This window comes from Shewanella sp. MF05913, from assembly GCF_059758095.1.
The window spans coordinates 1-57671 of the sequence record NZ_JCAYNT010000017.1 but is presented as its reverse complement, the minus strand read 5'-3'; the positions used below and the strand labels follow the sequence as shown (position 1 = coordinate 57671).

General features: G+C 42.3%; 56 protein-coding genes (1 of these 56 running past the window's edge). 22 read left to right on the top strand and 34 right to left on the bottom strand.

Annotated elements, in window-relative coordinates:
* The 12 genes from atpH to AC19MV_RS17430 all read right to left on the bottom strand — a co-directional run.
* On the bottom strand, positions 1-60 hold the 5' portion of the coding sequence (atpH, locus tag AC19MV_RS17485) for a F0F1 ATP synthase subunit delta (RefSeq protein WP_432403379.1). Its footprint begins 474 nt before the window's first position; 60 of the gene's 534 nt are visible here — the first part of the coding sequence; the start codon lies at positions 58-60; the stop codon falls past the left edge of the window.
* 16 nt (positions 61-76) lie between these two features.
* A complete protein-coding gene (gene atpF, locus AC19MV_RS17480; protein ID WP_432403377.1) occupies positions 77-547 on the bottom strand; it encodes a F0F1 ATP synthase subunit B in 471 nt (156 codons plus the stop codon).
* A 37-nt stretch (positions 548-584) separates the two neighbouring features.
* A complete protein-coding gene (gene atpE, locus AC19MV_RS17475; protein WP_011639455.1) occupies positions 585-836 on the bottom strand; it encodes a F0F1 ATP synthase subunit C in 252 nt (83 codons plus the stop codon).
* Between the two features lie 65 nt (positions 837-901).
* The gene (atpB, locus tag AC19MV_RS17470; RefSeq protein ID WP_432403375.1) at positions 902-1696 is read right to left on the bottom strand and encodes a F0F1 ATP synthase subunit A; all 795 of its coding nucleotides are present in this window, start codon (positions 1694-1696) and stop codon (positions 902-904) included.
* Positions 1697-1708: 12 nt separating this feature from the next.
* Positions 1709-2092 (bottom strand): ATP synthase subunit I, encoded by a 384-nt coding sequence (locus AC19MV_RS17465; protein ID WP_432403446.1) that lies wholly within the window; start codon positions 2090-2092, stop codon positions 1709-1711.
* 224 nt (positions 2093-2316) lie between these two features.
* The gene (locus AC19MV_RS17460) at positions 2317-3201 is read right to left on the bottom strand and encodes a ParB/RepB/Spo0J family partition protein (protein ID WP_432385276.1); all 885 of its coding nucleotides are present in this window, start codon (positions 3199-3201) and stop codon (positions 2317-2319) included.
* Positions 3202-3210: 9 nt separating this feature from the next.
* The gene (locus AC19MV_RS17455; protein WP_432403373.1) at positions 3211-3999 is read right to left on the bottom strand and encodes a ParA family protein; all 789 of its coding nucleotides are present in this window, start codon (positions 3997-3999) and stop codon (positions 3211-3213) included.
* Positions 4000-4061: 62 nt separating this feature from the next.
* Positions 4062-4682, bottom strand: coding sequence for a 16S rRNA (guanine(527)-N(7))-methyltransferase RsmG (rsmG, locus tag AC19MV_RS17450; RefSeq protein WP_432403371.1), 621 nt, complete (start codon positions 4680-4682; stop codon positions 4062-4064).
* A 111-nt stretch (positions 4683-4793) separates the two neighbouring features.
* On the bottom strand, positions 4794-6683 hold the full coding sequence (gene mnmG, locus AC19MV_RS17445) for a tRNA uridine-5-carboxymethylaminomethyl(34) synthesis enzyme MnmG (RefSeq protein ID WP_498299284.1): 1890 nt from the start codon (positions 6681-6683) through the stop codon (positions 4794-4796).
* Positions 6684-7146: 463 nt separating this feature from the next.
* Positions 7147-7593, bottom strand: coding sequence for an FMN-binding protein MioC (gene mioC / locus AC19MV_RS17440; protein ID WP_498309160.1), 447 nt, complete (start codon positions 7591-7593; stop codon positions 7147-7149).
* A gap of 293 nt (positions 7594-7886) precedes the next feature.
* Entirely contained in the window at positions 7887-8732 is an 846-nt protein-coding gene (gene fghA, locus AC19MV_RS17435; RefSeq protein ID WP_498309158.1) for an S-formylglutathione hydrolase, read from the bottom strand.
* Between the two features lie 73 nt (positions 8733-8805).
* Positions 8806-9936, bottom strand: a complete 1131-nt coding sequence (locus AC19MV_RS17430; protein ID WP_498309156.1) for an S-(hydroxymethyl)glutathione dehydrogenase/class III alcohol dehydrogenase — start codon at positions 9934-9936, stop codon at positions 8806-8808.
* A 139-nt stretch (positions 9937-10075) separates the two neighbouring features.
* Between AC19MV_RS17430 and AC19MV_RS17425 the strand changes: the two genes are divergently transcribed.
* Entirely contained in the window at positions 10076-10942 is an 867-nt protein-coding gene (locus AC19MV_RS17425; protein WP_432403361.1) for a LysR substrate-binding domain-containing protein, read from the top strand.
* Positions 10943-10963: 21 nt separating this feature from the next.
* On the opposite strand, the gene AC19MV_RS17420 is transcribed toward AC19MV_RS17425, so the two are convergent.
* The 6 genes from AC19MV_RS17420 to rpmH form a co-directional block, all read right to left on the bottom strand.
* Complete coding sequence (locus tag AC19MV_RS17420) at positions 10964-11581, bottom strand: 3'-5' exonuclease (RefSeq protein ID WP_498309155.1); 618 nt, start codon at positions 11579-11581, stop codon at positions 10964-10966.
* 25 nt (positions 11582-11606) lie between these two features.
* The gene (gene mnmE, locus AC19MV_RS17415) at positions 11607-12968 is read right to left on the bottom strand and encodes a tRNA uridine-5-carboxymethylaminomethyl(34) synthesis GTPase MnmE (protein ID WP_498309153.1); all 1362 of its coding nucleotides are present in this window, start codon (positions 12966-12968) and stop codon (positions 11607-11609) included.
* A 96-nt stretch (positions 12969-13064) separates the two neighbouring features.
* On the bottom strand, positions 13065-14693 hold the full coding sequence (yidC, locus tag AC19MV_RS17410) for a membrane protein insertase YidC (protein WP_432403326.1): 1629 nt from the start codon (positions 14691-14693) through the stop codon (positions 13065-13067).
* A gap of 3 nt (positions 14694-14696) precedes the next feature.
* On the bottom strand, positions 14697-14951 hold the full coding sequence (gene yidD / locus AC19MV_RS17405) for a membrane protein insertion efficiency factor YidD (RefSeq protein ID WP_160055732.1): 255 nt from the start codon (positions 14949-14951) through the stop codon (positions 14697-14699).
* The gene (gene rnpA, locus AC19MV_RS17400; protein WP_160055730.1) at positions 14918-15274 is read right to left on the bottom strand and encodes a ribonuclease P protein component; all 357 of its coding nucleotides are present in this window, start codon (positions 15272-15274) and stop codon (positions 14918-14920) included. Before rnpA ends, yidD begins: the two co-directional genes overlap by 34 nt.
* Before the next feature lie 12 nt (positions 15275-15286).
* Positions 15287-15424: a 50S ribosomal protein L34 gene (gene rpmH, locus AC19MV_RS17395; protein WP_006083827.1), complete on the bottom strand. Its 138-nt coding sequence runs from the start codon at positions 15422-15424 to the stop codon at positions 15287-15289.
* A gap of 445 nt (positions 15425-15869) precedes the next feature.
* On the opposite strand from rpmH, the gene dnaA reads away from it, so the two are divergent.
* From dnaA to AC19MV_RS17370, 5 genes are all read left to right on the top strand, one after another.
* Complete coding sequence (gene dnaA, locus AC19MV_RS17390; RefSeq protein ID WP_432403323.1) at positions 15870-17255, top strand: chromosomal replication initiator protein DnaA; 1386 nt, start codon at positions 15870-15872, stop codon at positions 17253-17255.
* 18 nt (positions 17256-17273) lie between these two features.
* Positions 17274-18374 (top strand): DNA polymerase III subunit beta, encoded by a 1101-nt coding sequence (dnaN, locus tag AC19MV_RS17385; protein WP_432403321.1) that lies wholly within the window; start codon positions 17274-17276, stop codon positions 18372-18374.
* A gap of 88 nt (positions 18375-18462) precedes the next feature.
* Positions 18463-19545 carry a DNA replication/repair protein RecF gene (gene recF / locus AC19MV_RS17380; RefSeq protein ID WP_432403319.1) on the top strand — a complete coding sequence of 361 codons (1083 nt, stop codon included), beginning with the start codon at positions 18463-18465 and terminating at the stop codon, positions 19543-19545.
* Between the two features lie 15 nt (positions 19546-19560).
* Positions 19561-21978 (top strand): DNA topoisomerase (ATP-hydrolyzing) subunit B, encoded by a 2418-nt coding sequence (gyrB, locus tag AC19MV_RS17375; RefSeq protein WP_498309151.1) that lies wholly within the window; start codon positions 19561-19563, stop codon positions 21976-21978.
* 122 nt (positions 21979-22100) lie between these two features.
* Positions 22101-23153 carry an HDOD domain-containing protein gene (locus AC19MV_RS17370; RefSeq protein ID WP_498309149.1) on the top strand — a complete coding sequence of 351 codons (1053 nt, stop codon included), beginning with the start codon at positions 22101-22103 and terminating at the stop codon, positions 23151-23153.
* A gap of 129 nt (positions 23154-23282) precedes the next feature.
* Here the strand turns inward: AC19MV_RS17370 and glyS are convergent, their stop codons facing one another.
* A complete protein-coding gene (glyS, locus tag AC19MV_RS17365; RefSeq protein WP_498309148.1) occupies positions 23283-25367 on the bottom strand; it encodes a glycine--tRNA ligase subunit beta in 2085 nt (694 codons plus the stop codon).
* Between the two features lie 9 nt (positions 25368-25376).
* The gene (glyQ, locus tag AC19MV_RS17360) at positions 25377-26282 is read right to left on the bottom strand and encodes a glycine--tRNA ligase subunit alpha (RefSeq protein WP_498309147.1); all 906 of its coding nucleotides are present in this window, start codon (positions 26280-26282) and stop codon (positions 25377-25379) included.
* 112 nt (positions 26283-26394) lie between these two features.
* Between glyQ and AC19MV_RS17355 the strand changes: the two genes are divergently transcribed.
* Entirely contained in the window at positions 26395-26958 is a 564-nt protein-coding gene (locus tag AC19MV_RS17355; protein ID WP_498309145.1) for a DNA-3-methyladenine glycosylase I, read from the top strand.
* Positions 26959-27046: 88 nt separating this feature from the next.
* Here AC19MV_RS17355 and AC19MV_RS17350 read toward each other — a convergent pair whose 3' ends face one another.
* From AC19MV_RS17350 to fadB, 5 genes are all read right to left on the bottom strand, one after another.
* Entirely contained in the window at positions 27047-30232 is a 3186-nt protein-coding gene (locus AC19MV_RS17350) for an amidohydrolase family protein (protein ID WP_498309144.1), read from the bottom strand.
* Positions 30233-30509: 277 nt separating this feature from the next.
* Positions 30510-30953: an MOSC domain-containing protein gene (locus tag AC19MV_RS17345; protein WP_498309142.1), complete on the bottom strand. Its 444-nt coding sequence runs from the start codon at positions 30951-30953 to the stop codon at positions 30510-30512.
* A gap of 3 nt (positions 30954-30956) precedes the next feature.
* The gene (gene tusA / locus AC19MV_RS17340; protein ID WP_498309140.1) at positions 30957-31202 is read right to left on the bottom strand and encodes a sulfurtransferase TusA; all 246 of its coding nucleotides are present in this window, start codon (positions 31200-31202) and stop codon (positions 30957-30959) included.
* 246 nt (positions 31203-31448) lie between these two features.
* The gene (gene fadA, locus AC19MV_RS17335) at positions 31449-32612 is read right to left on the bottom strand and encodes an acetyl-CoA C-acyltransferase FadA (protein WP_498309138.1); all 1164 of its coding nucleotides are present in this window, start codon (positions 32610-32612) and stop codon (positions 31449-31451) included.
* Between the two features lie 22 nt (positions 32613-32634).
* Positions 32635-34785 (bottom strand): fatty acid oxidation complex subunit alpha FadB, encoded by a 2151-nt coding sequence (fadB, locus tag AC19MV_RS17330; RefSeq protein WP_498299297.1) that lies wholly within the window; start codon positions 34783-34785, stop codon positions 32635-32637.
* Positions 34786-35019: 234 nt separating this feature from the next.
* Here fadB and pepQ point away from each other — a divergent pair, with 234 nt between their 5' ends.
* The 4 genes from pepQ (at position 35020) to hemG (AC19MV_RS17310) (ending at position 39010) form a co-directional block, all read left to right on the top strand.
* Positions 35020-36339 carry a Xaa-Pro dipeptidase gene (pepQ, locus tag AC19MV_RS17325; protein ID WP_498309136.1) on the top strand — a complete coding sequence of 440 codons (1320 nt, stop codon included), beginning with the start codon at positions 35020-35022 and terminating at the stop codon, positions 36337-36339.
* Entirely contained in the window at positions 36332-36946 is a 615-nt protein-coding gene (locus tag AC19MV_RS17320; protein WP_498309135.1) for a YigZ family protein, read from the top strand. Before pepQ ends, AC19MV_RS17320 begins: the two co-directional genes overlap by 8 nt.
* A 73-nt stretch (positions 36947-37019) precedes the next feature.
* Positions 37020-38477 (top strand): TrkH family potassium uptake protein, encoded by a 1458-nt coding sequence (locus tag AC19MV_RS17315; RefSeq protein ID WP_432403293.1) that lies wholly within the window; start codon positions 37020-37022, stop codon positions 38475-38477.
* Positions 38477-39010 carry a menaquinone-dependent protoporphyrinogen IX dehydrogenase gene (gene hemG, locus AC19MV_RS17310; protein WP_498299300.1) on the top strand — a complete coding sequence of 178 codons (534 nt, stop codon included), beginning with the start codon at positions 38477-38479 and terminating at the stop codon, positions 39008-39010. The genes AC19MV_RS17315 and hemG (AC19MV_RS17310) overlap by 1 nt, the downstream gene beginning before the upstream one ends.
* An 18-nt stretch (positions 39011-39028) precedes the next feature.
* Here hemG (AC19MV_RS17310) and AC19MV_RS17305 read toward each other — a convergent pair whose 3' ends face one another.
* Positions 39029-39334 (bottom strand): ArsR/SmtB family transcription factor, encoded by a 306-nt coding sequence (locus AC19MV_RS17305; protein WP_432403289.1) that lies wholly within the window; start codon positions 39332-39334, stop codon positions 39029-39031.
* A 193-nt stretch (positions 39335-39527) separates the two neighbouring features.
* Between AC19MV_RS17305 and hemG (AC19MV_RS17300) the strand changes: the two genes are divergently transcribed.
* Positions 39528-40079, top strand: coding sequence for a menaquinone-dependent protoporphyrinogen IX dehydrogenase (hemG, locus tag AC19MV_RS17300; protein WP_432403286.1), 552 nt, complete (start codon positions 39528-39530; stop codon positions 40077-40079).
* Positions 40080-40082: 3 nt separating this feature from the next.
* Here hemG (AC19MV_RS17300) and AC19MV_RS17295 read toward each other — a convergent pair whose 3' ends face one another.
* The 5 genes from AC19MV_RS17295 to def are packed head-to-tail and all read right to left on the bottom strand — an operon-like array spanning position 40083 to position 45714.
* Positions 40083-41525, bottom strand: coding sequence for a TrkH family potassium uptake protein (locus AC19MV_RS17295; RefSeq protein ID WP_498309133.1), 1443 nt, complete (start codon positions 41523-41525; stop codon positions 40083-40085).
* Between the two features lie 6 nt (positions 41526-41531).
* Positions 41532-42941 carry a Trk system potassium transporter TrkA gene (gene trkA / locus AC19MV_RS17290; protein ID WP_432403282.1) on the bottom strand — a complete coding sequence of 470 codons (1410 nt, stop codon included), beginning with the start codon at positions 42939-42941 and terminating at the stop codon, positions 41532-41534.
* 16 nt (positions 42942-42957) lie between these two features.
* Positions 42958-44241, bottom strand: a complete 1284-nt coding sequence (rsmB, locus tag AC19MV_RS17285) for a 16S rRNA (cytosine(967)-C(5))-methyltransferase RsmB (protein WP_498309131.1) — start codon at positions 44239-44241, stop codon at positions 42958-42960.
* Position 44242: 1 nt separating this feature from the next.
* Positions 44243-45199 (bottom strand): methionyl-tRNA formyltransferase, encoded by a 957-nt coding sequence (gene fmt / locus AC19MV_RS17280; protein WP_498309129.1) that lies wholly within the window; start codon positions 45197-45199, stop codon positions 44243-44245.
* 8 nt (positions 45200-45207) lie between these two features.
* The gene (def, locus tag AC19MV_RS17275; protein WP_498299304.1) at positions 45208-45714 is read right to left on the bottom strand and encodes a peptide deformylase; all 507 of its coding nucleotides are present in this window, start codon (positions 45712-45714) and stop codon (positions 45208-45210) included.
* Positions 45715-45840: 126 nt separating this feature from the next.
* Between def and AC19MV_RS17270 the strand changes: the two genes are divergently transcribed.
* From AC19MV_RS17270 to hemF, 6 genes are all read left to right on the top strand, one after another.
* Complete coding sequence (locus AC19MV_RS17270) at positions 45841-46947, top strand: LysM peptidoglycan-binding domain-containing protein (RefSeq protein ID WP_498309127.1); 1107 nt, start codon at positions 45841-45843, stop codon at positions 46945-46947.
* An 83-nt stretch (positions 46948-47030) separates the two neighbouring features.
* On the top strand, positions 47031-48047 hold the full coding sequence (gene dprA, locus AC19MV_RS17265) for a DNA-processing protein DprA (protein ID WP_498309125.1): 1017 nt from the start codon (positions 47031-47033) through the stop codon (positions 48045-48047).
* A gap of 2 nt (positions 48048-48049) precedes the next feature.
* Positions 48050-48523 carry a DUF494 family protein gene (locus AC19MV_RS17260; protein WP_432403269.1) on the top strand — a complete coding sequence of 158 codons (474 nt, stop codon included), beginning with the start codon at positions 48050-48052 and terminating at the stop codon, positions 48521-48523.
* A 59-nt stretch (positions 48524-48582) separates the two neighbouring features.
* Positions 48583-49146: a DNA topoisomerase family protein gene (locus AC19MV_RS17255; protein WP_498309123.1), complete on the top strand. Its 564-nt coding sequence runs from the start codon at positions 48583-48585 to the stop codon at positions 49144-49146.
* A 39-nt stretch (positions 49147-49185) separates the two neighbouring features.
* Complete coding sequence (gene tsaC, locus AC19MV_RS17250; protein WP_498309121.1) at positions 49186-49752, top strand: L-threonylcarbamoyladenylate synthase type 1 TsaC; 567 nt, start codon at positions 49186-49188, stop codon at positions 49750-49752.
* Between the two features lie 4 nt (positions 49753-49756).
* Positions 49757-50689 (top strand): oxygen-dependent coproporphyrinogen oxidase, encoded by a 933-nt coding sequence (gene hemF / locus AC19MV_RS17245; RefSeq protein ID WP_498309119.1) that lies wholly within the window; start codon positions 49757-49759, stop codon positions 50687-50689.
* Positions 50690-50730: 41 nt separating this feature from the next.
* Here hemF and AC19MV_RS17240 read toward each other — a convergent pair whose 3' ends face one another.
* Complete coding sequence (locus AC19MV_RS17240; RefSeq protein ID WP_498309117.1) at positions 50731-51165, bottom strand: group II truncated hemoglobin; 435 nt, start codon at positions 51163-51165, stop codon at positions 50731-50733.
* Positions 51166-51336: 171 nt separating this feature from the next.
* Here AC19MV_RS17240 and AC19MV_RS17235 point away from each other — a divergent pair, with 171 nt between their 5' ends.
* The 4 genes from AC19MV_RS17235 to AC19MV_RS17220 are packed head-to-tail and all read left to right on the top strand — an operon-like array spanning position 51337 to position 55134.
* On the top strand, positions 51337-52716 hold the full coding sequence (locus tag AC19MV_RS17235; RefSeq protein WP_432403259.1) for an amidohydrolase: 1380 nt from the start codon (positions 51337-51339) through the stop codon (positions 52714-52716).
* 14 nt (positions 52717-52730) lie between these two features.
* Positions 52731-53987, top strand: a complete 1257-nt coding sequence (locus tag AC19MV_RS17230) for an amidohydrolase family protein (protein ID WP_498309115.1) — start codon at positions 52731-52733, stop codon at positions 53985-53987.
* Between the two features lie 56 nt (positions 53988-54043).
* Positions 54044-54877, top strand: coding sequence for a shikimate dehydrogenase (aroE, locus tag AC19MV_RS17225; protein ID WP_498309113.1), 834 nt, complete (start codon positions 54044-54046; stop codon positions 54875-54877).
* Positions 54877-55134, top strand: a complete 258-nt coding sequence (locus tag AC19MV_RS17220) for a DUF1488 family protein (RefSeq protein ID WP_498309111.1) — start codon at positions 54877-54879, stop codon at positions 55132-55134. Before aroE ends, AC19MV_RS17220 begins: the two co-directional genes overlap by 1 nt.
* Before the next feature lie 113 nt (positions 55135-55247).
* On the opposite strand, the gene AC19MV_RS17215 is transcribed toward AC19MV_RS17220, so the two are convergent.
* On the bottom strand, positions 55248-56393 hold the full coding sequence (locus AC19MV_RS17215; protein WP_498309109.1) for a sensor domain-containing diguanylate cyclase: 1146 nt from the start codon (positions 56391-56393) through the stop codon (positions 55248-55250).
* A gap of 282 nt (positions 56394-56675) precedes the next feature.
* A complete protein-coding gene (locus AC19MV_RS17210) occupies positions 56676-57221 on the bottom strand; it encodes a gamma carbonic anhydrase family protein (protein WP_432403245.1) in 546 nt (181 codons plus the stop codon).
* Between the last annotated feature and the right edge of the window lie 450 nt (positions 57222-57671).

Here is a 57671-nt window from a genome sequence, read left to right as displayed (position 1 = left end):
AACAGCAAAATCAAAAGCTGCCTTTGCGTAAGGGCGAGCGATGGTGCTTAATTCAGCCATAACTCAACTCCCTTAATCAAATTTCAGCAACTAGTTTATTAACTATGTCACTGTGGGCTTCTGCATCGATTACACGTTCAAGGATTTTCTCAGCACCAATAATGGCTAGAGAAGCAACTTGCTTACGCAAGTCATCTTTTACGCGATTACGTTCGTTTTCAATTTCTGCTTGACCCTGAGCGATAATTTTAGCGCGCTCAGTTTGTGCTTCAACTTTAGCTTCTTCAACGATTTGAGCTTTACGCTTGTTAGCTTGCTCAATAATTTCGTTGGCAGTTACTTTTGCTTCTTTAAGTTGCTCAGTAGCTTTAATTTGTGCTAACTCTAGATCTTTTGCTGCACGGCCGGCATCTGCCAGACCATCAGCAATTTTCTTCTGGCGTTCTTCGATGGCATTCATCAACGGAGGCCATACAAACTTCATGCAAAACCACACGAAGAGAATAAAGGCAACCGTCTGACCGAGTAAGGTAGCGTTGAAATTCACAACAGCCTCCTAGTTAGATTAAAGACAGAAGCGTTAGTTAAAGCATTGCACCCAATGGGTTAGTAAATAGCATAAATAGCGCAATACCTACACCAATCATAGTTACGGCATCTAAAAGACCCGCTACGATGAACATTTTAACTTGTAACATAGGCGCCATTTCTGGCTGACGAGCTGCACCTTCTAAAAACTTTCCACCTAAAAGGCCGAAACCGATAGCTGTTCCTAATGCACCCATACCAATAAGTAGAGCAACAGCAATAGCCGTCATTCCTAATACAGTTTCCATATCTATCTCCAATATTCTAAATCGTTGTTATTAATGATTTAGGTCAAAAAAATTTTCGGTTACCCTTAGTGATCTTCATGCGCCATGCTTAAATAAACAATGGTCAACATCATGAAAATAAATGCTTGTAAAGTAATAACTAAAATATGGAATATTAGCCAACCTAGTTGTAAACCTACACCTAGAGCAGATAACGCCACGTTAGAACCATACATCAATGCAATAAGGATAAATATCAACTCACCAGCATACAAGTTACCAAATAGTCGCAAAGCCAATGAAATCGGTTTCGCAATTAAGGTGACTGTTTCTAGTAATAAGTTGACGGGTATCATTGCCCAATGGTTAAAAGGCTGAAATGTTAGTTCTTTAACAAAACCTGAAACACCTTTGACTTTAATGCTGTAGTAAATAATCAGCACAAACACACCAAGAGCTAAGCTAAAGGTAATGTTAACGTCAGTAGTCGGAACTACTTTAAGGTATGGGATACCCATTAGACTTGCTGCATGAGGCAACCAATCAACAGGGACCATATCCATGAAATTCATCATGAAAATCCACACAAAAATAGTCAGAGCTAAAGGCGCAATAACAGGATTGCGGCCGTGAAAGGTTTCTTTTACGCTGCTATCAACAAACTCAACAATCATCTCGACAAAACATTGAAACTTGCCAGGAACGCCTGTTGTCGCTTTCTTGCCAACACTGTAAAACAGCCATAAGAACAACATCCCAAGCCCAACCGAAAAGAGCAACGAATCAATGTGCCATGTCCAAAACCCTTCACCAACGCTTAAATTGGTAAGGTGATGTTGGATATAGCCCTGCGGTGTTAACGCTTCACCAGTTGCAGCCATGATTCATCCCACTTAACTTTGCTTGAAATATAAAGGTGCTATCCAATGCACAACTAACGCTAACGAATAACAGGTAAAAAGCGGCATAAAACCGACTTTCATATTGATAAACGCCAACGAAAACAATGCAATGGTCAAGAGCATCTTTACCGCTTCCCCCCAGTAAAAGCTTTTAACCACTTTTGCTGCAGAGCTTGCCCCACTATGTGAGAAAGCTAGGGTTGCGAATACAAAATTAGGAAGTACAGCGATAGTCGCACCTGCTAACGCAGACTGACCATACTGTGCTCCCCACATTACGAAAAATAGTATTGAAATAATACCCGCGACAATCGCTTGTACCAGCACTAATTTATAGGCTGCTAACCTACCACGACGCGCTAAAACATTACCCAACTTCATATCTCCGCATTATGCTTTTCGCGGTCCTAATTTTAAATTTAATATATTAAACCAGCCTTAAGATACAAAAAGCCTGCAAAGTATACCTTTTCGCGCTTTGTTTGCAACTTTGATGATGGGAAAACAACGATTTAATGAGTGAATTAGCGCTAAATATATAAAAGTAAAAATTAGCGCTGTGTCACAAAATTACTACATGAAATGGTTTAGTCAGCTTTTTAACGGATTTTACTTAAAATACCGTCTAATTCAGCGAGATTCTGGTAGTTTATTACAATTTTCCCTTTGCCTTTAGTACCATGGTTAATGGCAACTTTGGCACCGAGCCTTTCAATTAACTCTTGTTCTAAACGGCTAACATCATGATCTTTAGCATGAGTTTCGGCGACTTTAGCCGGATTTAAGGCTTTATTAACTAATCGTTCAGTTTCTCGAACAGTCATTTCCTTTGATGCAACTAATCGAGCTAAATTAGTCTGTTCATCACCCTCAATGGCCAATAAAGCACGGGCATGGCCCATATCAATGTCACCGTATTCTAACAAACGTTTAACAGGCTCATTGAGACTGTTTAATCGCAATAAATTAGAGACACTAGCCCTAGATTTACCAACCGCATCAGCAACTTGTTGATGGGTTAATTCAAATTCTTCCAACAAACGCTGTAAAGCGATTGCTTCTTCCATCGCATTGAGATCTTCACGTTGAATATTCTCAATCAGCGCGATAGCAACCGCGGCTTCGTCGGCCACCTGTTTAACAATACACGGGACTTTATCGAGTTTTGCTAGTTGTGCAGCACGCCAACGGCGCTCACCTGCAATAATTTCATAATTACCATTTGCCACTTTACGTACAACAATAGGTTGAATAACCCCTTGTGAACGGATGGACTCCGCAAGCTCTTCTAATGCTTCTGGAGACATATCTTTACGCGGTTGGTATTTTCCTGTTTGAAGTTTATCCAGATCAAGGTGTATAAGTTCGCCCGCTGTCGTTAATGGCAAAGTCTCTTCTGGTTGTTCGCTCTTACGACTTGCAGCATTGCTGTGGCTTAATAAGGCATCCAAGCCTTTACCTAAACCGCGTTTTTTTAACGTCATTTTTATGTCCTACGCTTGTTTGGGTTGTGTTTGCTGCTCAGCACGACGAATAATTTCACCCGCAAGGGCTAAATAAGCTTTGGCTCCAGCACTCGATTTGTCGTAATACATTGCAGGCGCACCAAAACTAGGGGCTTCTGCTAGACGAATATTTCGAGGAATGACCGTTCTATAAACCTTATCACCAAAATGTTGCTTTAGTTGGTCTGATACATCATTTGATAGGCGATTACGAGGGTCATACATGGTGCGTAAAATGCCTTCTATGGTTAACGTCGGGTTTACCATAGCACCAAGCTTAGTAATGGTATCAATTAACGCAGTAAGCCCTTCTAATGCATAATATTCACATTGCATTGGTACAAGTACAGAATCAGCGGCTGACATGGCATTAACTGTTAACATATTTAATGATGGTGGGCAGTCGATAAAAATATAATCGTAATCGTCTCTAATTGGCGCTAATGCATTGCGTAAACGGATCTCGCGAGCATAAAACTCCATTAGCTTAATTTCTGCCGCAGTGACATCACCATTACCAGCGATCAAATCAAACTTACCTACGGTATTTTTGATCACGATGTCTGCAAAAGGTTTTTCTTCTACGAGGAGCTCATAGGCGGTATTGTCGACATTGTATTTATCAACGCCACTGCCCATAGTTGCATTGCCTTGAGGATCTAAATCGATCAACAACACTTTACGCTTTGTGGCGGCAAGTGATGCGGCTAAATTTACGCAAGTTGTTGTTTTTCCTACGCCACCTTTTTGGTTGGCTACGGCAATGATTTTACCCACAATGTCATCCTGTCTTTAAATTATTGATGTCCGGTTAGCTTAATTAGCGAAAGAAATGCACTTTATTGCTTAGCAATTTTTAATAAATGTCGCTGTTCATCTAACTTTGGTACATGCAATACAATGGTTTCGACCAGCGAAAAACCTGCTGGCATTTGCTGTAATTCTTGTTCGTTTAACTGACCTTTTAAGGCGTAGTAGATGCCTTTTTCAGTTGGCAAATGATGACACCAACTGAGCATATCTTGTATTGACGCGAATGCTCTGCTTAAAACACCATCAAATTTTTCATCAGGTTGATAAGCTTCAACCCGACTTTCTACTGAGGCTATATTATTAATTTTTAGTTCAAATTGAACCTGTTTCTGAAAACGGATCCGTTTACCTAAACTGTCCAATAATACAAATTGTTTGTCTGGGTTCATGATTGCTAACGGGATCCCAGGTAAACCAGGACCCGTGCCCACATCAATAAAACGCTGTCCTTCAAGATAAGGAGAAACGGTTAGACTGTCCATAATATGACGGATTAACATTTGCTCAGGATCGCGAACCGAGGTGAGGTTATAGGCTTTATTCCATTTAGCGAGCATTTCAACAAAACCGATTAATTGTTTTTGTTGTAATTCAGTGGCCGATATTTTCATTTCAGCTAAATAAGTTTGGAGTTGGGCAGATAACACAGAAAGCCTCGTAAAATGCATGAACAGACGGCGGTTATTATGAAGCCGTAAAAGCACTAAGGGAAGCCTTATGGCTTCCCTAGTGTTATTGAGTCGAAAAAATATCTGAATTTAAGCGCTTTTTCTCAATAAACCGCGTTTTTTCAAATGTACTAGCAAGATTGAGATCGCTGCCGGAGTAATACCCGATATGCGCGAGGCTTGTCCTACCGTTTCAGGTTTGTGATTATTGAGCTTTGCTATCACTTCATTTGAAAGGCCTGGCACTTCTTGGTAATCAAGATCCAGTGGCAATAATGAGCTTTCATGACGGATCGCTTTATCAATTTCATCTTGTTGACGCTGGATATAACCAGAATACTTCACTTGAATTTGCACTTGCTCAGCGGCTTGTGGATCTTCAAGACCTGGGCCAAAACCTTCTAATTGCATTAATTTACTGTAATCCATTTCAGGACGACGCAGTAAATCTTCAAAAGAGGCTTCGCGAGATATTGGTGTATTCAATTGCGGATTAAGCACATCCAGCAATGGAGAATTTGGGTGTACCCACTGTCCTCGTAGACGTTGTAATTCAAGTTCGATCGCTTCTTTTTTCTTACTGAACATTTCCCAACGTTTATCATCCACTAAGCCAAGTTCACGGCCTTTTTCTGTTAAACGAAGATCAGCATTATCTTCACGAAGTAATAAGCGATATTCTGCACGGCTGGTAAACATGCGGTACGGTTCTTTGGTACCTAATGTTGATAAATCGTCAACTAATACACCAAGGTATGCTTCATCACGACGAGGACACCAAGTCTCTTTACCTTGTACTTGTAATGACGCATTCATACCCGCTAATAAACCTTGAGCACCCGCTTCTTCATAACCTGTTGTGCCGTTGATTTGGCCAGCAAAGAATAAACCGGCAATGGTTTTGGTTTCTAATGAGTTTTTAAGATCGCGTGGATCAAAATAATCGTACTCAATTGCGTAACCTGGACGAACAATTTCAGCATTTTCCATGCCTTTAATTGAACGAACTAAATTGAGCTGAACATCAAACGGTAAGCTGGTAGAAATACCATTAGGGTAAATTTCGTTGGTACTCAAGCCTTCTGGTTCGATAAAGATCTGATGTGATGATTTATCTGCAAAACGATGGATTTTATCTTCAATCGATGGGCAATAACGTGGACCAATACCTTCAATAACACCTGAATACATTGGGCTTCGGTCTAAACCACCACGAATAATATCGTGAGTTTTTTCATTAGTGTGAGTAATAAAACAAGAAACCTGTTTTGGATGCTGACTCACATCGCCAATAAATGACATAACAGGTAATGGTGTATCACCTTTTTGTTCCGTCATTTGCGAAAAATCGATAGTGTTAGCATCAATACGTGGTGGTGTACCTGTTTTTAAACGGCCAACACGGATTGGTAATTCACGTAAACGATTTGCTAATGCAATTGCTGGCGGATCGCCTGCACGACCACCGCTGTAATTTTGTAAACCAATGTGGATCTTGCCACTTAAAAACGTGCCTGTCGTTAATACAACAGTTGGTGCTTCAAATGCTAATCCCATTTGTGTGACAACACCAACAACTTTATTATTTTCAACAACTAAGTCATCTACTGCTTGTTGGAAAATGCGTAAGTTAGGTTGGTTTTGTAAAATAGATTGGATTTTTTGACGATATAGAGCTCTATCTGCTTGTGCACGAGTTGCACGAACAGCAGGGCCTTTACTTGAATTTAATGTTCTAAATTGAATTCCGGCAAAATCTGTGGCTGTTGCCATTGCGCCGCCTAATGCATCGATCTCTTTAACCAAATGGCCTTTACCAATACCACCGATGGCTGGATTACAAGACATCTGACCTAATGTGTCGATGTTATGGGTTAACAATAATGTTTTTGATCCCATTCTTGCTGCTGCTAGTGCTGCCTCTGTACCGGCATGACCACCACCAACGACAATTACATCAAACCGTTCATGAAAATGCATTATGCGACCTTTGATTGCTAAGAAAGTTAAATTCTATTTGAAACGTTATTCAATGAGGACATTTTAGCACTTGCTTGTCTGAACGTGAACGATCATTTTTCATAGATTGATCAAGATGGGTTTGCTTAATAGATCTTAAGATCTTTATATAGATCTTTTTATTATGTTTATTATTAGGATCGCCATTTTCTGTTAGTAACTTTTATTCTTTATTAAAATCAATAGTTAACAGCTAACTAAACTTGTGATCTGATCGCGATCAAACTCAAGATAACATGGGGATAGATCGGGTAGTTATCCACAAGGGTGATCTTTAAGCGGATCGGAGTGTGAATAGTACAGAGTTATGATCGCTAAAAATAATAGCTTACCCACAAAGTTATCATTAAAAATAGTAATTTGTGGATAAGTAAGATCTAAATTGTGAGTTGATCTGAGTTTATACAATTAAAGATCGATTTTTTTACAGATTAATTTTAGATTGCCATTGTGTTAACCACGCTAGCGCAGGCTCTTCAGGCACAGGGTCTTGTTGAACATCAATTTGGATCTTATCCACAATAGGTTTAGATCCGCATTGCACAAGTAGATCAATTATTTTTTCAGGCCCTTGGCAGAAAGTGTCATAGCTTGAATCACCAATGGCACATAATGCATGATGGATCGATGTAAGATCCGGCATATTGAGCATTAATTGCTTATAAAAAGGCACTATATTGTCTGGTAGATCGCCTGCACCATGGGTAGAACTGACAATTATCCATACTGAAAAGTCGCTTAATTGATCCCATTGTGGGTCAATTAACACCTCCGTTTGGTGGTTTAATTGGCCTAATTGCGCTGCCATTTCATCAGCGACATATTCTGCGCTGCCCAACGTTGTACCTACTAATAACGCTATTTTTGCCATTTTGACTCCGAATAATTGATAAGTTTGGTCGTTTTAACGTCGGTTTTGTTCACTATGGAGTTATTTTACTCGTTCAATTACGCTTGATGTTGGCTTATTTACACTTTTTAGCGCGAAACTTAGTACAAAATAATCGTTCATATGATTGGCTTGATACTGTTATCAACATTTTTTAAGCTTATGAAGTAAAAAAACGAGCCATAAAGGCTCGTTTTGGGTGACTGGTTAGTTAGCATTAACAGATTTAGACTAAGTTAAATTGCCGCTTAATCCTTGTTAAGCAATTGCTTACCTTAGATAATCTGTAAATGTTTAGCATGGAAGCGCAGGTGATCTTCAATGAAGGTCGCGATAAAGTAGTAGCTATGGTCGTAGCCAGGTTGCATGCGCAATTCAAGTGGGTAGCCTTTGTTTTTAGCGATATTGACGAGTGCTTGTGGCTTTAACTGCTCATCTAAAAAATTGTCATTACTGCCTTGGTCCACCAGCGCAGGCACAAATTGTTGGCTGTTTTGCATCAGCTCACAGCTATCATATTGTTGCCATTGTAGTTGATCATCGCCCAAATAACCGCGAAACGCTTTAATTCCCCATGGGCAATCCATAGGATGACAAATCGGGCTAAATGCCGAGACGCTGTTAAATTGATTTGGATTTTTTAATGCAATAGTCAGGGCACCATGGCCGCCCATTGAATGCCCACTAATGCTACGTTGATTCGTCACGGGGAAATGCGCTTCAATTAATGCTGGCAGTTCAGATACCACGTAGTCGTACATCTTATAGTGCTGATCAAACGGTGGTTTGGTGGCATTGAGATAGAATCCTGCACCTAAACCAAAATCATAAGCACCATCTTTATCATCGGCCACACCTTCGCCACGTGGGCTGGTATCTGGTGCAACAATGGCAATTCCAAGTTTTGCAGCAATACGTTGTGCGCCTGCTTTTTGCATAAAATTTTCGTCAGTGCAGGTGAGCCCTGACAACCAATACAATACTGGCACATTTTGCTGTTCTGCTTGTGGCGGTAAGTAAATAGCAAAACGCATTGTGCAATTGAGTGCTGCCGATTGATGACTGTATTGTTTATGCCAGCCACCAAATGCCTTGGTGCTGCTGATATTTTCAATGGTCATTATGTATCCTTATTTGTCATCACGCAGTTAAGTCGTTTTATACTTAACTGCGTCTGTCATCATAAATGAAGCGTTACTTAGCAAAGTGGATAACACTGCGGATACTTTCGCCTTTGTGCATTAAATCAAATGCATCGTTAATCCCTTCAAGGCCCATTGTGTGGGTAATAAAGTGGTCTAACTTAAACTCACCAGCTAAATATTGCTCAACAATACCGGGTAATTCGCTACGTCCTTTTACACCGCCAAATGCACTGCCACGCCATACTCGGCCGGTCACTAATTGGAATGGACGCGTTGATATTTCTTGTCCTGCACCTGCTACACCAATAATAACTGACTCACCCCAGCCTTTATGACAACATTCTAATGCACTGCGCATCACGTTAACGTTACCAATACATTCAAATGAGAAATCAACGCCGCCATCGGTCATTTCAACAATCACTTCTTGGATTGGTTTATCAAAGTCTTTAGGGTTTATACAATCAGTTGCGCCGAGCTTTTTAGCTAATTCAAACTTAGACTCGTTTAAATCGACACCAATAATACGGCTTGCTCCCGCCATTGTTGCGCCAATAATGGCTGATAAACCAATACCACCAAGACCAAAAATAGCCACTGTATCGCCTTTTTGAACTTTAGCTGTTTTCAATACTGCGCCCATACCGGTAGTGACACCACAACCTAATAAGCACACTTCTTCTAATGGCGCTTCTTTACTGACTTTAGCTAATGAAATTTCGGGTAATACTGTGTATTCAGAAAAGGTTGAGCAACCCATGTAGTGGAAAATAGGTTCGCCATCTTTAAAGAAGCGCGTGGTGCCGTCTGGCATTAAGCCTTTACCTTGTGTGGCACGTACTGCACTACATAGGTTAGTTTTTCCTGAAGTACAGAATTTACATACACCACATTCTGCGGTGTATAACGGAATAACATGGTCGCCAACTTTGACACTGGTAACACCTTCGCCAACCATATGAACAATCCCGCCGCCTTCATGACCAAGAATTGCTGGAAATACGCCTTCAGGATCATCACCTGATAAGGTGAATGCATCGGTATGACAAACACCCGATGCCACGATACGTACCATGACTTCACCTGCTTTTGGGTACATAACATCGACTTCTTCAACCGATAACGGTTGACCTGGTCCCCAAGCAATTGCGGCTTTTGATTTAATAAATTGTGCAGACATAGATAGCTTCCTTAAACGTAAACACCATGAAATATGGATGATAAACATCACTACAGTGTAGTGTATTTATCCATTGTATTTGTTTATCATCAAATGATAATCAGCTAGTTTTGCAAATGACTTTTACGAGAATGTAATAATGATGCAGTGGGAAGGGATTTTTGAGTTTGTTGCAGTAGCAGAAACCGACAGTTTTACTGCCGCTGGTAAGCGTTTAAGTATTTCGACGGCGCAAGTGAGTCGTCAAGTGAGTCAACTTGAAAATCGCTTAAACACTAAACTGTTTTATCGCACCACGCGCAAGGTGTCGTTAACCGAAGAAGGCACGGTTTATTATCAGCATTGCCGCCAAGTGCTAGACAGTCTTGATGAGGCTGAAAGGGCTATTTCAAGTTTAAAAGATAAACCCCAGGGCTTAATAAGAATGACGGCACCGGTAACTTACGGTGAAAAGTTTGTTATGCCGATTGTTATCGATTTTATGCAGCAGTATCGTGATATTGAAGTGGTGTGCGAGTTAACGAATCGTCAGCTTGATTTAGTAGAAGGTGGTTTTGATTTAGCCATTAGGCTAGGGCGGTTAACTAACTCGTCAATGATGGCCAAGCGCTTAACTAATCGCAGCCAATATGTGTGCGCTGCGCCGAGCTATATTGCCCAATTTGGTACACCTTATACCTTGTCGGAACTGAGCCAACATAATTGTTTAATTGGCAGCCAATCGCATTGGAACTTTATAGACCAAGGTAAATCTAAAGCCGTTAAGGTACATGGTTCGTTGAGTTGCAGCAGTGGATTAAGCTTATTATCTGCCGCAATAAGTGGTTTAGGTATTGTGCAATTGCCCGGTTATTACGTTAATGACGCAATTGAATCTGGGCAGCTTGTGGTGTTACTCGCGCCATATCAGCAACCTAAAGAAGGCATTTGGGCTTTGTATCCACACAACCGCCATTTGTCACCTAAAGTACGATTACTCGTGGATAAATTAGCGCAAGACTTGTAATAAACGCTGGGCTAGGAATTATCAGCGAGCCATTGTTTGGTAGTAGCGGTTTATTTGTGATTTGGGCAGGCTAGATATTTTATTGATAATATCTAGGGTAATAAGTTGTTGCGGCAATTGCTGTTGCAGTACCTCAAGTTGATGCAACCAAAGGTGGCTGGTCATGGTGGCGTCAGCTAAGGCGCGGTGAAATACACCGTCGTTAGGCAATTGATGATAACTCACCAAGGTACCGAGTTGGTGATTAGGTGCATCCTGGCTTATCCGGCGCGATAATAATAATGAGCAAGCAAACTGGCCGTTATAGTGAAGTTTATTATGTTTGAATTCAGCATCTAAGAACTTTTTATCAAAGCTGGCGTTGTGCGCGACTAAATTGAATCCATCAATAAACTTGGCAAATTGTGCCATCACCTCTTTAGATGATGGCGCATGTTTGAGCATGTTATTGCTAATACCTGTGTACTGCTCAATAAAGCTGTTTACCCGTTTACCTGGGTTTATCAGCTCTTGAAAGGTATCCACTATTTGGCCATCAACCAGCTTTACCGCGCCTATTTCAATGGCTCTGTCACCATTGTCGGGTGATAAACCTGTGGTTTCAAAGTCGAGAACGACAACTTGATTAGCCAATGTCATGTGTTTATTCCTACAGAGCTATACACTATTTACCAATACAGAATGAACTAAATATTTTGCCGAGTAAGTCATCTGAAGTGAATTTACCGGTAATTTCAGAGAGTGCCATCTGGCACATGCGTAACTCTTCTGCCAGTAACTCTCCGGCGAGATACACTTCAAGCTGTTCTTTACCCAGTTGTAGGTGGCTTGCGGCTAAATCTAAGGCTTCTAAGTGACGACGGCGGGCAATAAATCCGCCTTCTAGGTTACTTTGATAACCCATTAATGACTTAAGGTGTTGCTTTAACTCTTCAACTCCCAGGCCTGTTTTAGCTGAAATACGGTAAACATCGTATCCTTGCTCTTGCGACATTTCGAGTGTTTCACCGGTTAAATCGGCTTTGTTGCGTACCACCGTTACACCCAGTCTTGAAGGTAAACGATCAATAAAGTCGGGCCAGATATTATGTGGGTCAACGGCATCTGTCGTCGTACCATCAACCATAAACAAGACTCTATCGGCACTCGCTATTTCTGCCCAAGCGCGCTCAATACCGATTTGCTCAACCGTATCTGTGGTGTCACGTAATCCTGCTGTGTCGATAATGTGCAGTGGCATGCCATCAAGGTGAATATGTTCACGTAATACATCACGGGTAGTGCCTGCAATTTCTGTGACAATGGCGGACTCTTTACCGGCTAGTGCATTTAGTAAACTTGATTTACCGGCATTAGGGCGCCCTGCTATGACCACTTTCATGCCTTCGCGAATAATTGAACCTTGCTTAGCACTGGCTTGAACGGTAGTGAGTTTGTCTATAATGCGATACAAGGCATTGGCAATTTTTCCGTCCGATAAAAAGTCGACTTCTTCATCAGGAAAATCTATTGCGGCTTCAACATATAAGCGTAGGTTAGTCACTTGTTCTACTAATTCATGAACTTCTTTAGAAAACTCACCTTGCAATGATTGCAGTGCACTTTTTGCCGCTTGCTCACTGGTAGCATCAATTAAATCGGCAATCGCTTCTGCTTGAGTTAAGTCGAGTTTATCATTCATAAAGGCTTGTTCACTAAACTCACCGGGTTTAGCAATACGAATACCCTCGATTTCCATGACTCGCTTAATCAACATATCGAGTACGATTTGGCCGCCGTGACCTTGTAGCTCTAATACGTCTTCACCGGTAAATGAATTTGGGCCTTTAAAAAACAGCGCAATACCTTGGTCGATAACATGGCCGTCGCTAGTGTTAAAGTCACAATATTCAGCGTAACGGGTTTTAGGCACATGACCAATAATGGCTGTCGCCACATTAGTTGCTAGGTCGCCAGATACACGAATAATACCTACACCACCACGCCCTGGTGCTGTGGCTTGCGCTACAATAGTGTCTGTTGTCACGGGAAATACCTGCTAAATCATTAAAGGAAAAGGCGGCCTATTAAGCCGCCTTTTTATTCATTTAACTACTGAGTGAGTTAACTGTAGAGCTTAGGCTTATTTTAAGCCTTTTTTCTCTAAACCTGCATAAATAATCTTTTGCTGCGTAATCGCAACTAAGTTACCCACTAACCAGTAAAGTACTAGGCCTGCTGGGAACCATAAGAAGAATACAGTAAAGATAACTGGCATCCATTGCATCATCTTAACTTGCATTGGATCCATGGTCGGTGCCATTGGCTGCATTTTCTGCATCAAGAACATCGATACACCCATTAGCAATGGTAATACATAGTATGGATCTTGTACTGATAAGTCAGTAATCCATAGCATGAACGGCGCGTGGCGTAATTCATAGCTTTCAAGTAATACCCAGTACAATGCGATGAAGATTGGCATCTGTAGCAAAATAGGTAAGCAACCGCCCATTGGGTTTACTTTCTCTTTTTTGTACAGTTCCATCATGGCTTGACCCATCTTTTGACGGTCATCACCAAAGCGTTCTTTCATCTCAGCTAATTTTGGCTGTAGGTTACGCATTTTAGCCATTGAGCTGTATTGCGCTTTAGTCAATGGATATAACAAACCACGTACCGTTAGGGTGATTAAAATAATTGCCATACCCCAGTTACCCACAAATGATTGATAGAACATCAATAACCAGTGAATAGGTACTGCTAACCACCACAAGAAACCATAATCAACAACTAAGTTTAAGGTATCAGAGATAGCTGAAAGCGCTTTTTGGTTTTTAGGGCCAACATAAAATTGTGAGCTAATTTCTTGAGTTGCACCTGGAGCAATATCATATACCGCGCCACGGAAACCAATGTTAGCTAAACCGCCAGCACTCACACTTGAGAAAATAGTGTTTGAGTCTGTTGCCGGTGGGATCCAAGCTGATACAAAGTAGTGTTGTAACATTGCCGCCCAGCCACCTAGTGTTACTTTACCTAGGTTTTTGTCTGCCATGTCTTCAAAGTCATACTTTTCGTAGCGAGTATCTTGAGTTGAGAATGCACCACCACGATAAGTAGGCATCATCATGCTGCCTTCAGATTCTTTGATACTCTGTTTTATTTGACCGTACATTTGTACTTGTAATGCAGTATCTGAAGTGTTGCTAATGCTGTAATCAACGCCAACATCATATTGACCACGGGTAAACGTAAAGGTTTTTACGTAAGTGACACCGTTGTCTGCAGTAAAGGTTAAAGGCACAGATAATGTGTCTTGACCGTCTGCTAATGTGTAAGAGGTATTTTGTGCGGCAAATGCGGCACGACCTTTAGCACTGCTATCAATGCCGTCGCGACCGATTAAGCCACTTTGTGCAATATAAGTGTGATCATTGGTTTGCTCAAGAATGACAAAAGGGTCATCTTTATCAATTTCAACTTTATGTGCAACTAACGCGGCATAAACGATGTCACCACCAACTGGGCTGATTTTAATATCAAGCTGGTCAGTGTTAACGGTAATTAAGTTTTTAGTCGCAGGTAAATCAACTGGCATACCAGTCGAGTCTGCTTCAGGAACGTCTGCGCCATTAATTGTCGAGGCGTTTGTTTGGGTAACAGTTTGTTGTGCTACCGGTTGTGGTGCTTTATCTGTTTGCCATTGTGTCCACATTAGATAGCTGACAAACAGCAGACCGATTAGCAATATATTGCGTTGAGATTCCATAGCCTATTTATTACACCTGTCATTTTTAGGGGGGACGGGATCACTACCGCCGGGATGTAAAGGGTGACATTTTAATATGCGTTTGATTGCAAACCAACTACCTTTCACTGTTCCGTGTGTTTTTATTGCTTCAATCGCATAATAAGAACAAGTTGGATTGAACCGACACTTCGGTCCCAGTAAAGGGCTTATAAAAAGTTGATAACCACGGATAACCGTGGTTGCTAGCCATTGTAACGGCGACTGAGTTTTCGCCATAGCTTTTCTATCAATTTGTGTAGTTCTGCATTTTCCATTTCCATCACGCCATTTCTGACTAATACCACGATATCTATGTTGGGGATGTCGTGTTGATGTAAACGAAAACTATCTCTTATCACGCGTTTAATGCGATTACGTTGGTTAGCACGTTTAACAAAACGTTTGGCCACAGTTAATCCTAAACGAGGATGTTGCTCTGAATTTGGAATTGCGAGCAGAGTTATTTCAGCAGAGGATGCTTTGATTGGATTGGAGAATACAGATTTAAATTGCGCGGGAGTTAACAAACGTAACTCCCGCGTAAAGGTATAGCTAGTCACCTAGTTATCTACTTACGCAGATAAACGAGCGCGACCCTTCGCACGACGACGTGCAAGCACCTTACGGCCGCCTACAGTGGCCATACGAGCGCGGAAGCCGTGAGAACGCTTGCGCTTCAGGTTGCTAGGTTGAAAAGTACGTTTACTCATGATGGCAATCCGTCTTTGTTAGTGAATTTACCTTAGCTCCAAAATTAGAGGTAAGGGCAAAAAAGAGGCCGAATTGTAATCACTTTAATTACTATCGTCAATAACGAAAGTGGTTATATGATGAATTTCTGCCAATCTTTCTTTGAAGCTGAAAGTAAAAAAGCACCAGAAGATGTGGATAAGTCTGTGTACAGACACTATATCTTGTGGATCTTTACTCGTTTCAGTAGATCAAAGTTAGTGTATTATAGATCAATGTGGATCGGTTAATAAAGCTGGATTTGCATGATATTTGCAATTAATGGATCGATTTTGATCTTTGATGATCCCAGATATCCACACCGAATGATCCCGCTGGGGATAAATCTGTTTTTAAGGATAGCGATCATTGTGATCTCACTATAGAATACACCTCCTTTGACTAAAGATATTTGGGGATAAATAAGTGGCGGTTTCACTTTGGCAACAATGTATCGGCAGACTGCAAGACGAGTTATCAGCGCAGCAGTTCAGTATGTGGATCCGTCCGTTACAAGCTGAAATGGATGGTGATACTCTGGTTTTGTATGCGCCAAATCGTTTCGTACTGGATTGGGTACGCGATAAATACATTAATATCATTAATCAATTCTTCACCGAGCAAATGGGCAGTGATGCACCTAAGTTGCGTTTTGATATTGGTAGCCGTCCGTCTGCACGTCCTGTTGTCCGCGCTCCAGTAGCCGCTAAGCCTGTTAGCAGCCAAACCAGAGCTCAAGTTGGCACTACGTCATTTAATACCCAAGCAGAACCCATTATTAATGCCAACCACCGCAGTAATATTAACCCTACTTATCAGTTTGATAACTTCGTTGAAGGTAAATCAAACCAATTAGGCAAAGCGGCCGCATTACAAGTTTCTGAAAACCCAGGTGGTGCGTATAACCCACTATTTTTATATGGCGGCACCGGTTTAGGTAAAACACATTTATTACACGCAGTCGGTAACGGGATCATTAAAAATAATCCTAATGCTAAAGTGGTGTACATGCATTCTGAGCGTTTTGTACAGGACATGGTTAAAGCCTTACAAAATAACGCCATCGAAGAATTTAAACGTTATTATCGCAGTGTCGATGCCCTGTTTATTGACGATATTCAATTCTTTGCGAACAAAGATCGTTCTCAAGAAGAGTTTTTCCATACCTTTAACGCATTATTAGAAGGTAACCACCAAATTATTTTAACTTCTGACCGTTATCCAAAAGAGATCGACGGGGTAGAAGATCGCTTAAAGTCTCGCTTTGGTTGGGGGTTAACGGTTGCCATCGAGCCACCTGAATTAGAAACCCGCGTAGCGATTTTAATGCGTAAAGCACAAGAGAGCGGTATTAACCTGCCTGATGAAGTGGCCTTCTTTATTGCTAAGCGTTTACGTTCAAACGTACGCGAGCTTGAAGGTGCGTTAAACCGCGTTATTGCTAACGCCAACTTCACCGGTCGTCCAATCACCATTGATTTTGTACGTGAAGCGTTACGCGATCTCTTGGCACTGCAAGAAAAATTAGTCACTATAGACAATATTCAGAAGACAGTTGCTGAATACTACAAAATTAAAATGGCAGATATGCTGTCTAAACGTCGTTCACGCAGTGTGGCAAGACCACGACAAGTGGCGATGGCGCTATCTAAAGAACTCACTAACCAAAGTTTGCCAGAAATTGGCGATGCATTTGGTGGTCGTGACCATACGACGGTATTGCATGCTTGTCGTAAAATTGCGCAATTGCGCGAAGAGAGTCATGACATTAAAGAAGATTACGCTAACTTGATTAGAACTCTGTCTTCTTAATTCAGGGAATGTAGAACGATGAAATTTTCAATTGATAGGGACGCCCTATTAAAGCCGCTGCAACTAGTGTGTGGCGCGGTAGAACGCAGACATAACCTGCCTATTTTAGCTAATTTATTAGTTGAAGTTAGTGAAGACTCACTTAAGCTAACTGGTACGGATTTAGAGGTTGAATTGGTAGGCCAAGCTGCCATCCATGGTGATATTAGTATTGGCCGAACCACTGTGCCAGCTAAAAAGTTACTCGACATTGTTAAGTCACTACCAGAACAAAGCGAATTAAAAGTAGAGCAACAAGATAACAAATGGTTGTTGCGCTCAGGTCGTAGCCGTTTTTCATTGGCAACACTTCCAGCTGAAGATTATCCTAACGTTGAAGCTTTCCAAGCGGATATTGAATTTAGCTTAAAGCAGGGCGTGTTAAAGTCGATTATTGACTCTACCCAGTTTTCAATGGCTAACCAAGATGTGCGTTATTACCTCAACGGTTTATTGTTTGAAACCGAAGGCAATGTATTACGCGCTATTGCTACCGACGGTCACCGTTTAGCACTAAGTCATCGAACCTTAGAGACCACCTTACCTGAAAAACAAGTGATTGTGCCGCGTAAAGGTGTGGTTGAAATGGCGCGCTTACTTGATAGCGACGACCAAGATATTACTATTGCGATAGGTGATAATGCGATTCGTGCAATTACTCATTCAGCAGTATTCACCAGTAAATTGGTCGATGGTCGTTTTCCTGATTATCGCCGTGTGCTGCCTAAAGGTGGCAACAAAATCGTTATTGCGAGTCGAAATCAGCTAAAACAAGCATTAACCCGCGCTTCTATTTTATCTAACGAGAAGTTTCGTGGTGTGCGTATTCAGCTTGAGCCCGGTTTATTAAAGATAACAGCGAATAATCCTGAGCAAGAAGAAGCCGAAGAAATCATTGATGTAGATTATGATTCTGACAAACTAGAAATAGGCTTCAATGTCAGTTATCTGCTTGATGTGCTCAATAACTTAGCCAGTGATGATGTGCGTATAACACTCATTGACGGAAATTCGAGTGCATTAATTGAGAACCACAAAGAAGAAGATTCTATGTACGTGGTGATGCCAATGCGTCTGTAATACGTTATTGTTTACTGACTATATGAAAGGTGCTGCAAAGCACCTTCTTTGTCTCTACTGTTTTATTGAGTTATCACAATAGGTGTTCATGAGTTTATCGCGCATTACCATTGGCTCGTTTCGTAATATTACCGCAGCAACGCTTAACCCAAGTGATGGGTTAAACTTGATTTACGGTCAAAACGGCAGCGGTAAAACCAGTATTTTAGAGGCGATATACTTTTTAGGCATGGGACGCTCGTTCCGCAGCCATCTATCACAGCGGGTTATCAATAATGATGACGATAAATTAACCCTGTTCGCCAATTTAGTACAAGACGACAACGACTGTAAAATAGGGCTTAGGCGTCACCGTAGTGGTGATATTGAAGTTAAAATTAACGGCGAAAAAGTCAAACGCTTATCGACATTAGCTGAAACCCTGCCAATTCAAGTTATCACTCCTGAAAGTTTTTCTTTGTTGTTTGAAGGGCCAAAAGCTCGCAGGCAATTTATTGATTGGGGAGCCTTTCATTCTGACCCGCATTTTTACCAAGCCTGGGTGAATGTTCGCAAGGTATTAAAGCAGCGCAATCAGTTGCTTAGAAATCAAGCACCCTATAGCCAAATACAATTTTGGGATAAGGAGCTGGTGCGGTATGCTGAACAAGTCACCGACATACGAAATCGATATGTAGACTCGTTAAATGAGCTACTAAAGGGTATAATAAGAGGGTTTTTACCTCAGGTTGATATTAAGGTTTCTTTTACCCGAGGATGGGACAGTAAAACGGATTTTGCGCAATTACTTGAAAACCAATATTCGCGAGATGTAGCGGCAGGTAACACGGGTAGCGGCCCTCATAAAGCAGACTTACGTTTGCGGGTGGGGAACTTACCAGTGCAGGATGCGCTATCCCGTGGACAATTAAAATTATTAGTCTGTGCACTGCGTATTGCACAGGGAAAGTTGCTCAAACAACAACTAGATAAAAACAGTATTTATTTAGTCGACGATTTACCGTCAGAGTTGGATGCACAGCATAGGCAGCTATTGCTACAGCAGTTAACCGAAACCGGTGCGCAAATTTTTGTCACCGCAATTGATCCGCTAGCAATAGTCGATTCGTTATCTAGCCCTCCCAACAGGATGTTTCATGTGGAGCATGGGCAAGTAACGGTTATTGAATAACAACGAGAGAGAAATATGTCAGAGAATAGTTACGATTCTTCGAGTATCAAGGTATTAAAAGGCCTTGATGCAGTCCGTAAGAGACCTGGTATGTACATTGGTGATACTGATGACGGCACAGGTCTTCATCACATGGTATTCGAAGTGGTCGATAACTCTATCGATGAAGCTTTAGCCGGCCATTGTAGCGATATCACCATTACTATTCACTCAGACGGTTCTGTCTCTGTAAAAGATGACGGTCGTGGTATTCCTGTTTCTATCCATGAGGAAGAGGGAGTATCTGCAGCCGAAGTTATTATGACGGTATTGCATGCCGGCGGTAAGTTTGATGATAACTCTTACAAAGTGTCTGGTGGTCTTCACGGTGTGGGGGTGTCAGTTGTTAACGCATTATCGCAAAAATTACAGTTAACTATTCGTCGTGCCGGTAAAGTCTATGAGCAGTTTTATACTCATGGTGTGCCAGATGCGCCGATTAAAGAAATTGGTGATGCAGTTAAAACCGGTACTGAACTTCGTTTTTGGCCAAGTAGTGACACATTTACCGATGTTGAATTCCATTTCGAAATTTTAGCAAAACGTGTTCGTGAATTATCTTTCTTAAACTCAGGTGTGGGTATCCGCCTAGTTGATGAACGTGATAACAAAGACGAATTCTTTAAATATGAAGGTGGCATTAGTGCCTTTGTAAATTACTTAAACCGCAATAAAACACCTATTAACAAAGACGTATTCCACTTTTCACAAGAGCGTGAAGATGGCATTACTGTCGAAGTTGCTATGCAGTGGAACGACGGTTACCAAGAAAGCATTTTCTGTTTTACTAACAACATCCCACAGCGCGATGGTGGTACTCACTTAGCCGGCTTCCGTGGTGCGTTAACACGTAACTTAAATAACTACATGGAACGTGAAGGGTTTAACAAAAAAGGTAAAACCAGTGCTACCGGTGATGATGCTCGTGAAGGCTTAACCGCAGTTATCTCTGTTAAAGTGCCAGATCCTAAGTTTAGTTCGCAAACTAAAGATAAACTGGTTTCGAGCGAAGTGAAAAGTGCTGTAGAACAAACAATGGGTGAGCAGTTAAATGACTACCTATTAGAAAACCCAGCAGATGCTAAGCTGATTGTAGGCAAAATTGTTGATGCTGCCCGTGCTCGTGAAGCTGCACGTAAAGCGCGTGAAATGACCCGTCGTAAAGGCGCATTAGATTTAGGTGGTTTGCCAGGTAAGCTAGCCGATTGCCAAGAGAAAGACCCTGGTCTTTCTGAAATATACATAGTGGAAGGTGACTCTGCTGGCGGATCAGCCAAGCAGGGGCGTAACCGTAAAAACCAAGCGATTCTTCCGCTTAAAGGTAAAATCTTAAACGTAGAAAAAGCACGTTTTGACAAGATGTTATCTTCACAAGAAGTGGCAACGCTAATTACTGCATTAGGCTGTGGTATTGGCCGTGACGAATACAACCCAGATAAAACCCGTTATCACAACATTGTTATCATGACCGATGCTGACGTCGACGGCTCGCACATTCGTACATTGCTGTTGACCTTCTTCTTCCGTCAAATGCCTGAGCTTATCGAGCGTGGTTATGTGTATATCGCACAGCCACCACTGTATAAGGTTAAAAAGGGCAAACAAGAACAATATTTAAAAGATGAGTTAGCGTTAACGGAATATTTAACTACACAAGCGTTAGACGGAACTCACGTTTACCCAAGCCAAGGTGCATTGGGCATGAGTGGTGAACCGTTAGAGCGTTTGGTTAGCCAGTATCGTGAAGTTGAGAAAATCATTAAGCGTTTAGAAAAACGTTTCCCGATGAACCTAACCGATCGCATGTTGTATCATCCAGAAGTCACGTTAGAGATGCTCAGTGACGAAGCGAAAATGACAACCTGGTGCAAAACCTTTATCGATGATTTAGTTGAGCGTGAAAGCAGCGGTATTATTTTCTCTGCTAATGTCATGCTGGATCCTGAACGTAAAGTCTATATTCCAAGTGTGACAATCCGTAAGCATGGTATTGATACCAATTTCTTATTTGGTTACGACTTCTTTACATCTACAGATTATCAGCGTATTGCCAAGCTTGGCGCTGCACTAGACGGTATGATTGAAGAAGGTGGTTATGTACAACGTGGTGAACGTGTCAAAGAAGTTGAAAGCTTCCTAGATGCGTTAGATTGGACCATGAGCGAAGCAAAACGTGGGTTATATATTCAACGTTATAAAGGATTGGGTGAAATGAACCCTGAGCAGTTGTGGGAAACTACAATGGATCCTGAGTCTCGTCGAATGTTACGCGTTACCATTGATGATGCTGTTGCTGCTGACCAGTTATTTACGTGTTTAATGGGCGACCAAGTTGAGCCTCGTCGTGAGTTTATTGAAACTAACGCATTAAACGTGGCTAACTTAGACGTGTAGCACGTCTTATTAAAATAAATGGGTGCCTTATGGCGCCCATTTTTGTTTTTATTGCTATGATTAATTAAATCAACTGTGGTAAATATAATCTTCATCAACTCATTTTTATAAGGCTCTTTATTGTGGTAACTAGTTTTTTTAAGAAGCTGTTTAATATCCGTGACCGCAATGAACAAGTAAAATTTACTGGCCGCACAGCGGTCGAGAAACGCCAGCAATCTCCAAAGTCAGCCGTAAAGCCGACTATTGAAGTGAGCCCTAAACTCGCGGTAGAGTCGCAATTAGATTTATCTGCGTTGTTTTACAGCTTTTTGTTTGCCAGTGCCCAAACGAGCACAACGGGTATCGCTAATAATTTAGAACGCAATGTGATGCAAAAAATTGAGCAGGCATTAAGTTCACCACAAGCCATTGCAGATAATGTGTTGAAGCTACCGAGTAAAATACTCGAATTAGACAGAAAACTGGCCGATGATAATATTGATATCCAAGAGTTAATTCAGTTAATTGAGCAAGACCCACTGTTGTGTATTGAAGTGCTTAAACTGTGTAATTCACCAGTGTTTAAACGAGCAGAACATGACGTCACCAGTATTCAACAAGCGCTAGTTCAAGTGGGTAGACAACAACTGAGACAGTTTATTACCAGTTGTTTAGCGCGTGAAATGATTGATATTAAGCCAATATATTTCAGACGTTTTGGTGCGGAAATTTGGCGCCATTCAATGCAGGTGGCGTTTTTAGCCAGTGAATTAGCGATCCCAGAACAACGCGAACGCGCCTTTTTAGTTGCGTTACTCCATGATGTGGGAAAAATTGCGATTTTTAAAATGTTGGTCGATGCATTTTACCAGGCTGAACCCGGTGAACAGCCTAGTTCAATGCTGTTTAAACAGGTAATGACCAGCAAATCGTTAACACTCAGTGCATTGTTAGCGCGTTATTGGCAGTTACCACAACACTTTGAAGCTCCGTTAACGTTGTTGGCGAATACTAATATTAAACCCGATGATGAAATGACGTTACTCATCTGGAAAGCAAATATCATTAGTGAGTGTTCTATGCTGCAGCAAGTCGATAAATTACCGCAATCAGCATTGGCGGTATTATTAGCGCAAGTGGAAATGAGCGAACAAGAATTTGCGGCGCTACATCAAAAACTGATTGAGTTTTAAATCTGATTTTAAATTTGTGTTTTGAGCATTGAAAGTTATCAATGTGGTGAGGGTTACGTTTTACTCTTAATATTAAAAATGAATAAAAAAAAGCGCCTTTCGGCGCTTTTTTATTGCTGCAATATCACATTATTGTAAAAGTGAAATATCCGCTACATGTAAGAACTGCTCACGAAGATTGGTTAACAACGCTAAACGGTTATTTTTTAATGCTTCATCGTCAGCCATAACCATCACATCTTCAAAGAACTGATCCACGCTTTCACGTAAATCGGCTAGTAATGTTAATGCTTGCTGGTAATCAGCATTGGCAAACAGTGGTGCTAACTGCGGTTGTAATTGTGCGAGTTTATCGGCTAATGCTTTTTCAGCGGTTTCTGCTAATAGCGCTTGGTTGATGTTTGCAGGCAGTTCACCTTCAACTTTGGCCAAGATATTAGAAACTCGTTTATTGGCAGCAGCAAGCGCCGTTGAGGCCTCTAAACCACGGAAGTGTGATACGGCTTTAACGCGACTGTCAAAATCGGCAGGACGCGTAGGGCGACGAGCTAATACTGCTAAAATCACATCAACTTGAATGCCTTTATCTTGGTACCAACTACGGAAGCGTGCCATTAAAAATTCAAGTACGTCTTCAGCTGTATTGGCATTGCTGACGTTATCAGCATGTAACGCTTGGGCTTTAGCAATCAGGTCTACTAAGTCTAGCGGCAAATTGTTTTCAACAATAATGCGTAAAATACCGATAGCAGCACGGCGAAGTGCAAATGGATCTGCAGCCCCTTTAGGTGCCTGGCCAATGCCAAAAATACCCACTAAGGTGTCTAGCTTTTCAGCTAACGCAACAGCACAAGACACGCTTGCTGTTGGTACCGTATCACCTGAGAATTTAGGTTTGTATTGTTCTTCAAGTGCAATAGCAACCGCTTCAGTTTCACCATCAAGGCGAGCATAATGCATCCCCATGGTGCCTTGGGTGTCAGTAAACTCCATCACCATGTTGGTCATTAAGTCTGTTTTAGACAATAGGCCGGCGCGGCTTGCATCAGCACTGTTTGTGCTAACACCTTGGGCGTCAAGCTTGGTAGCAATAAACCCTGCTAGTGTTGAAATTCGCTCAACACGTGCTTTAAGAGTACCAAGTTGCTTTTGAAACACGACGGTTTCAAGGCTGGCTAAACGTGACTCTAGCGTGTGCTTTTTATCAGTGTTAAAGAAGAATTCAGCATCGGCTAGGCGAGGGCGAACCACTTTCTCATTACCTGAAATAATTTGTTGTGGATCTTTAGATTCGATATTGGTAACGAAAATAAAGTTAGGTAATAAGTTGCCGGTTTTATCAAATACAGGGAAGTATTTCTGATCGCCTTTCATTGTATACACAAGGGCTTCAGACGGCACCGCTAAGAACTTTTCTTCAAAACTAGCCGTTAACACTATTGGCCATTCAACCAATGATGCTACTTCTTCAAGTAAGTCTTCTTGTATATCGGCTACACCACCAATTTTGGCCGCTGCTGCTTCAGAGTCTGCTTTGATTAAGGTTTTACGTAGCTGATAATCAGCCAGCACTTTACCTTGCTCTTTTAGCGCAGTTAAATAGTTGTCTGCATGGTCTAGCTCAAATGTTGCTTTACCCATAAAACGGTGGCCGCGAATAACTCGGTCTGATTTAATACCCAATAATTCACCCGCAACTAATTCGCTGCCTAATAACATGGTCACAGTGTGAACAGGGCGAATAAATTGCGTTTTATTGCTGCCCCAACGCATTGGCTTTGGGATCGGTAATTTATCAAGCGCACGTTGTGCCATATCTGCAATTAGGCTTTTAGTCTCAACACCCACCACTTTAGCTTGATGAACTAACCATTCACCTTTGTCGGTGACTAAGCGTTCAGCCTGGTCAACAGTAATACCGTTACCACGTGCCCAACCTTGAGCTGCTTTGGTTGGATTACCATCAGCATCAAATGCTGAGCTGACTGCTGGGCCGCGTTTTTCAACGACTTTATCTGCTTGAGCAAGGGCAAGGCCTACAACGTTGATGGCCAAACGACGAGGCGCTGCATACCAAAGCGCAGAGTCAAAGGGGATATCTGCTTTGGTGAGTTCATCGGTAAAGTTCGCTAAAAAAGATTCTGCTAGAGTGCGTAATGACTTTGGCGGTAACTCTTCTGTTCCCACTTCAATAAGTAAGTTTTCAAATTTCATTGGTGACCTCTACTTACACATTGGGAAGCCAAGCGCTTCGCGTGCTTGATAATAAGATTCTGCAACACCTTTAGCCATGGTGCGAACGCGTAAGATGTAACGCTGGCGTTCAGTTACTGAAATGGCATGGCGAGCATCAAGTAAGTTAAAAGCGTGAGAGGCTTTCATTACTTGCTCGTAAGCAGGCAGTGGTAGAGGTTTTTCTAGCGATAATAAGTGCATGCACATTTTTTCGCATTGATCGAATAGGGTAAACATAAAGTCGACATCGGCATGTTCGAAGTTATATGTTGATTGTTCAACTTCGTTTTGATGAAAAATGTCACCGTAGGTTACACGACCACGTGGTCCGTCGGTCCAAACAAGATCGTACACACTGTCGACTTCTTGAATGTACATGGCTAAACGCTCAAGGCCATAAGTGATCTCACCCGTTACTGGGCTACATTCAATACCGCCCACTTGCTGGAAATACGTAAACTGAGTCACTTCCATGCCGTTAAGCCACACTTCCCAACCTAAACCCCAAGCACCCAGTGTAGGTGATTCCCAGTTGTCTTCAACAAAACGAATATCATGCACTTGAGTATCAATACCTAGGGCTTCTAGTGAGCCGAGGTAAAGCTCTTGAATATTGTCTGGTGATGGCTTTAATACCACTTGGAATTGGTAATAATGTTGCAAGCGGTTTGGGTTTTCACCATAGCGTCCATCAGTAGGACGGCGAGACGGCTGCACATATGCGCTACTCATTGGCTCTGGGCCTAATGAGCGTAAGAACGTCTGCGGGTGGAAAGTACCAGCACCAACTTCCATATCGAGTGGTTGGACAATTGCGCAACCTTGCTGCGCCCAATATTCCTGCAGGGTTAGGATGAACCCTTGAAATGTCTTTACGTCGTGTTTCGTCGTCATGTCTACTACTGTCAGGCTATTAATAGAAAATGTTAATGATTATACCTTGTAGAGCAAGGCAGATGTAGGTTATTTTTTAACGTATTCATAAATACGTTAATGGAACCATACCATGCAAGTTAACCGATGTGGCTGGGTAAGTGAAGACCCTTTATATCAACATTATCACGATACGGTTTGGGGCCGACCTGAATATGATGCTAATCACCTTTTTGAAAAACTGTGTTTAGATGGTCAGCAAGCTGGTTTGTCTTGGATTACCATTTTAAAAAAGCAACAAAACTACCAGCAACTCTTTGCTGGTTTTGAGCCAAGTCTGATTGTTGAGTTTGACCAAGAAAAAGTTGAGGCACTAATGCTAGAGCCCGGTATTGTGCGTAATCGATTAAAAATAAATTCGATCATTAAAAACGCCAAAGCGTATATTGCCTTTGTAGAGCAGGGTAATGATTTTTCATCTTTTTTATGGAGCTTTGTTGGTGGTGTACCTAGGGTTAACCAGTTTGAGTCATTAAGCCAAGTTCCAGCCCAAACCTCAGAATCTGAAGCGATGTCTAAAGCACTGAAAAAACTTGGCTTTAACTTTGTTGGTCCGACTATTTGTTATGCGTTTATGCAGGCCGTTGGAATGGTGAACGACCATACGACAGATTGTCATTGTTACGGTCAGTTTTAAATCTTTTCGATACTGATTCCGATAATAAAAAAGGGTGTTCCACGTGGAACACCCTGTTTACTTGATTCACTTTATTAGAGTGAGATAGTTAGATTTTTTCAAAGAAAAACGCTTTACGCTTTTGCTTATCACCATTTAATTCGTTCATTGTTTCTGAGTTGAACAACTTACCGTTTACCATGGTGTAGGTAACTTTATCTGTGCTACGGATATCCGTTAATGGGTCGCCATCAATGACAATTAAGTCGGCTAATTTACCTGGCTTAATTGATCCTAACTGATGATCCATGCCAAAGGTAGTAGCAGGGTTAATCGTCGCCGTTTTGAGTACATCCATATTACTCATACCGCCTTGCGCGAACATCCACATCTCCCAATGAGCCGCTAAACCTTCGCGCTGACCATGGGCGCCAATATTAACTTTAACACCTAAATCATTCAGTTCATTGGCCACTCTGGCAACATTGAAGTGGTTATAGTGCTCGTCTGGCGCGGTGGTTCTGCGCATTGATCGAGCGTCTAAAATTTCATGCGGGACATACATACTTAAGCGTGGGTGAGCCCAGACATCCGTTTTGTCGTACCAGTAATGTTCACCTGATATGCCACCATATGAAACGACAAGTGTTGGTGTGTAGTTAACTTTTGTTTGGCTCCAGAACTGTTTAATGTCACTGTAAATAGAGGCCACAGGTAATGAGTGTTCTAAAGTTGTGTGTCCGTCAGCGGCCATTGATAAGTTATGTTGTAATAAACTGCCGCCCTCCGGAACCACCATCATTTCAAGTTCACGCGCCGCGGCAATAATTTGCTGACGCTGATCTCGACGAGGTTGGTTATAGCTTTTGACACTGAATGCACCCACTTTTTTAAGACGCTCCAGGTGAAACTTTGCGTCATCTAATGAATCTACGTGCGAGGTATAACCAGGTAGGTTTGCACCGTATAAAATGGTACCCGTAGAAAATATACGTGGGCCAACAATTTTACCTGCTTTTTGTTGCTCAGATGCAGCAAAAATTTCGGTGGTATCATTTGATGGGTCGTGAATAGAGGTCACCCCAAGTGACAAGCCTGAATATAATGCCCAGTTTTGTTGCGGGATAATTTCATCATCTGCTTGTCCACCATGTGCATGGGCATCAAATAACCCCGGCATAATAGTTTTACCGCTGATGTCGATAACTTCTGCGCCCTCTGGGATCGCTAATGTCGCATCGCCAACCTGGCTAATTTTATTGTCTTTTACAATGACAACACCATTATCGATGACTTGATCATTCTCCATGGTAATCACTTTGCCACCGACAAATACAACTGTTCCACGTGGAACATCTGCTTTATCTTTGAAGCCAATGGCAGTCACTTTCGGTTCTACTTTTTTGTCTGATTTAGTGTATTGAGTGTCGACATCGGCTTGATAAAGCTCTGGGCCCAATGTCCAATACAGTTGGTTGTTTTTACCATTCCAGCTAATACTTTCACCTGCACGGGCACTTAGTTGGCTAACCGGTAAGTTAGTGGCTTTAGGTCCGATGGCAATGGTTTCACCATGTTTAGCGAACGGGGTAACATATACTCTAAAGCGTTCTGCAAAGGCTAAATGTTCACCATCTGGCGATAAACGAAACTCTGTTGCGTGGTCGCTGGTGTAATGGGTACGTTTTTCAAAGCCATTCATACCGATTGAAGCAAACTCTGGAGTTTTACCAAAATCCATAAAATACACTCTGTCCGAGTCTGCACCAAATTGTGGTTGATGACCGCTCGCTGTCAGCTTGGTATTTTGTTTACCTTTGATATCCACTTTATATAAACCGGGTTCTTGCGACCAGGTGCGTGGTGTCATATAACCGCCACGAGCTTTACGATAAACAATATAGTCGCCGTTTGGTGAGAAGGTCGGCTCAACGTATTTACCCGGTTCACTGGTTAATACTTTTGCTTTGCCGCCACGTGCACTCACCACACTCACCGTGCCTTGTTGTTGATCATTCCAGGTAGTAAATACAACATCTTTGCCGTCGCGCGACCACTGCGGAAATAGCTCGTTAATATCATTGTCTAAACGAGTAAGGCGTTGATGTTTACCGCCATTAATATCGCGTATCCAAATCTTACCTAATGCTTCAAATACGACTTTTTCGCCGTTAGGTGATACTTGAGCCATACGTAGCATTTTGACATCAAATTCATCTTGATCTAGGTTTTGCGTGAAACGAACTGCCGGCTGGATGTCACGTTGATCTTTAATGCTAAATGGAATGTCACTGACTTTTTTACTGTCTACGTCGAGTTTATTAATTTTGCCTTGGGCCCAAAATACTATGTGCTTGTTGTCTTTGGTCCATGACATTGTTGGGTAAACACCATGAATAGCCCAGGTTTCTTGCATATCGCGGTCAAGCTTGTCGTACAGTTTAGTTTCTTCACCTGACTTTAAATCAAGTGAGTAAAGCGTTGATTGGAATCCATCGCGTTTAATATACGCTAATGTTTTGCCATCTGGGCTTGGAGTTGGGCGGATTGCGCCACCGGTACCTTCAATCAATACTTCGATATCGCCAGTTTGAGTGTCATAACGCTTAATTTTATAAATGCCTTTTACTGAGTCTTTAGAGTAGTGAAAGGTTTTTCCTGGCGTGGCGTCCTGGCTAAAATAAATATAGCGACCATCTGGTGAGTAGGCTGGTTCACCTAAATCTTTTTGCTCGTTTGGGCGTTCGGTTAATTTAACGCCTTCACCGCCAGCAACGTGATACATCCATACTTCACCCGCGCCTAAACTGCGAGTACCAGTATAATGTTTACGAGCTACAAGGTATTGTGAGTCAGGGCTCCATGCTGGGCTGTTGAGTAATCGAAACGTTTCTTTGGTGACAGGATGTGGATTTGCGCCGTCTGCATCCATAATCCAGATATTATCTCCGCCATCTTCATCAGTGGTAAAGGCAATGTGTTTTCCATCTGGACTGTAAACAGGTTGCATTTGCCAAGCAATACCTTGAGCAAGAGGCTTAGCTTCACCACCCGAAATCGGCATTTGATAAATATCGCCTAGCAGATCAAATACAATATTTTTGCCGTCTGGTGACACATTGACGTTCATCCAGGTCCCTTCGGTGACATTGATGTCAATTTTTTCTAGTGGGGCATTTTCGGGTGCGTTCACTTGCCATTTAGTTGTGTCATCTTCAGTGGCAAAGCTTGCTGTGCTCATGCCAAGCGAGAGAGCAATAGCGGTATAAAGTGGTGTTAGTTTATGAGTAAACATAGAGTCGATTATCCGTTTCATTTTTATTTTCGTGGAGTTAATCAAGCTAAGTATCCTAGTCAATGAGCATTGTTGCGATGCTCTTTAGGGTAAGCTTTACTGCGTTTGTAGTGTGAATGATACCTTTATCGCATAAATTCTCGATAAGGTGTACAACAAATCTGTTTCAATTAATGACAAACGTTAACATGCATACCTGTGAGTCATTTACAGGTATCAAATGAGTGAAGTGTAATTGGGAAGGCTTAAATGAAAATGAGTTAAGGCTTTTATTGGTTTAAGCAACAGTGACTAGGTCATCGGGTTGTATTAATCCCGCTTGAATGACTCGGCAAGTTACACCGCCACGCCAATCAGGTCTTAATGCCTGTTCTAAACCTGGGTGAGCGATTTCCATTTTTTTACACGGGTCAGTTTCACCGGTGATGAGTAATTGAAGATCGCGGCCAATCGAAATCACTTTACCGACATCTGCTGCATTAAACTGATAGCCACAGATTAATAAGTTAGCTCTGCGAGTGAGCCAATCAAGATCTGCATCAATTTGTTGGCAGGCTTTTTGCCATTGTTGTTGGGACATAACGGTAACTTGGCGTTTTCCTGGGCGGCCAAAAATATCATTTTCAACACCACGTTCTAAAGTCACATTGGCACAAAAGGCGGGTTTCATTATGCCGCGCTTTGCAGTTTTATAGGCGATTGCTTCCAATGTGATGGTCATGTATTACAGTCCTTTTTTGAGTAGATACTGATAGGGTGTTTTACTGGTGTCACTGGCGAGTAGCGTGTGGTCCATAAATTCACAAAAACTTGGAATATCTCTTGTCGTTGCTGGGTCATCAGCGATGACAAGTAAGGTCTCACCGTCAGTCATTTTACGAACTGTTTTACGGATCATCATTACCGGTTCTGGGCAACGAAGGCCAAGGGCATCGAGTTGATGTTGTGCTTGAGCATATATATCAATCATTGAATAAAATCTATTTTTACCAGTCTAGTTACCATCAATTTTACTCTTGTCAGTAATGCTTGCCAAGTTTGAGTTTAGCTAACCTATCCTGATTTTTCGTTTTTTCGTTTTTTCTTTTATTTTTAATTTTCATAGAATATGTTTCACGTGGAACATTCGCCAAAGCAGAAAAATTTAAAAATAAAAAAAACGAGCCAAATAGGCTCGTTTTCAGAAAGATAAATATAACGACAGATTATTTAAACGTTATACGCGTTCAAATACTGTTGCGATACCTTGGCCTAAACCGATACACATAGTGGCAAGACCAAGCGTTGCATCTTTTTCTTCCATTAAGTTTATCAATGTCGTTGAGATACGCGCGCCAGAACAACCTAATGGATGGCCTAATGCAATTGCGCCACCGTTAAGGTTAATCTTTTCATCGACAACATCTTGTAAGCCAAGATCTTTAACACAAGGTAAAGACTGTGCCGCAAATGCTTCGTTTAGTTCGATAAGATCTAAATCGGCAACAGACAAACCAGCACGGGCTAATGCCTTTTTGGTCGCTGGTACTGGGCCATAACCCATAATAGCAGGATCACAACCAGCCACTGCCATTGAACGAATACGTGCACGAATGGTTAAGCCTAAAGCACGTGCTTTAGATTCTTCCATCACTAGCATTGCAGAAGCACCGTCTGATAACGCAGATGATGTACCGGCAGTTACTGTACCGTTTGCAGGGTCAAATGCTGGACGTAAACCGGCTAAAGATTCTAATGATGTTTCTGGACGAATCACTTCATCTGTAATCACTTTAATTAATGCACCGTTTGCATCGTGGCCTTCAATACCCCAAATCTCTTTAGCAAAGCGACCTTCGATGGTTGCTGCATGGGCACGTTGATGAGAGCGTACAGCAAATGCATCTTGTTGCTCACGAGTGATACCGTGCATTTTACCTAACATTTCTGCGGTTAAGCCCATCATGCCAGATGCTTTTGCTACGCGATTTGCAAGACCTGGGTGAAAATCGACACCGTGGTTCATTGGCACATGACCCATGTGCTCAACACCACCAATAATAAAGGTGTCGCCTTGGCCAGTCATAATGGCGCGAGCAGCCTGATGTAATGCGTCCATAGACGAACCACATAAACGGTTTACCGTAACAGCGCCAGCCGTTTTAGGAATACCCGCTAACAACGATGCATTACGGGCAATGTTAAAACCTTGCTCTAATGTTTGCTGCACACAACCCCAAATGACATCTTCGATGTCGTTAGGATCTAATTGTGGATTACGCACCATTAGTGCTTTCATTAATTCTGCAGAAAGAGTTTCTGCACGTACATGTCTAAATACCCCAGCCTTAGAGCGGCCCATTGGGGTACGAATGCAGTCTACGATAACAGCTTGTTTCATGATTTAATTCCTTTCCCACTTATTAGGCTTGGTAGTAACTACCGTTGTTGGCTGCAAGTTCACGCATTGCATCGGTGACTTGATATAAGCCGCCAAGGTGTGCGTATTTATCTGCTAGGGCAACAAAGTTTGCTACGCCCATTGTGTCTAAATAACGGAATACACCGCCACGGAATGGAGGGAAACCAATACCGTAAACTAGGCCCATATCGCCTTCAGCAGGTGATGCAATAATGCCTTCTTCTAAACAACGAACCGTTTCAATGATCATTGGGATCATACAGCGCGCGATGATGTCATCAGACTCAAATGCTTTTAAAGCACCGAACTCAGCACTTAATAATTCGTAGCTTGTTGGATCAATGTCTTTTTTCGGTTTACCGCGACGGTCAACGGAGTAAGCATAGAAACCTTTGGTATTCTTTTGACCAAGACGTTTGTTTTCAAACATAATGTCGATAGCATCTTTGCCATTTTTACCCATACGATCTGGGAAGCCTTCTGCCATCACCGCTTGTGCGTGGTGACCTGTATCTAGACCGACTACGTCTAGTAGGTAAGCAGGACCCATTGGCCAACCGAACTGTTTTTCCATGACTTTATCGACAGCAGCAAAGTCTGCACCTTCAGCAAGTAGACCGCTGAAGCCGGCAAAGTATGGGAACAATACGCGGTTAACGAAGAAGCCTGGACAATCATTAACTACGATTGGGGTTTTACCCATTTTGCTTGCATAGGCTACAACGGTGGCAATGGTTTCTTCAGAGCTGTGCTCACCACGGATAATTTCAACTAACGGCATTTTGTGCACTGGATTAAAGAAGTGCATACCGCAGAAACGTTCAGGTTTCTTAAGGCTTTTTGCCAACAAGTTGATTGAGATTGTTGAAGTGTTAGATGCAATAATCGCATCTTCAGAAACATAACCTTCAACTTCCGCCAATACTGTCGCTTTCACTTTTGGATGTTCAACTACCGCTTCTACAACGATATCGCTATTTTTGATAGCGGCATAATCTAGTGAAGGCGTGATGTTGTTTAATACTTTAGCCATTTTCTCAGGTGTAGAGCGACCACGAGCAACTTGAGTTGTCAGGATTTTAGCCGCTTCGTTCAAGCCTAGCTCTAATGCTGGCTGAGCGATGTCTTTCATGACAATCGGTGTGCCTTTGCTGGCGCTTTGGTAAGCAATACCGCCACCCATAATGCCTGCACCCAATACAGCTGCTTGGTTAACATCTTTAGCCAGTTTGCTGGCTTTCTTAGCTTTGCCTTTAACGAATTGGTCATTTAAGAAAATACCAATCAGTGCTTGAGCTACGTCTGTTTTAGCTAGCTTGATAAACGCTTGTGCTTCTACTTTTAATGCGCCATCACGGTCTAAACCTGCTGCTTGTTCAACAACATTCACAGCAGCCATCGGCGCTGGATAATGCTTGCCTGCAACAGAGAACACCATTCCTTTTGCCGTAGCAAAAGACATCATCGCTTCAAGTTTAGGAAGTATAAGTGGAGACTGTTTTTGAGTACGACGAGCTTGCCAATCAAGGCTACCATTTAAGGCATCATGCAACATTTGTAGCGCAGCCGCTTCTAAATGTTCTGGCGCGACAACGGCATCAATTGCGCCGACTTTTAATGCGTCTTCTGGGCGTTGATCTTTCGCGGTGGTAATCCACTCAAGTGCATTATCAGCACCGATAACACGAGGTAAACGCACAGTGCCGCCAAAACCAGGAATAAGGCCTAATTTGGTTTCTGGTAAACCGATGCGAGCATTGGTATCTGCAACGCGTAAGTCAGTTGCTAAAATAGTTTCGCAACCACCGCCTAATGCAAAACCGTTAACCGCAGACACGGTTGGAAATGGCAAGTCTTCTAACTTGTTAAATACTGCGTTGGCTTGTTCAACCCACGCAAGTAACGTTGCATCATCTTGCTGAAACAACGTTAAAAATTCGGTAATGTCAGCGCCAACAATGAAAGTGCTTTTTGCTGATGTCAGCAGTAACGCTTTAATGTTGGTATTTTGTTTGATGCTGTCTAGTGCGGCATCAAGAGAGGCTAGAGTTTCTCTGTCGAACTTGTTTACCGAACCTTGTGCGTTAAAACAAAGTTTGGCAATATTATCTTCAAGTAACTCAACCTGAATGGTAGGGCTTTGGTAGATCATTGCTTGCTTCCTTATTGCTTAAAAGCGACTTCCACATCTTATTTACTGTGCAGTTATCAAGCTTGAATCACAGCAGTTTCGGCCATCTATTGACCAGCTAATTCTCAGTGTGCGACTAAATGAGAAAAATTACAACACCCAATTTAAACGGCCGTTTAATTTTTTATCATCTAGCGAGGAGTTTTTTTGTTTGTGATAGACTTATTGAGTTAAAACTTATGAAAGGGATAGTCAATGGAACAGTTAGCTCATCTATATCATGCACACATTGCTGAACTAAATCGTCGTGTTGCTGATATTTGCCAGCGTGAAAACATCTCCGGCCTAGTGATTCATTCAGGGCAACCGCATCGACAGTTTTTAGATGACTTAAATTATCCCTTCAAAGTTAATCCGCAATTTAAAGCTTGGCTACCTATTTTAGATACTCCCAATTGCTGGGTTATCGTTAACGGCCAAGATAAGCCTACTTTAGTGTTTTATCGCCCGGTCGATTTTTGGCATAAGGTTAATGACGTGCCGCAAGTGTTTTGGACTGAACACTTTGATATTCAATTATTAACCAAGCCTGATCGTATTGCAGATTACTTGCCAAAAAATATCGCTTCATGGGCTTATATTGGTGAGCATTTAGATGTTGCTGATGTACTGGGTTTTACGGCTCGTAACCCAGATGCCGTGATGAATTACTTACATTATCATCGAGCAGATAAAACTCAATACGAACTTGAATGTATGCGAGAAGCTAATAAAATTGCCGTAAAAGGCCATTTAGCGGCTAAAAATGCATTTTATAATGGTGCAAGCGAGTTCGAAATTCAGCAGCGTTATTTACTGGAACTCGGCCAGGGGGAAAATGATGTTCCTTATGGCAATATTGTGGCTTTAAATCAAAATGCGGCGATTTTGCATTATACAGCGTTAGAGCATACTAAACCTGCGCAGCGATTATCATTTTTGATTGATGCGGGCGCTAATTTTCATGGATACGCGGCTGATATTACCCGTACTTATTCATTTGAGAAAAATCGTTTTTATGAGCTCATCGTCGCACTTGATAAAATCCAGCTCGCTATTATTGAGCAAATGAAACCTGGGGTTAAATATGTCGATCTTCATATTGCAACCCATGAGCATATTGCCCAATTACTTATCGACTTTGGCTTGGCAAATGGCTCGGTTGAACAATTAGTGTCTCAGGGTATTACCAGTGCGTTTTTCCCTCATGGGTTAGGGCATATGCTAGGGTTACAAGTGCATGATATGGGCGGTTATGCTCATGATGAGCGTGGTACTCACATCGCTGCGCCAGAAGCACATCCATTTTTACGTTGTACGCGAGTATTAGCGGCTAATCAGGTGCTGACCATCGAACCTGGGCTGTATATTATTGATACTCTGCTTGAGCAATTATCACCTGAGGCGAAACAAGCAATTAACTGGCAAACCGTTGATGTATTTCGTCCTTTTGGTGGGATCCGGATTGAAGATAATGTGATTGTGCATCATAACCGAGTTGAAAACATGACCAGAGAGTTCGGTTTAGTTGATTGAGTCATACTTAATACCACAAGCAAACGTACTGATAGAAGAAGAGATAAAGCATAGTCGCTTTATCTCTTTGTTATTTCATTGTCCCAATCAACAGCAAATGAAGTTAGCGCTTACTGACATAAAGGCAAAATATCCTGGCGCGAGTCATTATTGCTACGCATTTGTGGCTGGCAGCCCTGAGAACACGATTGATATGGGCGCTAGTGATGATGGTGAGCCGTCGGGCAGTGCTGGTAAACCGATGTTAGCGTGTTTACAGGGCGCGAATATTGGCGAGCTTGGTGCGATTGTTGTGCGCTATTTTGGGGGAACTAAACTCGGTGTGGGTGGCTTAGTGCGCGCTTATACATCGGGTATTAAGCAAGGATTAACGCAAATACAAACTCAGGTAAAGCACATTAGATACCCTGCAAGTTTAGTGTGTCATTATGCGCAACTCACCGATATTGAATATTTAGTTGCTCAGCATGATGGTGTCGTTATCGATAAAGTGTTTACCGATAAGGTTGAAATACAGTTTGAATTAGCAAAATCATACCATCAGGCTTTCAATCAAGCCTTAGCTATCCAGACTCAGGGCCAGCTGCAAGTAAAGTTTACAGTTTGAGCTATGACGAACTTATGCCAAACTGTCACTCAATTGTTAAATTCGACGCAGCACAACTTAAACAGAATCCTTAATGCAATATAAAACAATTATTAGAATCACCGGTTTGCTGATGGGATTATTTTCAATCACCATGCTGCCGTCAGCATTAGTGGCTATCTTGTATAAAGATGGTGGTGGTACTGCGTTTATTCAGGCCTTTTTTGTCAGTATCTTTTTAGGTTTTTTATTGTGGTACCCCAATCGCCATCAAAAAGGCGATTTACGAACTCGAGAAGGCTTCCTCATTGTTGTGCTGTTCTGGACCGTACTGGGCTCCATAGGTGCATTACCGTTTATTTTTGCCAATGAGCCTGATCTCAGTTGGACAGACAGTTTCTTTGAATCATTTTCCGCACTAACCACTACAGGGGCAACCGTGATTGTTGGCCTCGATGATTTACCAAAATCCATTTTGTTTTATCGACATCTGCTTCAGTGGATGGGCGGTATGGGTATCATTGTACTGGCAGTGGCTATTTTACCACTGTTAGGCATTGGTGGTATGCAGCTGTATAAAGCAGAAGTCCCCGGACCGGTAAAAGATACCAAAGTCACACCGCGAATAGCCGAAACCGCCAAAGCATTGTGGTATATCTATTTTATGTTAACCACTGCGTGTGCGTTAGCGTTTTACTTTGCTGGAATGGATGCCTTTGATGCTATATGCCATTCATTTTCCACCATTGCTATCGGTGGTTTTTCTACCCACGATGCCAGTTTAGGGTATTTTGATAGCCCATTAATTAACGTGATTTGTGCAGTTTTCTTATTGATTGCCGCGGTTAATTTTAGTCTGCATTTTGCTGCATTTAGTTGGCGTGGCATTAACTTTAAAATTTATTTTAAAGATGCAGAATTTAAAGTGCTGATAGCAGTGCAGCTAGTGTTAACTGCCATTTGTTTTATTACCTTATATCAGTCGGGTATTTATGATTCGGCAGAACAAACCCTCGATTATGCCTTTTTCCAGGTGGTGTCTATTTCGACAACGGCGGGTTTTGGTACTGAAAGTTTCCATTCTTGGCCATTGTTTTTGCCAATACTATTGATATTTTCTAGCTTTATAGGCGGTTGTGCAGGCTCAACCGGTGGCGGTATGAAGGTGATCAGGCTGATTTTATTAGTACTGCAAGGTTCTCGTGAGCTGAAACGTTTAGTTCATCCTAAAGCAATGTATTCCATTAGAATTGGCTCTAAGGTATTACCTGACAGAGTTATTGATGCGGTGTGGGGGTTCTTTTCTGCTTATGCGCTGGTGTTTGTGGTGTGCATGATAATTTTAATGGCAATGGACATGGATGCCATTACGGCATTTAGTGCTACTGCAGCGAGCATAAATAATTTGGGCCCAGGCTTAGGTGATGTCGCATCGAGCTATGCCAATGTGTCTGATGGCGCGAAATGGGTATTGGTTGTTGCTATGCTGTTTGGCCGTTTAGAAGTATTTACTTTATTGGTGTTGTTTACACCGACATTTTGGAAAAACTAATGTTAAAAACCGTCATTTTATATTCAACTGTAGATGGACAAACTCGCGCTATTTGTCAGCGTATTGAGCAAATATTATCAGCCAATGGTGAGCAAGTGAGTGTAATTAATCTTGCTGATGCTGACGCAGAGCAACTCGCCGCTGTTGATAAAGTGGTTATTGGCGCCAGTATTCGTTACGGTAAACATCGACCAGAATTATTTAAGTTTGCAGAGCAACATCAAGCCTTACTGAACAGTAAATTAAACAGCTTTTTTACTGTTAACGTTGTGGCGAGAAAGCCGCTTAAAAATAGTCCTGAAACTAATCCTTATATGCAGAAGTTTTTAACACTGTCGGCTTGGACACCCAATATGCTCGGTGTATTTGCGGGCAAGATTGATTATCCTCGCTACCGCTTTTTTGACAAGGTTATGATTCGTTTCATTATGTGGATGACCAAAGGGCCGACTGATACTAGCGGCACTTTTGAATTTACCGATTGGGATAAAGTTGACGATTATGCCAAACAAATCGCGGCACAAAAGCGTTAACAAAACGCCTAAGGGAGATTAGGCGCAATAACGGCGGTGAAGAATGGATATCACTTCGGTTACTTGCTCATCTTTAAGGGTGTAATACACCACTTGTGATCTTTTACGCGTATTGACTAAATCTTGTGTGCGAAGCACCGCTAAATGTTGTGACAATGCAGACTGACTTAACGGAACGGTCTCGTTTAGCTCTGTCACACTGTGTTCTTTCTCCAGCAACAAACACAAAATCATCAGTCGATAAGGGTTAGCAATCGCCTTGAGCCATTGCGCGGCTGTCTCTGCATTGTTAAGCATGGTTGCGACATCGATATCTTGCTGCATGTGTGTTCCTATCTGGTGAACGTGAGTCAGTTTAATCATAACTGCCTATCTAACGTCATCATACTTCCGCGCAATACAGATCTCAATTTTAACTATTAAATATATGAGCTATTTCTAATTTGTGATCATTGCAGAGGTTTAAAAAGGCCTTTTTTGCCAAACTGAGGCAAATAAAGCAGTAATGAGACATAACATGGCGCATATATTAGTACTTTACTATTCTCGTGGAGGGCACACGGCTCAAATTAGTCGTGCAATTGCTGAGCAAATTATCGCTAACGGTGATCAATGTGATGTGATGAGCATTCATGACACGAAACAACAACCAATCGATTGGTCTAAATACCAGGCTGTTGCATTAGGCGCCTGTGTTTTGTATGGCTCATACCATAAATCGGTGTTTGAGTTTGTCAGCCAGCATCAGCAGGCATTGTCGAACATGCCAAATAGCTTTTTTTGTGTCAATGTCGTGGCACGCAATCCAGAAAAACGCATTCCAGAAAACAATAAATACTTACAGAAGTTTTTAACGTTATCGGCCTGGAAACCTCAAGATGTTAAGATCATTGCCGGTAAGGTGGATTATCCATCCTGGCCTTGGTACGACAGCTTAATGATTAGATTGATCATGAAAATGACAGATGGGCCAACGGATCCCACTGCCATTATTGATTATACCGATTGGCAAGATGTAAAAGCTTATGGCAATCATATTGCTAAGCTGGCTCAAGTTGAGTTTAGCTAGGGCCTAGAAGCGCCAAAACTTCGGGTGGAATAATACCGCCACGGTGAGAATTTCCAAGCGCCCTAAAAGCATGCCCACAGCTAGTGCCCATTTAGCAATATCAGGCAGGGGGGCAAAGTTACCCGCAGGGCCGATTATTGGCCCTAACCCTGGCCCCACATTAGTTACCGCGGTGATTGCGCCGGTAAAGCTGGTCATTGGGTCTAAGCCGGTTGACACTAAAATAATCGATAAGCCTAAAATCACCACAAACATCAGCATAAAAAAAGCCATAATTGAGCGAACAATATCATCATTTATTCGATGGCCGTTGTACTTTTCTTTAAACACGCCATTAGGATGAAATTGTTGTTTTATTTGCTGGCGCATAATTGAAAAAGCGATTTGGAAACGAAAGATTTTTATCCCTCCAGACGTAGAACCAGAACAGCTTCCGATAAACATTAAGAACAAAAACACCACGCTCGCGACCGCTCCCCAAGCTTGATAATCCGTTAACCCGTAGCCTGTTGTGGTGATAACGGATATAACGTTAAAGCTTGATAACCTTAGGGCATCAATAAAATCCATATGCTGATGTCGCCACAACCAAAATGCTAATGAACAAGACACCAATAACACAAACAGTAAAAAGCCTTTTACTTGTTGGTCATTCCATAATCGTACACTACGCTGTTGGATTGACTGCACAAACATGATTAATGGCAATCCACCCGCTAGCATAAACACGATACCCACCCAATGAGCTTCATGCGAAAATGCCGCCATGGAGCTGTCTGACGTTGAGTAGCCACCTGTTGATAGTGTTGTCATTGCGTGGTTAATGGCTTCAAACCAGTGCATACCTGCAAGGTGATAGGCTAGGGCGCATAACAGCGTAAGCACGAAATAGACCTGAAATAAATGCTTGGCCATATGCTGGGTTCGCGGCATGGTTTTGTCGCTCCAGTCAGATGATTCTGTTCTAAATAGCCGCATACCACCGACGTTGAGAAACGGTAATATCGCTACCGCCATCACAATAAAGCCAATGCCGCCCAGCCATTGCAATAGAGATCGCCATATTAAAATGCTGTGGTCCATGGCATCTAAGCCGCTGAGCACGGTAGAACCTGTGGTAGTGATACCTGACATTGTTTCAAAAAATGCATCGGTATAGTTGATACCGTGATATAAGGTGAAAGGCAATGCTGCAAAAAGACTGACGACAAACCACGTCACACTGGTGAGCATGAACATGTCTCGAATATTGAGGTTAAATTGGTGATTACGACCATTTTGCAGACAAATAATGGCGATAAAACCGGTAAATAAGCCCGATATCATAAAGTCGCCAATGGTCTCTTCGCCATAAAATAGCGCGAATGCCATTGGCACCAACATAAACCCTGTGAGTATTGAGAGAAAAATACCCAGAATAAAGATAAGTTGTTTTATGTTAAACATAAAAACCTAAAAGAAAAATGCACTCGGTTGGAACAGCTTTTCTACATCACCAATAAACTTTTTATTCACTAAGAATAAAATCACATGGTCGCCTTGCTCGATTACGGTTTTATCATGGCCCATTAATACTTCGTCGTTACGAACTATCGCACCAATGGTGGTCCCTGGTGGGAGTTTTATCTCACCAATTTGCTTGCCTACCACTTTTGAAGTGCTCGAATCACCATGAGCGATAGCTTCAATGGCTTCTGCTGCGCCTCGACGTAATGAATAAACATTACAAATATCGCCTTGGCGAATGTGAGTCAGTAACGCTGAAATTGTGGCTTGTTGTGGTGAAATGGCAATGTCGATATTAGCTTCCTGTACGATATCAACATAGGCTTCACGCTGAATAAGCACCATGACTTTTTTAGCGCCCATACGTTTTGCCAGTAATGCCGACATGATATTGGCTTCGTCATCGTTAGTGACGGCAATAAACACATCGGTTTGGTCAATGTGCTCTTCAAGGAGTAATTCTTGATCAGATGCATCACCACAAAACACCGTAGTTTTATCGAGTTTCTCAGACAGCTGTTCTGCACGCTCTTGGCGATGTTCAATTAACTTCACTGAGTGAGTACGTTGCAGTTTTTGCGCGAGGCCAAAACCGATATTACCACCACCCGCAATCATGATATTACGGTATGAATTATCCAGTTTTTGCATTTCACTCATGACCGCACGAATATGACGACTGTCAGCAACGAAAAACACTTCGTCGTCGGCTTCAATAATGGTGGTGCCACGCGGCATAATGGGTCTGCCTTGCCTAAAAATGGCAGCGACTCGGGTATCAATATTCGGCATGTGTTCACGCAATGTGGCGAGAGCATTACCAACTAACGGGCCGCCATAGTAAGCTTTTACAGCGACTAAACTTAATTTACCCTTAGCAAATTCAAGCACTTGGAGTGCTCCTGGGTATTCAACCAATCTTTGTATGTAAGTGGTTACTAACTGCTCAGGCGCAATGAGCTCATCGATAATAAAGCCTCCGCGAGGTTTGGCGTCACCGGACTTTATTTCACTACTAATAAACAGTTTATCTTGTAAGTCGAGGTAGGCTTCAGAGCGAATGCGGGCAATTTTGGTTGGGGTGCCAAATAAGGTATAGGCAATTTGGCAGGCAGACATATTACACTCATCGCTGTTTGTTACAGCAATGAGCATGTCGGCATCTTCTGCACCGGCTTCTTTTAAAACACTTGGATGTGCGCCATGACCCACTACCACTCGTAAGTCGAACTTATCTTGCAGAATTCTTAATCGCGCACGGTCGCTGTCGACTAAGGTGATGTCATTATTCTCGCCGACCAAGTTTTCAGCAAGTGTGCCACCAACTTGTCCCGCCCCTAAAATAATAATTTTCATGGCTTTGGGTACATCCTTAAATTGCTTTAACTAGGCGCGCGTAATAAAAGCCATCCATATTGTCTTGGCCTGGCAATATTTGCCAGCCAATGTCATTGGGGTTTGTTTGCTGTGCTATTGGCACTAATTTGGCGTCTGGCGTACGCGCTAAAAACTGTTCTACTTGCTGGCTATTTTCTTGCGGCAAAATAGAGCAGGTTGCATACAATAATGTGCCGCCCGGTTTTAGCCATTGCCAACAATGATCAAAAATTTGTCGCTGCAACGTGGCTAGCTCTTCAATATCATTATTTTTACGAAGCCATTTTATATCTGGGTGACGACGAATAACACCCGTTGCAGAGCATGGCGCATCCAATAAAATACGGTCAAATTGTTGCCCTTGCCACCATGAATCTATGTTGGCGGCGTCGCCGTGAATAATTTGCGCTTTTAAATGCAGCCTGTCCAGATTTTGTTGTACTCGAGCGAGGCGTTTTTCATCAAAATCTACCGCGACAAGGTTAATGCTTGGGGCGAGTTCAATTAAATGACAACTTTTACCCCCCGGTGCTGCGCAAGCATCTAAAACCAGATCATTACCCGTAGGCGCTAGGAGTGTTGCTGCCCATTGAGCTGCGCCATCCTGCACCGATGCCGCGCCTTGCATAAAGTCTGGCAAGTTGGCGACATCTTTAGGGCTTTCAAGTAAAATTGAATCTGGGCTAGGACCCGCTTCGGCACTAATTTCTTGTGCTGCTAATGCGTTTAAGTAGTCTTCACGCGATTGCGATAAACGATTGTTACGTAGCCACATTGGTGGACGCTGATGGCTTTGTTCAATGATGGATTGCCAATGGCTTGGGTACGCTTGTTGTAAGCGTTTAATAAACCACGCAGGAGTATTAAAGCGCAGCGTATCTGAGTCGGTATTTAAGGTGGCATCTTGGCGTTGAATATTACGTAAAACGCCATTGACGACCTTTACTAAGCCATCAAAACGCAGTTGCCGACAGGCTTCTGCGGTTTCAGAAATGGCGGCATGAGCAGGGATTCGAGTGAAGTAAAGTTGATAACAACCCACAATCAATAATTGATGCAAAATGCGTTGTTTGCCTTTAAATGGTTTAGCTAAACAGTCACTGACGCATTTATCTAGTTGCGGTAATTGACGCATAACCCCATAGCAGAGTTCGGCTAACAAGGCTTTGTCTTTACCGTTTTCTAGGTGTTGCTGTTGTTCTGGAAGGGCGACCGACAGTGACATGCCCTTTTCAAGTACTTCATAAATCGCTTTAGCTGCAAGTGCACGCACATTCATGCTAGTTAGCCTCTTGGTTTAAACACACACCAGCAGTAAACCAATCACCACGAGCATTAAGAATATCTGCCACATAAAGTGGTTTTTTGTTGGGTAATTGCATCGTTTCAATGATTAATGAACCATCAGCAGTAGCTACTTCAATACCTTGCTTAGTGGCGGCAATAACCGTGCCTGGGGCTTGCGAGCATGCTTGAGCATTGTAGGTTGCCTGCCAGACTTTAATCACGCTTTGTTGGTGTTCAAAGTAACTGACTGGCCAAGGGTTAAAGGCTCTAATTTCTTGCCATAGTTGTTTGGCACTTTTATGCCAATCAAGGCGCGCCTCTTCCTTAGACAGTTTTTCTGCATAGTTTGCTAGGCTTTCATCTTGCTTTTCAGCTTGAAGGTTACCTTCGCTTAACCCGGTTAGTGCTTCAACTAAGGCGGTTGGCCCTTGTTCTGCTAGTTTTTCATAAAGACTTGCGGAGGTGTCGGTTGCTTCTATTGGTAAGTGCGTTTTTAGCAGCATGTCACCCGTGTCTAAGCCGACATCCATTTGCATAATGGTGACGCCGGTTTCATTGTCGCCAGCCCATAATGCGCGCTGAATAGGCGCAGCTCCACGCCAGCGCGGTAATATTGACCCGTGTACATTGATGCAACCTAACTTTGGTGTATCAAGCACTATCTTTGGTAAAATTAATCCGTATGCCACCACGACCATGATGTCGGCTTGTAAGCTGGCTAATTCTTGTTGCGCCGCTTCGTTACGTAATGATGCAGGTTGAAATACGGCGATATTATGCTCTTGAGCCAACACTTTAACGGGGCTTGCAGTGAGTTTTTTCCCGCGGCCAGCCGGTCGGTCTGGTTGGGAGTAAACGGCAATCACTTCATGTTGTGAATCGATCAGCGCCTGTAAATGTCTGGCGGCAAAATCCGGAGTACCGGCAAAGATAATTTTTAACGGTTTCAAATCGTTTCCTATTTAGTTGCTAAACGGGCTTCTTTCTCAAGCTTAGTTTTAATGCGCTGACGTTTAAGTGGTGACAAGTAGTCAACAAATAACTTACCTTTGAGGTGGTCCATTTCGTGTTGAATACAAATTGAAAACAGCTCGTCGGCTTCAACGGTAAATTCTTTGCCGTGACGGTCGAAGGCTTTTAGGGTTACAAACTCAGCACGATCCACTTTGGCATAAATACCAGGAACGGATAAACAACCTTCTTCATTAGCAAAGTCACCACTACTTTTCGTAATTTGTGGATTGATGAAAATAGTTGGGCGCTCAACATCATCTTGTAAGTCCATGACGATGAGTTGTTTATGGAAATCGACTTGCGTAGCCGCAAGGCCAATGCCTTTTTCTTCGTACATTGTTTCTAACATGTTATCGATTTGGGTTTGTAGTTCTGGCCCAAAATCTGTCACTGGCTCTGCAATGGTGCGTAAACGCTCATCTGGAAATCGTAAAACATTTAATATTGGCATATATAAACTCTTAACAAGTCTGTCAAATTTCAGCCAGTTAGCTATACTGGCTGTTGCGATAAGGGTAATTTTAATCCTTACCGCCTATCAATAACAGTAAAAAGCTCTAATAAAGAGCTAAACAACATGGACCGCACCATGAAACGCTTACTTTTACTTGCTTTTTTATCTTTAAATATTTTTGGAGTGAGTGCTGATGCATTAACTTTGAAGGCTGGGCATCCTGACACGTATGTCGTTAAAAAAGGCGATACGCTGTGGGATATCTCTGGATACTTTTTAAATGATCCATGGCGTTGGCCTAAATTGTGGGGCGTGAACCCACAAATTGCTAATCCACATCTAATATATCCTGGCGATAGACTGACATTGGTTTTTATTGATGGTCAACCGCGATTAGTGGTGAAACAGCACATTAAAAAAAGCCCCGAAGGCCGAATAGCATCAAAAGATGGCCCTATTCCTGCGGTCGATTTAGCGCTTATACAACCTTATTTAGTCCAAAATCGCGTGGTTGATCCTGCTTTTTTTGCCAGTTTACCTATGGTAATGAGCGGTGAGAGCCCATCTATTCACCATGTGGTGAGTGATATTATTTATGTTAATGCACAGCTTGAACTTGGGCTCAAAGTGGCAATGTACGAAAAAGGCCAAGAGTTTTTCTCGCTAGAGCGTGATGCATTATTAGGCCAAGAGATGATTTTAGCCTCAAGTGGCCGAGTGATTGAATCTGGACCAATATCAAAAGTAGAGTTATTAAGTAGCTTACGTGAAACTAAAGGCGGCTTTAAAGTTGTGCCAGTAGAAGATGAAGCATTAATGTCAGCCTACTTTGTGCCTAAAGCCGCTGACCTTGCTGTACCCGCTGCGATTATTGCCATTAATGGCAAAATACGTGAGGCTGGTAAGTTAGATGTGGTTTACCTTGACCGTGGTAGTGAAGACGGTGTTGAAACCGGGCATGTATTCTCTATGTACCGCGACGGTGAAGATATTACGATTAATAACGACGGCCTACCTGTTCGTACTCTAGACCGCTCGTCTTACGACAAAGTGATCGCACACTTCTCTGAAGACACGATTCATAAAATGCCCGATATCTTTCATGGTAATTTACTGGTCTTTAAAGTGTTCGATAAAACCAGTTTAGGCCTAATCATGTTTAATGAACGACCTGCTCGTGTTGGTGACAAGTTAGTTAAGCCTGAGCCGTTAACCTTAAAAGGTGAATAATTTCAGATAAACTGGTCGACTGGCTCGTTGTTTGTGCAGTATCCGGGTTAGGACCCGCCCGGATTCAACAATTACTCACTCAGATGGACGTTGAAGAACTTCGTCAACGTCTTGAGTTTGAACCTCAAGGATTGCCGTTATCGGCAAACCTGCTGGCCAAGTGCCATATCGACGTTGATAAAGTTGAACAAGCGTTAGCATGGCAGCAATCGCAGCCAAATCATTATATTTTAACTCCCTCAGATCCACTCTATCCACCATTACTACAACAAATTTCTGATGCACCATTAGTGCTATTTATTAAAGGGAACATTGAATCTTTAGTCATGCCAAGTATTGCCATTGTGGGCAGTCGTAATGCTTCTCGTGGTGGGTTAGACATTGCCGCTGAGCTAGCTTATAACCTTGCGAGTCAAGGTTTTGTCATTACCAGTGGTATGGCTACAGGTATCGATGGTGCGGCTCACAAAGCCACTTTGGCGGCGAATGGTTCAACGATGGCGGTATTAGGTACTGGTGTTGAACGCGTTTACCCTCAACGACATCAACAGTTGTATCGCGACATTATTCATTCTGGTTGTGTAATGAGCGAGTATTGGCCGCATATTGGACCCTATGCGGGTAACTTTCCTAAACGTAATCGTATTGTGAGTGGCTTAAGCTTAGGGACTGTTGTTGTCGAAGCTAGCCGTAAAAGTGGCTCATTAATTAGTGCTCGGTTAGCAATGGAGCAAAATCGTGAAGTGTTTGCTGTGCCAGGTTCAGTATTAGGCGGTTACAGCCAAGGCTGTCACGATTTAATCAAAAATGGTGCAAAACTTGTTGAGTCTGCAGCCGATATAATAGAAGAGTTAGGGAGTTTATCGGATTATCACCTTGAACAATTGCATCAACGGCACCATATACGGGATAATGACCTTTGTGATTTGCCATTTCCTTCGCTGTTAGCTAGTGTAGGTTATGAAACGACAGCAATTGATGCTGTGGTTGAGGATAGTGGGAAGCCAATAGATCTGGTGTTAATACAAATGCTTGAACTTGAGTTACAAGGGTGGGTTGCAGCAGTGCCCGGTGGTTACGTCAGACTAAAGAGGAGTTAGCCATGTTTGATATCCTCATGTATTTATTTGAAAATTATGTTCATAGTGAAATTGAACTATTAGTTGATGAAGATGAACTCACGAAAGAGTTAACCCGAGCGGGTTTTCATCAAGTTGATATTATAAAAGCCCTTTCTTGGCTAGAGCAGTTAGCTGATCTGCAAGAAAGCGATAAACCATACTTGTGCAATCATGCGCAACATTCATTCCGTATTTACACCAAAGCGGAAATGGCTAAGTTAGATGTAGAGAGCCGTGGCTTTTTACTGTTTTTAGAGCAGATTCAAGTGCTCAGTGTTGAAACCCGTGAGATGGTCATTGACCGTGTAATGGAATTAGACGAACCAACATTGGTGTTAGAAGATCTTAAATGGGTGGTATTAATGGTATTATTTAACGTGCCAGGAAATGAGTCAGCCTACGAGCAAATGGAAGATTTAATCTTCGAGCAGCCAGAAGGGCGCTTACACTCATAACAGAAAGGAGGCTTAGCCTCCTTTTTTAGATCTATAGAATATTATTCATTGAGAGCACCATGTCGAAAATTGATCAACAGCTGTTTACTGTCCACGAGCATGCACTGGAAAAAGAGTTTGAACTTTGTCCTGTTTGTGGTTCTGAGCTGTCGGTTAAACACAGTAAGCATGGCAGTTTTGTCGGTTGTAATAATTACCCAACCTGCGACTACACGCGGCCGTTAGTTCAACACGAGTCGATAGAAACACAAGTGATTAGTGGTTCACAATGTCCAAAATGTGGCCATGAGTTAGCAGTGAAGTCTGGTCGTTTTGGTATTTTTATTGGTTGTACACACTATCCAGAATGCACCCACATTGAAAAACATGATCACAGCAATGAAGCTGAACAAATTGCATGCCCTCAATGCTATAAAGGCCATTTGGAATCTCGGACCAGCCGCTATGGTAAGACTTTTTTTGCTTGCAGTGCCTACCCTAAGTGCAAGTTTATCGTAAACTATCCTCCTTATAATGAGCCTTGCCCAGATTGTGGCTTTGGTATTTTAGTTGAACGCAAAGGTGCTGCTGGCAACCGTCTTGAATGTCCGCAGAAATCCTGCAAATATAAGCGAGCGCTTTAATTCGTTATCACCACCATTAAATTGATGAAAGGAAATCCAATGTTGCAATTGCAGCCATCGGCTGTCGCCACCACCATACAACAAGGTGGCGTAATAGCTTACCCAACAGAAGCTGTGTTTGGTTTAGGGTGTGATCCTGATAATGATGCCGCCATCGCAAAATTACTGGCAGTAAAACAACGACCTTGGCAAAAAGGCCTTATTTTAGTGGCAAGCTCATTTGAGCAGCTATTGCCTTACATTGATATTACTCAGCTCACCGAGTCGCAGTTGCAGTTTGCGCAATCAAAATGGCCAGGGCCATTCACATTTGTGATGCCAATCAAGGCTCATGTATCAAAGTTATTATGTGGTGAGTTTGATTCAATCGCAGTGCGAGTATCTGCTCACCCAGTTGTGCGTGAGCTTTGCGACACACTGAATAAACCATTAGTATCGACCAGCGCCAATTTAGCGGGAGAGTCTCCTGTGGTCGATGCACAACACATCCTCACTGATTTTAGCGATAAAATTGAGGCATTAATTGTAGGTCAGCTTGGCGAGCAACGTCAGCCATCGACCATTATTGATGCCCGCAGTGGTCAAATTCTTCGAAGTGGAAGTTAATAACATGCCCAATACCCAACATCAGGTGCCGGATGCACAACAAGTTAAATCGTTTCTGTTGGCACTTCAGCAAAATATTTGTCAGCGTTTAGAACTGCTCGACGGTAAAGCAACGTTTAAAGCCGACTCGTGGGAGCGTGAAGAAGGTGGCGGTGGTACTAGCCGTGTCATGACACAAGGGCAGGTATTTGAACAGGCAGGAGTTAACTTTTCACATGTGATGGGTGCTGCGATGCCTGCATCCGCAACTGCACATCGTCCAGAATTAGCTGGCCGTAGTTTTGAGGCTATGGGAGTGTCGTTAGTTATCCACCCTAATAACCCGTTTATTCCAACAACGCATGCCAATGTGCGTTTTTTTATCGCCCGTAAAGAAGGCGCTGACCCCGTTTGGTGGTTTGGTGGTGGATTTGACTTAACACCTTACTATCCGTTTAAAGAAGATGTGGTGAGCTGGCATCAAACGGCTAAAGATATTTGTGATCCATTTGGTGAAGATGTTTATCCCAAGTACAAAAAATGGTGTGATGAATACTTCTTTTTACCGCACCGTAATGAAACCCGTGGTGTTGGCGGCTTATTTTTTGATGATTTAAATCAACCTGGTTTTGAGCGAAGCTTTGAGTTTATGCAAGCGGTCGGTAATGGTTTTATTGAAGCTTATGCACCAATAGTTGAACGCAACAAAGCATTAGAGTATGGCGATGATGAACGTCAGTTCCAGCTATACCGTCGTGGCCGTTATGTCGAATTTAACCTAGTGTATGATCGCGGCACGTTGTTTGGCTTACAAACCGGTGGTCGCACTGAATCAATACTGATGTCGATGCCGCCATTAGTTCGCTGGGAATATGCATTTACTCCAGAAGAAGGCACCGCAGAAGCAGATCTGTACGACGTTTACTTAAAGCCACAAGACTGGTTAACTCAAGCTTAACTATGAGTTAGTAACATGAGTTAGCGATATAGCATTAGTCATTATCTGTTGCGCATATTGTCAGCTAAGGTCGAAATAGCCTGAATAATCACTTGTTGATGTTCAGGCTTTTTTATTGAATTGTGAATTGCTGCACGCATACATATTAACCATTGATCTCGCATTGACTCATCAATCGCAAAAGGCATATGCCTTGCTCGGAGTGCAGGATGACCATGTTTCTGTTGATACAGTTGCGGTCCGCCAAGCCAACCACTTAAAAATTCATATAATTTTTGTTCAGAATCAGCAATAGGCGAGCGATGCATGGCGAGTAAGCTTTGAGTTTCAGGCCGAGTTTGCATTTGCTGATAGAAGTCATGCGCTATCGCACGGATCACTTTATCGCCACCAATAATATCGTAGGCGTTAGATTGCATCGCATCTCTATCATCGCTTGCTTGCGGCTTAGTGAATAATTTACGTAACCAGTTCATATTGTCTGTGTAGAGGAGTGTCGGTCTATTATATCGAAAATCATATCGAAATCATTGCTATTGCAGGAACATATAGTTGTTAACGTTTTGATACCAATTATTTAACGATTACGCTGTATTTCAACCGTTAACTTGGTTAAATTGGTCGCAAAATAAGAAAGGAGACCCCCAATGGCCAAACTCACGCCTTCTTTGGTTGCTGTGGCATTATCTACCGCAATAGCCGGTTGTAGCCCAGCAGAACAACAAGACCCGCAAGTGACCATCAACGCAAATCCATATCCCAGCACTTACCATGCGTTACCGAACTCAACCACGTTACTTAAAAATGCCACAGTATTAACCGGTACCGGTGAACGTATTGATGACGCTGATGTATTGATAAAAGAGGGTAAAATCAGTGCCGTAGGGCAGCAGTTAGTTGCAGAAGGTGCAGTAGTTGTCGACGCTAAAGGCAAATGGATTACTCCAGGTATTATCGATGTGCACTCGCATTTAGGTGTGTACCCAAGCCCCAATGCCGAATCTCATAATGATGGCAATGAAATGACTAACCCTGTTACGGCCGAAGTTTGGGCTGAACACAGCGTATGGCCACAAGATCCGGGCTTTAATCGGGCTCGCGAAGGCGGCATTACCACGTTACAAATTTTACCTGGCTCAGCCAACTTGATTGGTGGCCGTGGAGTCACACTCAAAAATGTTCCAGCTACGACAATGCAAGCGATGAAGTTCCCTGCCGCGCCATATGGATTAAAAATGGCCTGTGGTGAAAATCCTAAAAACCTTTACGGTAGTCGTAATGAATTACCGATGACCCGTATGGGTAATATGGCGGGCTACCGCACCGCATTTATTCAAGCAACTGAATATAAACGCGCATGGGACAAGTACGATGCTGATTACGCCGCAGGTAAAAATCCTGTTGCCCCTGAACGTGATTTAATGAAAGACACTCTTAAAGGTGTGCTGGAAGGTGAGATTTTAATTCACAATCATTGTTACAAAGCTGAAGAAATGGCGATGATGATCGACCTAGGGAAAGAGTTCGGTTATCACGCTGGCACATTCCATCATGCTGTTGAAGCATACAAAATTGCCGATTTATTGGCTGAAAATGGTAATTGCGCCGCGATGTGGCCAGATTGGTGGGGCTTTAAATTAGAAGCTTATGACATGGTGCTTGAAAATGTTGCCATAGTCGATGCGGTTAAAAACGCTTGTGCTGTCGTGCATTCAGACTCTGGCGTAACCATTCAGCGTCTTAATCAAGAAACGGCAAAAATTATGAATAACGCGAATGCTAACGGCTTTGACTTAAAGGCTGAGCATGTCATTGGCTGGATTACTGCTAATGCGGCAAAATCATTGGGTATTAGCGATAAGACCGGTTCACTCGAAAAGGGTAAAAATGCAGATGTGGTGGTATGGAATACCAATCCGTTTAGCGTATACGCCCAAGCTGATCAGGTGTTTATTGATGGTGCAAAAGTGTATGACCGCCAAGACCCAGCCTATCAGGCACAAAGTGACTTTATGTTAGGTCAGTAATAAGGAGCAAGACAATGACACTATTTAAAAAATCTGCACTTGCTTTAAGTTTATCGGTCAGCCTAACATTGAGTTGTGCTGTTCAAGCTGAAAGCGTAGCGATTATCCATGCCACAGTGCATACCGCCACAGAACAAGGCGTACTAACAGATGCAACCGTTGTGATTGAAGATGGCACTATTGTAGCCATTAATCCGGCGTCGCTGACTGCCGATACCGTCATAGATGCTAAAGGGGCAATATTAACGCCAGGCTTTATTGCGAGTATGAATGATTTGGGGCTGGTAGAAATTGGTGCTGTAGCATCGTCACTTGATGCATATGAAAAAGAAGCCGATGTTGTTTTTGACCCTAGTTTAGCTTACAACCCCAAAGCATCCACGGTGCCATTTGCTCGCAAAGGCGGGATAACCCGTAATGTCGTGTCATCTGGCGGTGGCGAAGGCATTTTTGCAGGACAAACATTTAGCGTAGATTTAAGTGGTGATTGGGACAGTATTCTGGCCGCAAACACCGGATTAGTTGTTGCATTAGGTGCGACAGAAGAAGGCTCGCGTGCAGCAGGAATGCAGCAATTAATCCATAAACTTGAGGATGCTAAAAAAGCGCAGTCTCAAAAGAGTAAAGCGAAAAAAACCGCTGACGATGATAGTGAAGAGCCTAGTCATGAAGATGATATTATTAACGCGGTACTCGCAGGTGAAAAGCCATTAATTGTCGACGTTGACCGTGCCAGTGATATTTTGCATTTGATTAAGCTTAAGCAAAACCTAGGTCTTGACCTTATTTTAATAAATGCTGCAGATGCCGTCCTTGTGGCAGATCAGTTAGCGCAAGCAAATATCCCAGTGGTTATTGACAGCATGCGTAATTTACCGGAAAGTTTTGATTCGCTACATAATTCGCTTAATAATGCAGGTAAGCTTGCTAAAGCAGGCGTAAGGGTGGCCATCGCTTTGCCTGGCGACAGCCACAGTATTTATGCATTACGTTATAGTGCGGGTAATGCGGTTGCCAATGGTATGGATTACAATGATGCTATGGCTGCTGTAACGTCAAATGTTGCTGATATTTTTCATTTAGATTCTGGCCGAATTGCCGTTGGCAAGCCAGCTGATATTGTTTTATGGAGCGGCGACCCTTTCGAATTCAGTAGTAAAGTACAAAAAATGTGGATAGCAGGTGAGGAGCAAAGCACTGACAGTCGTCAAGACAAGCTTCGTGATCGCTACTTACAGAAAACGGAAATGCCTGAAGCATATAGCCGATAACCTCTCACTGTATATGTGGGAAGTTGTCCTAAATAGTTAATGAAGAGACAAAGCGAATGACAGATAAGTATGCCGTATTTGGTAACCCAATAGCACAAAGTAAGTCACCATTTATACATACTGAGTTTGCCAAGCAAACTCAGCAAGATTTAAGCTATAACGCTATTCTTGCACCTATTGATCAATTTGACGCTTCATTAACGGCTTTTTTTGCTGATGGTGGTAAAGGTGCTAATGTCACCGCGCCATTTAAAGAACAAGCATTTGCCATGTGCGACGAACTCAGTGAAATGGCAAAGCTAGCAGGTGCTGTTAATACCCTATTTAACCTGCCTAATGGTAAAATTGGTGGTGACAATACCGATGGGGTTGGTCTGGTTAATGATCTTGAAATGCTATTTGGGTCATTAAAAGGTAAGCGTGTATTGCTGGTGGGCGCTGGTGGCGCAGCCAGGGGCTGTATTTTACCTATCTTGCAGCATAATGTGTCGCAGTTGGTTATTTGCAATCGCACTCACGAGAAAGCCGAACAACTACAAAAATTATTCAATGAGTACGGTAACTTCTTCGCTAAACCGATTGAAGAATTAACTTCGCCATTTGATTTAGTCATTAACTCAACCTCAGCCGGCTTATCTGGGCAGCTTATTTCATTACCCGATACTATCGTTGATGACACTACCGACTGTTACGACATGACGTACAGCCAACAAACGACAGTGTTTAATCAATGGGCTCAGGATCAGCATGCGCGCAAAACCGCAGATGGTTTAGGCATGTTAGTCGGGCAAGCTGCGGCGAGTTTTAACTTATGGCGAGGTATTAACCCAGATAAAGGTCCCGTAATGCGTAAGCTTCGCGAATTATTAGCACAAAAGGTCGTCGATTAATGAATCAAAGTGTCATTTTTAGTGATCAATTATTTATCGAGGCTGATAAGGTGAGATTTGTCGCCCAGCAACAAGGGGTGAATATTAATTGTTATGCAAGTTTTAGCTCGATAAGCATGCTGTGTGAACAACAAGAGGTGAATCCATCTAATGTTGTTAACCTGTTTGAACGGTGCCGTTTCGACCTAGAAGATAAAGCGGAAGCATTGATAGAGCAAGAAGCGTTTAACGACAAAGGTGACATTGAAATTCAATAGAGAGTTAAACGCTTGCTCATTTGCCCAGTAGAAAGTGCTTAATCAATTGAGGTTTGTTTTTTTAAACGCTTTTGCTGGTACATGTTGCTATCAGCTTGCTTAAATGCCATTTGCTAGTCTTGTTGATATTGCGCTATGCCATAACTAAAATGGATGGATGGCGTAAGAAGAGCTAAGTCTTGTTGTAATTGATTTATCTGTGCCTCTAAAGTCTCTATAGGACCTCTGCATAGCGCAACAAATTCATCTCCACCATATCGCGCAACTAAAAAGTTTGGGTGCCACATCGACTTTAGTGACTGGGCAAAGGCTAGTAAGGCATCATCACCAGCTTGATGGCCATGCAAATCATTCAATGGTTTTAAATTATCCATATCTAAAATGACAATATAGCTCGCTAAGGCTGCATCGTGTTTCCATTGTAAAATAGCAGCATCGAATTTTTTGCGGTTATACAAATTCGTTAACCCGTCGAAGTTGGCCATGATTTCGATTTTTTTAGATTTTTGATACAAGGAAATGGCATTCGCAGCCTCTGAGGTAAGAATATTAACGAGATTAATATCATATTCACCAAACGCCTCCATTTTGCTACTGTCTAGGTTCATCATTCCATACAGTTCACCCTCAATTCTGATCGGGCTCGACAAAGTAGAGCAAATTTGCTTTGACGACGCATTGAGTAATACAAATTGATCATCTTCTGTCAGGGTGCTTTTGGCATTAATGTTTTGCATATTATTAATGACAACAGCTTTATCGAAACGGCCTTTCGTTAATCGATATAAAAAGGTTTCTTCAAGGGTAAAGTTAATATTACGCAGAGTGTCAATATTCAAACCCACAACAGACTCAAACTGTAAGCGGTTAGCGACATAATCCACTAATATAATGCTACCCATTTCAGCATCGTCAATCGCATTTACCGCTTTTTGCAGTAAAGCATCTAAAAAGGCTTTTTCAGAATCGTACTGATTAGATAAATTAACTAACTCATACGTCGTATCATTAACTCGCACCACCTGATCTAAGTGTTGCCAAAGGCGCAACATGTTCTGCTTATGTACATAGTAGGTCATCGCATAACTTGTCACGTAGCCAGCGCAAATCAACAATAAGTATAAATAGGCTTTATCAGCATCAATGAACACAAAAGTCAAAATGCTAATAAGTAGCAATGGAATAACCAGCAGTAATAAATGCTGCGTAATATCACTGTGCGATTTGCGTAAATTTTGCTGTCGATTTTTTGGGTACACCTAATCATCCTTGTTCAAAAATCTTCAGTACGGGATTTAAAACACCTAAACAGTATTCTGCTTTAGTAAGGTCACTTAAATATAGACGAAATGAGAGTAATTAACTTTATATAAGTAAACCCTGAAAGAGGATAAGTATTCAATCCTAGGCTAACTATCATATAAAGCAATTGAGTTTAATCAAGCACAATAGTCATAACTGTCAACTAGTAAACAATTTTAACAAGGTAAATGTGAAATGGGCACAGAAGAAATAGCCCATTTCGATGAACAAAACTAACTCTATTGCTGTAAGTCCACTAGATACTCATTTTTCAGCCGTACATAATTATCAGCAGACTGGGGTAAGAAAGCACGTTCTGCCTCTGTTAATGGTCTAGCTTGCTTGCAGGGACTGCCTACATATAAGAAGCCGCTCTGTAATACTTTATTGGGCGGCACTAATGACCCCGCACCCACAATGACATCATCTTCTACTATTGCACCATCAAGTAATATTGCGCCCATTCCAATTAAAACCCGATGACCAATCTTACAGCCATGCAGCATTGCCTTATGGCCAATCGTTACATCGTCACCAATAATCAATGGATGACCTTCAGGGTTAGCAGCAGATTTTCGAGTAACATGTAATATGCTGCCATCTTGAACATTGCTACGTTTACCAATGCGGATCTTATTCACGTCTCCACGAGCGGCAACAAGTGGCCAAACACTCGCGTCATGATCTAATTTTATATCACCCACAAGCACAGCCGACTCATCAACATAGACACTATCAGCTAAATCAGGGTGTATTCCTTGGTAAGTTCTTACATTCGTAGACATAACAATCCTTATATATTCATGGTTTTTGACAGTATAATGCTTAAAAACTAGCTGGTCAGGCTAAATTAACCGCAAACAAGTCAAAAAAGATAAATAACCTAAAAAAAGGGGTTGCACTAAATCTCATGGTGCCTATAATGCGCATCCACTGACACGGCAGACAGCGAAAGCGGTCACCGGGTTAGGTTGAATGAAGTGGTTATTAACACTGAGTTCAAGGCGAAAAGAAAGTTTGAAAAAACACTTGACGCCGACACGGGAAAGCGTAAAATACGCAGCCCAAGCCAAGGACCTAGCGTCAACGGCCACTAAGCGAAAGATTGATTCTTTTGGTATTAGTACGCTCTTTAACAATCTAAACAAGAAATCTGTGTGGACATTCACAGGTATTGAGTTATTCGAAATTGTCTTCTTGTTCTTCGGAATGTAGGCAATCAAAAAATTTAAACT

Coding starts and splice junctions, on each gene's coding strand:
- aroE (WP_498309113.1), top strand. CDS start 54,044: ATGACAGATAAGTATGCCGTATTTGGTAACCCAATAGCACAAAGTAAG.
- fghA (WP_498309158.1), bottom strand. CDS start 8,732: ATGACCATTGAAAATATCAGCAGCACCAAGGCATTTGGTGGCTGGCAT.
- rpmH (WP_006083827.1), bottom strand. CDS start 15,424: ATGAGTAAACGTACTTTTCAACCTAGCAACCTGAAGCGCAAGCGTTCT.
- yidC (WP_432403326.1), bottom strand. CDS start 14,693: ATGGAATCTCAACGCAATATATTGCTAATCGGTCTGCTGTTTGTCAGC.
- AC19MV_RS17270 (WP_498309127.1), top strand. CDS start 45,841: ATGGACCGCACCATGAAACGCTTACTTTTACTTGCTTTTTTATCTTTA.
- mioC (WP_498309160.1), bottom strand. CDS start 7,593: ATGGCAAAAATAGCGTTATTAGTAGGTACAACGTTGGGCAGCGCAGAA.
- AC19MV_RS17315 (WP_432403293.1), top strand. CDS start 37,020: ATGCAATATAAAACAATTATTAGAATCACCGGTTTGCTGATGGGATTA.
- dnaN (WP_432403321.1), top strand. CDS start 17,274: ATGAAATTTTCAATTGATAGGGACGCCCTATTAAAGCCGCTGCAACTA.
- AC19MV_RS17305 (WP_432403289.1), bottom strand. CDS start 39,334: ATGCAGCAAGATATCGATGTCGCAACCATGCTTAACAATGCAGAGACA.
- atpE (WP_011639455.1), bottom strand. CDS start 836: ATGGAAACTGTATTAGGAATGACGGCTATTGCTGTTGCTCTACTTATT.
- glyS (WP_498309148.1), bottom strand. CDS start 25,367: ATGAAATTTGAAAACTTACTTATTGAAGTGGGAACAGAAGAGTTACCG.
- AC19MV_RS17460 (WP_432385276.1), bottom strand. CDS start 3,201: ATGACGTTAAAAAAACGCGGTTTAGGTAAAGGCTTGGATGCCTTATTA.
- recF (WP_432403319.1), top strand. CDS start 18,463: ATGAGTTTATCGCGCATTACCATTGGCTCGTTTCGTAATATTACCGCA.
- tusA (WP_498309140.1), bottom strand. CDS start 31,202: ATGATTGATATATATGCTCAAGCACAACATCAACTCGATGCCCTTGGC.
- glyQ (WP_498309147.1), bottom strand. CDS start 26,282: ATGACGACGAAACACGACGTAAAGACATTTCAAGGGTTCATCCTAACC.
- tsaC (WP_498309121.1), top strand. CDS start 49,186: ATGTTGCAATTGCAGCCATCGGCTGTCGCCACCACCATACAACAAGGT.
- mnmG (WP_498299284.1), bottom strand. CDS start 6,683: ATGCATTTTCATGAACGGTTTGATGTAATTGTCGTTGGTGGTGGTCAT.
- hemG (WP_432403286.1), top strand. CDS start 39,528: ATGGCGCATATATTAGTACTTTACTATTCTCGTGGAGGGCACACGGCT.
- hemG (WP_498299300.1), top strand. CDS start 38,477: ATGTTAAAAACCGTCATTTTATATTCAACTGTAGATGGACAAACTCGC.
- AC19MV_RS17240 (WP_498309117.1), bottom strand. CDS start 51,165: ATGAACTGGTTACGTAAATTATTCACTAAGCCGCAAGCAAGCGATGAT.
- AC19MV_RS17220 (WP_498309111.1), top strand. CDS start 54,877: ATGAATCAAAGTGTCATTTTTAGTGATCAATTATTTATCGAGGCTGAT.
- AC19MV_RS17235 (WP_432403259.1), top strand. CDS start 51,337: ATGGCCAAACTCACGCCTTCTTTGGTTGCTGTGGCATTATCTACCGCA.
- dprA (WP_498309125.1), top strand. CDS start 47,031: ATGGACGTTGAAGAACTTCGTCAACGTCTTGAGTTTGAACCTCAAGGA.
- hemF (WP_498309119.1), top strand. CDS start 49,757: ATGCCCAATACCCAACATCAGGTGCCGGATGCACAACAAGTTAAATCG.
- AC19MV_RS17230 (WP_498309115.1), top strand. CDS start 52,731: ATGACACTATTTAAAAAATCTGCACTTGCTTTAAGTTTATCGGTCAGC.
- pepQ (WP_498309136.1), top strand. CDS start 35,020: ATGGAACAGTTAGCTCATCTATATCATGCACACATTGCTGAACTAAAT.
- AC19MV_RS17345 (WP_498309142.1), bottom strand. CDS start 30,953: ATGACCATCACATTGGAAGCAATCGCCTATAAAACTGCAAAGCGCGGC.
- AC19MV_RS17425 (WP_432403361.1), top strand. CDS start 10,076: ATGATGCAGTGGGAAGGGATTTTTGAGTTTGTTGCAGTAGCAGAAACC.
- fadB (WP_498299297.1), bottom strand. CDS start 34,785: ATGATCTACCAAAGCCCTACCATTCAGGTTGAGTTACTTGAAGATAAT.
- trkA (WP_432403282.1), bottom strand. CDS start 42,941: ATGAAAATTATTATTTTAGGGGCGGGACAAGTTGGTGGCACACTTGCT.
- AC19MV_RS17295 (WP_498309133.1), bottom strand. CDS start 41,525: ATGTTTAACATAAAACAACTTATCTTTATTCTGGGTATTTTTCTCTCA.
- AC19MV_RS17210 (WP_432403245.1), bottom strand. CDS start 57,221: ATGTCTACGAATGTAAGAACTTACCAAGGAATACACCCTGATTTAGCT.
- AC19MV_RS17430 (WP_498309156.1), bottom strand. CDS start 9,936: ATGTCTGCACAATTTATTAAATCAAAAGCCGCAATTGCTTGGGGACCA.
- AC19MV_RS17255 (WP_498309123.1), top strand. CDS start 48,583: ATGTCGAAAATTGATCAACAGCTGTTTACTGTCCACGAGCATGCACTG.
- atpB (WP_432403375.1), bottom strand. CDS start 1,696: ATGGCTGCAACTGGTGAAGCGTTAACACCGCAGGGCTATATCCAACAT.
- AC19MV_RS17355 (WP_498309145.1), top strand. CDS start 26,395: ATGCAAGTTAACCGATGTGGCTGGGTAAGTGAAGACCCTTTATATCAA.
- AC19MV_RS17420 (WP_498309155.1), bottom strand. CDS start 11,581: ATGACATTGGCTAATCAAGTTGTCGTTCTCGACTTTGAAACCACAGGT.
- rsmB (WP_498309131.1), bottom strand. CDS start 44,241: ATGAATGTGCGTGCACTTGCAGCTAAAGCGATTTATGAAGTACTTGAA.
- yidD (WP_160055732.1), bottom strand. CDS start 14,951: ATGGCGAAAACTCAGTCGCCGTTACAATGGCTAGCAACCACGGTTATC.
- fadA (WP_498309138.1), bottom strand. CDS start 32,612: ATGAAACAAGCTGTTATCGTAGACTGCATTCGTACCCCAATGGGCCGC.
- def (WP_498299304.1), bottom strand. CDS start 45,714: ATGCCAATATTAAATGTTTTACGATTTCCAGATGAGCGTTTACGCACC.
- gyrB (WP_498309151.1), top strand. CDS start 19,561: ATGTCAGAGAATAGTTACGATTCTTCGAGTATCAAGGTATTAAAAGGC.
- AC19MV_RS17350 (WP_498309144.1), bottom strand. CDS start 30,232: ATGTTTACTCATAAACTAACACCACTTTATACCGCTATTGCTCTCTCG.
- AC19MV_RS17260 (WP_432403269.1), top strand. CDS start 48,050: ATGTTTGATATCCTCATGTATTTATTTGAAAATTATGTTCATAGTGAA.